This is a genomic window from Saccharopolyspora sp. NPDC049357 (assembly GCF_040677225.1).
Taxonomy (GTDB): domain Bacteria; phylum Actinomycetota; class Actinomycetes; order Mycobacteriales; family Pseudonocardiaceae; genus Saccharopolyspora.
Genome location: NZ_JBFAQJ010000021.1, coordinates 56,969 through 114,054, shown reverse-complemented (window position 1 = coordinate 114,054; position 57,086 = coordinate 56,969). Strand labels below are relative to the sequence as shown.

The 57,086-nt window shown below is 70.3% G+C and carries 53 protein-coding genes and 2 riboswitches (1 of these 55 cut by a window edge); of the genes, 35 read left to right on the top strand and 18 right to left on the bottom strand.

Annotation, left to right across the window (positions count from 1 at the left end; translation table 11 throughout):
- Positions 1-30 precede the first annotated feature (30 nt).
- A complete protein-coding gene (locus AB0J91_RS19160; protein WP_363870487.1) occupies positions 31-915 on the top strand; it encodes a sigma-70 family RNA polymerase sigma factor in 885 nt (294 codons plus the stop codon).
- Here the strand turns inward: AB0J91_RS19160 and AB0J91_RS19155 are convergent, their stop codons facing one another.
- Entirely contained in the window at positions 916-1,683 is a 768-nt protein-coding gene (locus AB0J91_RS19155; protein WP_363870485.1) for a VOC family protein, read from the bottom strand.
- A 189-nt stretch (positions 1,684-1,872) separates the two neighbouring features.
- On the opposite strand from AB0J91_RS19155, the gene AB0J91_RS19150 reads away from it, so the two are divergent.
- Positions 1,873-2,352 (top strand): hypothetical protein, encoded by a 480-nt coding sequence (locus AB0J91_RS19150; protein WP_363870483.1) that lies wholly within the window; start codon positions 1,873-1,875, stop codon positions 2,350-2,352.
- Here the strand turns inward: AB0J91_RS19150 and AB0J91_RS19145 are convergent.
- Genes AB0J91_RS19145 through AB0J91_RS19130 form a run of 4 tightly spaced genes read right to left on the bottom strand, consistent with a single transcriptional unit; the run spans position 2,336 to position 5,554 of the window.
- Positions 2,336-3,022, bottom strand: a complete 687-nt coding sequence (locus AB0J91_RS19145) for a metal-dependent transcriptional regulator (RefSeq protein WP_363870481.1) — start codon at positions 3,020-3,022, stop codon at positions 2,336-2,338. The genes AB0J91_RS19150 and AB0J91_RS19145 overlap by 17 nt on opposite strands.
- A 5-nt stretch (positions 3,023-3,027) precedes the next feature.
- Complete coding sequence (locus AB0J91_RS19140; protein WP_363870479.1) at positions 3,028-3,915, bottom strand: metal ABC transporter permease; 888 nt, start codon at positions 3,913-3,915, stop codon at positions 3,028-3,030.
- Positions 3,912-4,631 (bottom strand): metal ABC transporter ATP-binding protein, encoded by a 720-nt coding sequence (locus AB0J91_RS19135; protein WP_363870477.1) that lies wholly within the window; start codon positions 4,629-4,631, stop codon positions 3,912-3,914. Before AB0J91_RS19135 ends, AB0J91_RS19140 begins: the two co-directional genes overlap by 4 nt.
- On the bottom strand, positions 4,628-5,554 hold the full coding sequence (locus AB0J91_RS19130) for a metal ABC transporter substrate-binding protein (protein ID WP_363870475.1): 927 nt from the start codon (positions 5,552-5,554) through the stop codon (positions 4,628-4,630). Before AB0J91_RS19130 ends, AB0J91_RS19135 begins: the two co-directional genes overlap by 4 nt.
- Before the next feature lie 98 nt (positions 5,555-5,652).
- Here AB0J91_RS19130 and rlmN point away from each other — a divergent pair, with 98 nt between their 5' ends.
- Both rlmN and AB0J91_RS19120 read left to right on the top strand, forming a co-directional pair.
- Entirely contained in the window at positions 5,653-6,765 is a 1,113-nt protein-coding gene (gene rlmN / locus AB0J91_RS19125; RefSeq protein WP_363789034.1) for a 23S rRNA (adenine(2503)-C(2))-methyltransferase RlmN, read from the top strand.
- Between the two features lie 192 nt (positions 6,766-6,957).
- On the top strand, positions 6,958-7,890 hold the full coding sequence (locus tag AB0J91_RS19120; RefSeq protein WP_363870473.1) for a ferulic acid esterase: 933 nt from the start codon (positions 6,958-6,960) through the stop codon (positions 7,888-7,890).
- A 153-nt stretch (positions 7,891-8,043) separates the two neighbouring features.
- Here AB0J91_RS19120 and AB0J91_RS19115 read toward each other — a convergent pair whose 3' ends face one another.
- Positions 8,044-8,322, bottom strand: a complete 279-nt coding sequence (locus AB0J91_RS19115; RefSeq protein ID WP_363870470.1) for a DUF2631 domain-containing protein — start codon at positions 8,320-8,322, stop codon at positions 8,044-8,046.
- Positions 8,323-8,526: 204 nt separating this feature from the next.
- On the bottom strand, positions 8,527-8,796 hold the full coding sequence (locus tag AB0J91_RS19110; protein ID WP_363789037.1) for a GlsB/YeaQ/YmgE family stress response membrane protein: 270 nt from the start codon (positions 8,794-8,796) through the stop codon (positions 8,527-8,529).
- 112 nt (positions 8,797-8,908) lie between these two features.
- On the opposite strand from AB0J91_RS19110, the gene dxr reads away from it, so the two are divergent.
- The 7 genes from dxr to map all read left to right on the top strand — a co-directional run bounded on the left by dxr (position 8,909) and on the right by map (position 17,483).
- The gene (gene dxr / locus AB0J91_RS19105) at positions 8,909-10,144 is read left to right on the top strand and encodes a 1-deoxy-D-xylulose-5-phosphate reductoisomerase (protein WP_363870467.1); all 1,236 of its coding nucleotides are present in this window, start codon (positions 8,909-8,911) and stop codon (positions 10,142-10,144) included.
- A complete protein-coding gene (locus AB0J91_RS19100; RefSeq protein WP_363789039.1) occupies positions 10,144-11,427 on the top strand; it encodes a site-2 protease family protein in 1,284 nt (427 codons plus the stop codon). Before dxr ends, AB0J91_RS19100 begins: the two co-directional genes overlap by 1 nt.
- Positions 11,428-11,811: 384 nt before the next feature.
- On the top strand, positions 11,812-12,966 hold the full coding sequence (gene ispG / locus AB0J91_RS19095; protein ID WP_363789040.1) for a flavodoxin-dependent (E)-4-hydroxy-3-methylbut-2-enyl-diphosphate synthase: 1,155 nt from the start codon (positions 11,812-11,814) through the stop codon (positions 12,964-12,966).
- 157 nt (positions 12,967-13,123) lie between these two features.
- Positions 13,124-13,960 (top strand): GNAT family N-acetyltransferase, encoded by an 837-nt coding sequence (locus tag AB0J91_RS19090; RefSeq protein ID WP_363870464.1) that lies wholly within the window; start codon positions 13,124-13,126, stop codon positions 13,958-13,960.
- A gap of 76 nt (positions 13,961-14,036) precedes the next feature.
- On the top strand, positions 14,037-15,821 hold the full coding sequence (locus AB0J91_RS19085; protein ID WP_363870461.1) for a penicillin-binding transpeptidase domain-containing protein: 1,785 nt from the start codon (positions 14,037-14,039) through the stop codon (positions 15,819-15,821).
- Positions 15,822-16,132: 311 nt separating this feature from the next.
- The gene (locus tag AB0J91_RS19080; RefSeq protein WP_363789043.1) at positions 16,133-16,522 is read left to right on the top strand and encodes a type II toxin-antitoxin system VapC family toxin; all 390 of its coding nucleotides are present in this window, start codon (positions 16,133-16,135) and stop codon (positions 16,520-16,522) included.
- A gap of 103 nt (positions 16,523-16,625) precedes the next feature.
- Positions 16,626-17,483 (top strand): type I methionyl aminopeptidase, encoded by an 858-nt coding sequence (gene map / locus AB0J91_RS19075; protein ID WP_363789044.1) that lies wholly within the window; start codon positions 16,626-16,628, stop codon positions 17,481-17,483.
- Positions 17,484-17,539: 56 nt separating this feature from the next.
- Here map and AB0J91_RS19070 read toward each other — a convergent pair whose 3' ends face one another.
- Positions 17,540-17,842, bottom strand: a complete 303-nt coding sequence (locus AB0J91_RS19070) for a hypothetical protein (RefSeq protein ID WP_363870458.1) — start codon at positions 17,840-17,842, stop codon at positions 17,540-17,542.
- A 266-nt stretch (positions 17,843-18,108) separates the two neighbouring features.
- Between AB0J91_RS19070 and AB0J91_RS19065 the strand changes: the two genes are divergently transcribed.
- Positions 18,109-19,089, top strand: coding sequence for a hypothetical protein (locus AB0J91_RS19065; RefSeq protein ID WP_363870455.1), 981 nt, complete (start codon positions 18,109-18,111; stop codon positions 19,087-19,089).
- Between the two features lie 43 nt (positions 19,090-19,132).
- On the opposite strand, the gene AB0J91_RS19060 is transcribed toward AB0J91_RS19065, so the two are convergent.
- The 3 genes from AB0J91_RS19060 to AB0J91_RS19050 form a co-directional block, all read right to left on the bottom strand.
- Entirely contained in the window at positions 19,133-20,293 is a 1,161-nt protein-coding gene (locus tag AB0J91_RS19060) for a hypothetical protein (RefSeq protein WP_363870452.1), read from the bottom strand.
- 192 nt (positions 20,294-20,485) lie between these two features.
- Positions 20,486-20,800 carry a type VII secretion target gene (locus AB0J91_RS19055; RefSeq protein ID WP_363870449.1) on the bottom strand — a complete coding sequence of 105 codons (315 nt, stop codon included), beginning with the start codon at positions 20,798-20,800 and terminating at the stop codon, positions 20,486-20,488.
- Positions 20,801-20,814: 14 nt separating this feature from the next.
- Positions 20,815-21,555 carry a YbaB/EbfC family nucleoid-associated protein gene (locus AB0J91_RS19050; protein WP_363870446.1) on the bottom strand — a complete coding sequence of 247 codons (741 nt, stop codon included), beginning with the start codon at positions 21,553-21,555 and terminating at the stop codon, positions 20,815-20,817.
- Between AB0J91_RS19050 and AB0J91_RS19045 the strand changes: the two genes are divergently transcribed.
- The 3 genes from AB0J91_RS19045 (at position 21,446) to AB0J91_RS19035 (ending at position 24,125) form a co-directional block, all read left to right on the top strand.
- Positions 21,446-22,966, top strand: coding sequence for a cobyric acid synthase (locus AB0J91_RS19045; protein ID WP_363870443.1), 1,521 nt, complete (start codon positions 21,446-21,448; stop codon positions 22,964-22,966). The genes AB0J91_RS19050 and AB0J91_RS19045 overlap by 110 nt on opposite strands.
- Positions 22,967-23,087: 121 nt before the next feature.
- Positions 23,088-23,348 carry a type II toxin-antitoxin system prevent-host-death family antitoxin gene (locus AB0J91_RS19040; RefSeq protein WP_363870440.1) on the top strand — a complete coding sequence of 87 codons (261 nt, stop codon included), beginning with the start codon at positions 23,088-23,090 and terminating at the stop codon, positions 23,346-23,348.
- A gap of 45 nt (positions 23,349-23,393) precedes the next feature.
- Entirely contained in the window at positions 23,394-24,125 is a 732-nt protein-coding gene (locus AB0J91_RS19035; RefSeq protein ID WP_363870437.1) for a peptidase E, read from the top strand.
- On the opposite strand, the gene AB0J91_RS19030 is transcribed toward AB0J91_RS19035, so the two are convergent.
- The 3 genes from AB0J91_RS19030 to AB0J91_RS19020 form a co-directional block, all read right to left on the bottom strand.
- Positions 24,118-25,515 (bottom strand): mycothione reductase, encoded by a 1,398-nt coding sequence (locus tag AB0J91_RS19030; RefSeq protein WP_363870434.1) that lies wholly within the window; start codon positions 25,513-25,515, stop codon positions 24,118-24,120. The genes AB0J91_RS19035 and AB0J91_RS19030 overlap by 8 nt on opposite strands.
- Positions 25,516-25,529: 14 nt before the next feature.
- Positions 25,530-26,519 (bottom strand): VanZ family protein, encoded by a 990-nt coding sequence (locus AB0J91_RS19025; protein ID WP_363870431.1) that lies wholly within the window; start codon positions 26,517-26,519, stop codon positions 25,530-25,532.
- Positions 26,520-26,639: 120 nt separating this feature from the next.
- Positions 26,640-27,185, bottom strand: coding sequence for a YbhB/YbcL family Raf kinase inhibitor-like protein (locus AB0J91_RS19020; protein ID WP_363789055.1), 546 nt, complete (start codon positions 27,183-27,185; stop codon positions 26,640-26,642).
- 190 nt (positions 27,186-27,375) lie between these two features.
- Between AB0J91_RS19020 and AB0J91_RS19015 the strand changes: the two genes are divergently transcribed.
- From AB0J91_RS19015 to AB0J91_RS18995, 5 genes are all read left to right on the top strand, one after another.
- Positions 27,376-28,347, top strand: a complete 972-nt coding sequence (locus tag AB0J91_RS19015; protein ID WP_363870428.1) for a sugar kinase — start codon at positions 27,376-27,378, stop codon at positions 28,345-28,347.
- Positions 28,348-28,350: 3 nt separating this feature from the next.
- Entirely contained in the window at positions 28,351-28,944 is a 594-nt protein-coding gene (locus AB0J91_RS19010; protein ID WP_363870425.1) for a bifunctional 4-hydroxy-2-oxoglutarate aldolase/2-dehydro-3-deoxy-phosphogluconate aldolase, read from the top strand.
- A gap of 44 nt (positions 28,945-28,988) precedes the next feature.
- Positions 28,989-29,900: a D-isomer specific 2-hydroxyacid dehydrogenase family protein gene (locus AB0J91_RS19005; protein WP_363870422.1), complete on the top strand. Its 912-nt coding sequence runs from the start codon at positions 28,989-28,991 to the stop codon at positions 29,898-29,900.
- A gap of 289 nt (positions 29,901-30,189) precedes the next feature.
- A riboswitch (cobalamin riboswitch) is annotated at positions 30,190-30,309 on the top strand.
- Positions 30,310-30,357: 48 nt separating this feature from the next.
- On the top strand, positions 30,358-34,035 hold the full coding sequence (gene cobN / locus AB0J91_RS19000; RefSeq protein ID WP_363870419.1) for a cobaltochelatase subunit CobN: 3,678 nt from the start codon (positions 30,358-30,360) through the stop codon (positions 34,033-34,035).
- Between the two features lie 232 nt (positions 34,036-34,267).
- Entirely contained in the window at positions 34,268-35,071 is an 804-nt protein-coding gene (locus AB0J91_RS18995) for a serine protease (RefSeq protein WP_363870416.1), read from the top strand.
- A gap of 35 nt (positions 35,072-35,106) precedes the next feature.
- Here AB0J91_RS18995 and AB0J91_RS18990 read toward each other — a convergent pair whose 3' ends face one another.
- The gene (locus AB0J91_RS18990) at positions 35,107-36,018 is read right to left on the bottom strand and encodes a LysR family transcriptional regulator (RefSeq protein WP_363870413.1); all 912 of its coding nucleotides are present in this window, start codon (positions 36,016-36,018) and stop codon (positions 35,107-35,109) included.
- 895 nt (positions 36,019-36,913) lie between these two features.
- Between AB0J91_RS18990 and AB0J91_RS18985 the strand changes: the two genes are divergently transcribed.
- Positions 36,914-37,918 (top strand): IS200/IS605 family accessory protein TnpB-related protein, encoded by a 1,005-nt coding sequence (locus AB0J91_RS18985; RefSeq protein ID WP_363870410.1) that lies wholly within the window; start codon positions 36,914-36,916, stop codon positions 37,916-37,918.
- A gap of 153 nt (positions 37,919-38,071) precedes the next feature.
- Positions 38,072-39,283 (top strand): MFS transporter, encoded by a 1,212-nt coding sequence (locus tag AB0J91_RS18980; protein WP_363870407.1) that lies wholly within the window; start codon positions 38,072-38,074, stop codon positions 39,281-39,283.
- On the opposite strand, the gene AB0J91_RS18975 is transcribed toward AB0J91_RS18980, so the two are convergent.
- Entirely contained in the window at positions 39,197-39,823 is a 627-nt protein-coding gene (locus AB0J91_RS18975; protein ID WP_363870404.1) for a LysE family translocator, read from the bottom strand. The two genes, AB0J91_RS18980 and AB0J91_RS18975, sit on opposite strands and share 87 nt — an antisense overlap.
- Before the next feature lie 301 nt (positions 39,824-40,124).
- Here AB0J91_RS18975 and AB0J91_RS18970 point away from each other — a divergent pair, with 301 nt between their 5' ends.
- From AB0J91_RS18970 to AB0J91_RS18960, 3 genes are all read left to right on the top strand, one after another.
- Complete coding sequence (locus AB0J91_RS18970; protein WP_363870401.1) at positions 40,125-40,943, top strand: serine protease; 819 nt, start codon at positions 40,125-40,127, stop codon at positions 40,941-40,943.
- Positions 40,944-41,022: 79 nt separating this feature from the next.
- Positions 41,023-41,505 carry a GNAT family N-acetyltransferase gene (locus AB0J91_RS18965; RefSeq protein ID WP_363870398.1) on the top strand — a complete coding sequence of 161 codons (483 nt, stop codon included), beginning with the start codon at positions 41,023-41,025 and terminating at the stop codon, positions 41,503-41,505.
- A gap of 116 nt (positions 41,506-41,621) precedes the next feature.
- A riboswitch (cobalamin riboswitch) is annotated at positions 41,622-41,810 on the top strand.
- A 38-nt stretch (positions 41,811-41,848) separates the two neighbouring features.
- Positions 41,849-43,876 (top strand): putative cobaltochelatase, encoded by a 2,028-nt coding sequence (locus AB0J91_RS18960; protein WP_363870395.1) that lies wholly within the window; start codon positions 41,849-41,851, stop codon positions 43,874-43,876.
- 381 nt (positions 43,877-44,257) lie between these two features.
- On the opposite strand, the gene AB0J91_RS18955 is transcribed toward AB0J91_RS18960, so the two are convergent.
- Positions 44,258-45,418 (bottom strand): MFS transporter, encoded by a 1,161-nt coding sequence (locus AB0J91_RS18955; protein WP_363789068.1) that lies wholly within the window; start codon positions 45,416-45,418, stop codon positions 44,258-44,260.
- A 285-nt stretch (positions 45,419-45,703) separates the two neighbouring features.
- Here AB0J91_RS18955 and cobO point away from each other — a divergent pair, with 285 nt between their 5' ends.
- The 9 genes from cobO (at position 45,704) to AB0J91_RS18910 (ending at position 55,552) form a co-directional block, all read left to right on the top strand.
- Positions 45,704-46,318: a cob(I)yrinic acid a,c-diamide adenosyltransferase gene (gene cobO, locus AB0J91_RS18950; protein WP_132678014.1), complete on the top strand. Its 615-nt coding sequence runs from the start codon at positions 45,704-45,706 to the stop codon at positions 46,316-46,318.
- Positions 46,312-47,670 (top strand): cobyrinate a,c-diamide synthase, encoded by a 1,359-nt coding sequence (locus tag AB0J91_RS18945; protein ID WP_363870393.1) that lies wholly within the window; start codon positions 46,312-46,314, stop codon positions 47,668-47,670. The genes cobO and AB0J91_RS18945 overlap by 7 nt, the downstream gene beginning before the upstream one ends.
- Entirely contained in the window at positions 47,667-48,404 is a 738-nt protein-coding gene (gene cobI / locus AB0J91_RS18940) for a precorrin-2 C(20)-methyltransferase (RefSeq protein WP_363789070.1), read from the top strand. The genes AB0J91_RS18945 and cobI overlap by 4 nt, the downstream gene beginning before the upstream one ends.
- Complete coding sequence (cobM, locus tag AB0J91_RS18935) at positions 48,398-49,657, top strand: precorrin-4 C(11)-methyltransferase (RefSeq protein WP_363870390.1); 1,260 nt, start codon at positions 48,398-48,400, stop codon at positions 49,655-49,657. Before cobI ends, cobM begins: the two co-directional genes overlap by 7 nt.
- Positions 49,641-50,804 (top strand): cobalt-precorrin-5B (C(1))-methyltransferase, encoded by a 1,164-nt coding sequence (locus AB0J91_RS18930; RefSeq protein WP_363789072.1) that lies wholly within the window; start codon positions 49,641-49,643, stop codon positions 50,802-50,804. The genes cobM and AB0J91_RS18930 overlap by 17 nt, the downstream gene beginning before the upstream one ends.
- Complete coding sequence (gene cbiE, locus AB0J91_RS18925) at positions 50,789-51,988, top strand: precorrin-6y C5,15-methyltransferase (decarboxylating) subunit CbiE (RefSeq protein ID WP_363789073.1); 1,200 nt, start codon at positions 50,789-50,791, stop codon at positions 51,986-51,988. The genes AB0J91_RS18930 and cbiE overlap by 16 nt, the downstream gene beginning before the upstream one ends.
- Before the next feature lie 170 nt (positions 51,989-52,158).
- Positions 52,159-53,916, top strand: a complete 1,758-nt coding sequence (cobJ, locus tag AB0J91_RS18920; RefSeq protein ID WP_363870388.1) for a precorrin-3B C(17)-methyltransferase — start codon at positions 52,159-52,161, stop codon at positions 53,914-53,916.
- A complete protein-coding gene (locus tag AB0J91_RS18915) occupies positions 53,906-54,088 on the top strand; it encodes a 4Fe-4S binding protein (RefSeq protein WP_132620780.1) in 183 nt (60 codons plus the stop codon). The genes cobJ and AB0J91_RS18915 overlap by 11 nt, the downstream gene beginning before the upstream one ends.
- A gap of 39 nt (positions 54,089-54,127) precedes the next feature.
- Entirely contained in the window at positions 54,128-55,552 is a 1,425-nt protein-coding gene (locus tag AB0J91_RS18910) for an aminotransferase class I/II-fold pyridoxal phosphate-dependent enzyme (protein ID WP_363870495.1), read from the top strand.
- Here the strand turns inward: AB0J91_RS18910 and AB0J91_RS18905 are convergent.
- Complete coding sequence (locus tag AB0J91_RS18905) at positions 55,549-56,436, bottom strand: DMT family transporter (protein WP_363870385.1); 888 nt, start codon at positions 56,434-56,436, stop codon at positions 55,549-55,551. The genes AB0J91_RS18910 and AB0J91_RS18905 overlap by 4 nt on opposite strands.
- Before the next feature lie 92 nt (positions 56,437-56,528).
- Between AB0J91_RS18905 and AB0J91_RS18900 the strand changes: the two genes are divergently transcribed.
- On the top strand, positions 56,529-57,086 hold the 5' portion of the coding sequence (locus AB0J91_RS18900; RefSeq protein ID WP_363870382.1) for a LysR substrate-binding domain-containing protein. The gene runs 297 nt beyond the window's last position; only the first 558 of its 855 coding nucleotides appear in the window; its start codon is at positions 56,529-56,531; the stop codon falls past the right edge of the window.

Below are 57,086 nucleotides of genomic sequence, written 5' to 3'. Positions count from 1 at the left end.
ATGACGGGCGGCGACGGAGGAACGTGACCGATGGACGACAGCGATTTCCTGGCGAAGCGGTTCGAGCAGCACCGCAGGCGGTTGAAGGCGGTCGCGCTGCGGATGCTCGGTTCGCACGCCGAGGCCGAGGACGCTGTGCAGGAGGCCTGGCTGCGCGTGGACCGCGCGGGCGCCGACGACGTCGCCAACCTGGGCGGCTGGCTGACCACGATCGTCGGCCGGGTCTGCCTGGACATGCTCCGCGCTCGCCGCTCCAGGCCCGAGCAGCCTGCCGACGACCTGCCCGAGCCGTCGGACGGGCCGACGCCGGAAGCGGAAGCGGTGATGGCCGACTCCGTCGGGTTGGCCCTGTTCGTCGTGCTCGACGCGCTCGAACCTGCCGAGCGCCTCGCGTTCGTCCTGCACGACATGTTCGCCGTGCCCTTCGACGACATCGCCCCGATCGTGGGACGCAGCTCGACGGCCACCCGGCAGCTCGCCAGCCGCGCCCGCCGCCGCGTTCGGCGGAGCGGACAGCCGGAACCCGATCTGGTCGCGCAGCGCGAGGTCGTCGACGCGTTCCTGCGCGCCGCCCGCGAAGGTGACTTCGAGGGCTTGCTGAACGTGCTCGACCCGGACGTCGTGCTGCGCGCCGATCAGCGCGCGGTGGACCTCGCCGCCCGCGCCCGCAAGGCCGGTGCCCCCGCGCTCACGGCGGAGTCGCGTGGCGCCGACGTCGTGGCCGAGGCGTTCCAGAACGGCGCCAAGCTGGCGCGTCCGGCGCTGGTCGGCGACTCCATCGGCGCGGCCTACGCGCCTCGCGGCAAGGCGCACTCGGTCTTCGTCGTGACCGTCCACGACGGCCGGATCACCGAGATCGAGGTCATCGGCGACCGCGACCACATCGCGGAGCTCGACCCGCTGGTGCTGGACTGATCACTCGGGGGTGAGCCGGTCGGTGTCGATGACGGTGAAGGTGGCGCCGACCACGTCCCGCACCACGGCCATTCGCCCGTACGGGGAGTCGGTCGGTTCGCGCAGCACCTCGCCGCCCAGCGACTGGGCCTTGGCGACCGCGGCGTCGGCGTCGTGGTCGGGGTTGACCTGGAAGTACAGCTGCCAGTGCGACGGGACGTCGGCGGGCAGCGACCGGCTCGACTCGAAGCGGCCCAGCATCGGCTGGTCGCCGACGTGCCAGACGGTGAAGTCGAAATCGCCGCCCGGTTCGCCGATCTGCTCCTGCCGGTAGCCCAGCAGCTCCGCGTAGAAGGAGTCGACCGCCGAGGCATCGCGGGTGTGCACCTCGGCCCAGCACAGCGCGCCCGCTCGGGCCCAGCCGAACACCGCGTTCTCCGGTGCTTCCCACAGGCCCACGACCGCCCCACCCGGGTCCTCGGCGATCAGGAACATCTCGTGCCCGGGGGTTTCGGTCGGCGGGACGAGGACCTTCCCGCCCAACGCCCGGATCCGCTCGGTCGCGCGTCGGGTCGACTCGCACTCCAGGTACAGCGTCCACGCCGTCGGGATGTGGTCGGAATCCGGCTTCAGCAGCCCGGCCACCGGTGTGTCGTCCCGGAACGCGATGCTGTACTCGCAGCGCTGCACCCAGCGCCAGCCGAACAGCCCGGTGTAGAACTCGCGCGCGGCTTCGACGTCGTGCGACGTCAGGTCGGTCCAACCGGGTGCACCCAGTGCGATGCTCACAGCGATCACTCCCGAAAACGGCGCCAGAGGCCCCTCGACGCGTTCGAGCGGGCCCTTTCTGTAGGCAGCGTCACGTCTTCGCCGCCCTCCCGCAATGCGAAGCCCCCGAATGACGGCTTGATCGCCGTCCGACCGCGTGATCGACTGGGCGATGTCGTATGCACGTAGTCGGGTTTTTCGGGAGCAGCCATGGCATTCCGCGCGGCGCAGCCGGTGACCGCGGGCCTCAGTCGGCTTGCTCAGTTGGACCGTCACGAGCGCGCCCGCATCATCCGGCAGCTGTGCCGGCAGCACCCCGTGTTCCGCTCGATGCTCCGGCAGGCGGCCATCGCGCGAGCGGTCGCGTTCGGGTCCGCCCTGGCCCTGGGCGCTTCGGTGATCACGCTGGCTCAGGCGTTGAACATGTGGATCACCGCGAGCCTGATCTTCGCCGGAATGGGCGGATTCTGCTACGTGGCCGTGTCGTTGACCAGCAGCCGATTCGACCTGCTCATGGCGGTGCTCGGCGCGCACCGGACCGATGAGCTGCACAGCAGGCTGGTCACCGAGCAGATCTACGGCGAAGAGGTCGCACAGGCGGAGCCGCTACCGGATCGCCCGCCGCAGCAGGTGGTGTGCTCCCACGCGATCGGTTCCCGGCTGACCGGCGAACCTAGCTCTGCACACTGATCGACAGCGCCGCGACGATCTCGTCGCCGACGAAGTGGGTTTCGGCGTGCGGGGGCTCCCCGACCCGCACCACCAGCGGTCCGCCGAAGGGCTTGCGCTCCACGATCTCGATCCGCGAACCCAGCGTCATGCCGTGCTCGGTGAGGTAGCGCAGCAGCTCGGAGTCGGTGTCCCAGACGCGCGCGATGGTGCCCACGGTGCCGGGCTCGATCTGGTCGAGCTGCAGGGTCTTGGGCGCGGGGAGCAGGCCGTCGGCGGTGGGGATCGGGTCGCCGTGCGGGTCGATGGTGGGGTTGCCCAGCTTGGCGGAGATGTGCTCGACGAGCTCGTCGGAGACGGCGTGCTCCAGCGCGTCGGCTTCGGTGTGCACCGCGTCCCAGCTGTAGTCGAGCTCTTCGACCAGGAACAGCTCGATCAGCCGATGCCTGCGCAGCACGGAGTGCGCGAGCCTGCGGCCTTCGGTGGTGAGCTCGACGCTGCGGTAGCGGACGTGGGTGACCAGGCCCAGCTGGTCCAGCTTGTTGATCATGCCCGAGACCGAGGAGGGGCTGAGTCCGAGTCGCGCGGTCAGCGTCGCGTTGGTGACGGGTTCGCCCCGTTCGCTGAGCCCGTAGATCGCCCGGAGGTAGTCCTCCACCGAAGGCGACGGGCGCTCGGTTTCGCTCGGCATGACTTTCACGATACGGGCGGCGCCGTTCCCGCGGTCGCTCGGTCACCGACGACCGACCGTCGCCGCAGCGCTCGGGGCACGAGCCCCTGCCCGGGGGCCAGCAGGTAGGCCAGGGCGAACACCACCGACTGGCAGACCACGATCATCCCGCCGGTCGAGGTGTCGACGTGGAAGCTCAGGTAGGTGCCCGTCACCGCGCACAGCACCGACAGGCCGGCGGCCGTGGCCAGCATCTGCGGGAACCGCTTGGTCAGCAGGAACGCGGTCGCCCCCGGAGTGATCAGCATGGCGGTGACGAGCACGACCCCCACCGCCTGCAGGGCGACCACCACGGTCAGCGCCAGCATCGCAAGCAGCAGGGTGCTGATCCGCCTCGGCGAGATGCCGATCGCGTGCGCGTGCGTGGGGTCGAAGGCGTAGAGCGTGAGGTCGCGGCGCTTGAGCAGTGCCACCGCCAGCACCGCGGCGGCGATGATCAGGACCTGGGTGATGTCGAAGTCGGTGACGCCCAGGACGTTGCCGAACAGGATGTGGTTGAGGTCGACCTGGCTGGGGATTCGCGACACCAGCACCAGGCCCAGCGCGAACAGGCCGGTGAACACCACGCCGATCGCCGCGTCGCCCTTGAGCTTGGTGGTGTTGCGCACGCCCGCGATCAGCCCGACCGCGAGACTGCCGAACAGGAACGCCCCCACTGAGAACGGCATCCCCAGCACGTAGGCGAGCACCACCCCCGGCAGCACGGCGTGCGAGACCGCGTCGCCCAGCAGCGACCAGCCGATCAACGTCACCCAGCACGACAGCACCGCGCACACCAGCCCCGCGACGAGGCTGACCAGCAGTGCCCGCTGCATGAACCCGAACTGCAGGGGTTCGATCAGCCACTCGATCATCGCGCCTCCACCCCGAACGTGCGGGCCAGCACCTCGGGTGCGAGCACTTCGTCGATCGCGCCGTGCGCGATCACGCGTTGTTGCAGCAGGACCGCTTCGTCGCACAGCTCGGGAACGCTGGCCAGGTCGTGGGTGGAGATGACCACGGTGCGCCCTTCGTCGCGCAGCTCCCGCAGCAGGTCGCTGATCGTCGCCTCGGACTTCTTGTCGACCCCGGCGAAGGGCTCGTCGAGGAACAGCAGCCGCGCGTCCTGCGCGATGCCGCGCGCGACGAAGGTCCGCTTGCGCTGGCCGCCGGAGAGCTCGCCGATGGGCCGGGCGGCGAGGTCGGTGAGTCCCACGCGGGTCAGCGCCGCGCGCATCGCGGCCTTGTCGGCGCGGCGCGGGCGCCGGGTGAGCCCGAGGTGCCCGTAGCGGCCCATCAGCACCACGTCGGCGACCGTCACCGGGAACGTCCAGTCCACGGCCTCGGACTGCGGGACGTAGGCGAGCAGTCCTTCGCGCCGCGCCTGCTTTCGGTCGCGGTCCATGATCCGGATGTTGCCCGCGTCCGGTTTGACCAGGCCCATCAGGGATTTGAAGAACGTGGACTTGCCCGATCCGTTCATCCCCAGCAGGCCGCAGATGCGACCTTCGCGGATGTCCACCGACACGTCGTCGAGGGCGAGCACGTCGCCGTAGCGGACGGTCACGTGGTGGGCGCTGATGGCGGTCAAGGTGTCCCTCCGCGCAGTCCGGCGACGATGACGTGCGCGTCGTGGCGCAGCAGGTCGAGGTAGGTCGGGACCGGCCCCTCGGGACCGGACAGCGAGTCGACGTAGAGCTTCCCGCCCAGCTTGGCGCCGGTTTCGCGGGCCACCTGGCGTTGCGGGCCGTCGTTGACGGTGGACTCGCAGAACACCGTCGGGACCCCGTTGGCGCGGACGAACCAGGTGGTGTCCTTGATCTGCTGCGGCGTCCCCTCGGATTCGCTGTTGACCGGCCACAGGTACGCCTCGCTCATACCGGTGTCGCGCGTCAGGTAGGAGAAGGCTCCTTCGCAGCTGACCAGCGCCCGCCGCGACTCGGGCAGCGCGGCGAGCTCGTCGCGCAGGTAGCTGTCGATCTCGGCGAGCCGGGCCAGGTAGGCGTCGGCGTTCGCGCGGAAGGTCGTCTCGTGCGCGGGGTCGATCCGGATGAAGGTGTCGGTGATGTTGGCGACGTAGATCGCGGCGGTGCGCGGGGACATCCACGCGTGCGGGTTGGCCTTGCCCTGGTACTCGCCGCTGCGGATCGGAACGGGCTCGACGCCGTCGCTGAGCGTCACGTGCTCGGCCTCGCTGCGCTGCACGAACCGGTCGAACCAGCGTTCCAGGCCGAGCCCGTTGTTCAGCACCACGTCGGCCTTGGCGGCTTTGAGCATGTCGCTGGGCGTGGGTTCGTACTCGTGGATCTCCGCGCCGGGTTTGGTGATCGACTCGACGACGAGGGCGTCGCCGGCGATGTTGCGCGCCATGTCCGCGAGCACGGTGAAGGTGGTGACGACGTGCTTGCGGCCGTCATCGGGCTTGCTCAGGCCGGTGCCGCACGCCGACACCAGCATCGCGACCACGACCAGGACGGCCGTGTTTCGGCGACTCGCAAGTCCAGGTTTCGCCACGCCGAAAACCATACATCGGGAGGCCGCGAAGACCAACGGGTCCGGTCAACCGGCTGCCCATCAAGGTCGTCCGCGGACGTGGGAGACTGTAGGGCGCTATGTCTACGAAATCCCTGCCGCTCGTCTTCGACGCCCCGCGCCGCGGCAAGCCGCCGCGCCACCTCGCCGACCTCTCCGCCGAGGAGCGGAAGGCCGTCGTCGCCGAGCTGGGGGAGAAGCCGTTCCGCGCCAAGCAGCTGGCCAACCACTACTTCGGCAGGCTCAACGCCGACGTCGAGTCGATGACCGACATCCCGGCGGGCAGCCGCGAGGCGCTGGGCTCGGCCCTGCTGCCGCAGCTGCTCAACCCGGTGCGCAACCTCGACACAGATGAGGGCACCACCCGCAAGACGCTGTGGAAGGCGCACGACGGGACGCTGCTGGAGAGCGTCCTGATGCGCTACCCGGACCGCGCGACGGTGTGCATCTCCAGCCAGGCCGGATGCGGCATGGCCTGCCCGTTCTGCGCCACCGGCCAGGGTGGCCTGCAGCGCAACCTCTCGACGGCCGAGATCGTCGACCAGGTCCGCTCGGCGGCGGCCATGATGCGCGACGGCGAGGTCCCGGGAGGCCCCGGGCGGCTGTCGAACGTCGTGTTCATGGGCATGGGCGAGCCGCTGGCCAACTACCGCCGGGTGATCGACGCGGTGCACCGCATCTGCGATCCCGCGCCCGACGGCTTGGGCCTGTCGCAGCGCTCGGTCACCGTCTCCACCGTGGGCCTGGTGCCGGCGATCCGGAAGATGACAGCCGAGAACCTGCACGTCACGCTCGCGGTGTCGCTGCACACCCCCGACGACGAGCTGCGGGACACGCTGGTGCCGGTCAACAACCGCTGGAACGTCGCCGAGGTCCTGGAGGCCGCTCGCGGCTACGCCGATCACACCGGCCGCAGGGTGTCGATCGAGTACGCCCTGATCCGCGACATCAACGACCAGCCCTGGCGCGCCGACCTGCTCGGCAAGCTGCTCAAGAAGCACCTCGGCCAGTTCGCGCACGTCAACCTGATCCCGCTGAACCCCACCCCGGGCAGCAAGTGGGACGCCAGCCCCAAGCCGGTCGAGCGCGAGTTCGTCCGCCGGGTCCGCGAAACCGGGGTCTCCTGCACGGTCCGGGACACCCGCGGCCAGGAGATCGCCGCGGCCTGCGGCCAGCTCGCAGCCGAGGAGTAGCCCACCCGGTAGCGGCCAGATGTCCACGGACTTGGCGGCCAGGTGTCCGCTGATCATCTACCAAAGCGGTTCCGATGGACGCGGTGTGGCGGCTTCGGCCGTGAATTCGTGACCGCAATGAACAGAAGTGGTCGGTTTCCCCTCCGGTGGCCCATGATCCTCAGGTCTGAGTGATCGAGCTGGGAGGCAATGGTGCCTGACCTGAGAATTCGTGGCGCAGCGGTTCATTCGATCGTCGCGGCGGCGCTGGTGCTGCTCGCCGCTCCCGCCCACGCCGAGGCGCCCGATCACCGGGCGGTGTCGACGGGCTGCGGGAACACCGCCGTCGCGCCCGGGGAATCGGTGACCGAGGAGATCGTGTCGGGCGGGATCACCCGCACCTACCTGCTGCACGTGCCGGAGAACTACGTGCCGCTGCGGCCGACTCCGCTGGTGCTGTCCTTCCACGGGCACTCGCGGGACTCCGCGTACCAGGAGGAGCTCTCGGAGTTCTCCGGCACGGACGCCATCGCGGTCTACCCGCAGGGGCTCGTCGGAACCGACGGTGAGACCGCCTGGCAGGGGGCGCCGTACTCGGCCGACGTCGACGACGTCCGGTTCACCGGTGACCTGCTCGACGAGCTGGAGCGCGATCTCTGCGTCGACCCGGCTCGGATCTACGCCGCGGGCAAGTCCAACGGCGGCGGCTTCACCGGGGTCCTCGCCTGCCGGATGAGCGACCGGATCGCGGCCTTCGCCCCGGTCTCCGGTGCCTTCTACCCGCAGGGCGGTGCCTGCGAGCCCACGCGTCCGGCACCGATCCTCGACTTCCACGGGTCGCTGGACGCCACGATCCCCTACGACGGCGACGCGGAACGCGGGCTCCCGCCGATCCCGGACTGGCTGGCGGGCTGGGCGGAGCGCAACGGCTGCGACCCGGACCCGGTCACCCGCGACGTCGGCGACGGGGTGCACGCGGTGGAGCACCGGGCGTGCGATGAGGGGGCCGAGGTCGCGCACTACCGGATGGACTCGGTCGCGCACGACTGGCCGGCGACGCATCCGAACCCGGACTCCGATCAGCCCGCGCCGATCGACGCCACTCCGCTGATCATGGACTTCTTCTCCCGGCACGCGTTGCGCTGAGCGCACCTGCGGGCGGTTTGGTCCGCCCATGATCATCGTCCGCTGTGCCCGGTCCGTTCGGGCCAAAACCGCCCCGGGGTGACCGCGACAGCAGGCATGAGCAGCGAAAAGCCGCCCTCGGAGTTCCGGGGGCGGCTTCTCGGAGGTTCTGGGTCAGCGACGGCGCTTGTTCTTGGCCAAGTCGTAGAGCAGGCCGGCGGCCAGGACTGCGGCCGTGCCGATGAGCCAGACATCTTCCATCTTGAAATGCCCGCCGCCACTGAGGATGCCCTGGTGGTTGCCGATGAGCATGCACAGGACCGCGACGACCGAGAACCAGCCGGCGATCTGGGTGCCCTTCGGGAAACCGCCGTGCCAGCCCCACTCGACCGACGGTTCCTCGGCCGGGTCGATGGCCTGGCTGGGCTTCTTCTCCAGCTCGGTGCTCGCCACGTTCCCCTCCTGCGCCACACCGGCCACGCGCGGCCGGAAAGCCTGTTGCTTGGGTTTCGCGCACCGCCGGGACGGCGGTCCACGATCGCCTTCATCCTCGCACACCCGATCGGCGCCTCAGCGCCCACCTGCCCGGCATCAGCAGCGAAAAAGGTGCCGCGCGAACTCGGCTCGCGCGGCACCCCGGTGAACGGTCAGCGGTGACTACCCCTTGACCGCCTTGCGGCCGACGATGACGCGGTAGATCCCGAGCACGACGACCGATCCGATGATCGCCACGATCCAGGTCTGCAGCGACCAGAACGTCTCGAGGCCGATGCCGAAGATCCACTGGCCGAGCAACCCGCCGAGGAAGGCCCCGACGACCCCGAGCAGCATGGTGACGATGATGCCGCCCGGGTCTTTGCCCGGCATGATCAGCTTCGCGATGGCTCCCACGATCAAGCCGAGAACGATCCATCCGATGATGCCCATGACGGCCTCCTTAGTTCATCGGGCGCGGCCGATACGCCGATCGTGACTCCGGATGGTGATTTGTGCACCGCGAGAGGCACCTGCTCACCTCCTTCAGGGACAATGGGCCGCGATGCACGCGGACACGAGCACACAGAGCGACACCACTCCGCGCACCGTTCTGGTGCTCGGCTCCACCGGTTCGATCGGTACCCAGGCACTCGACGTGATGCGCGACAACCCCGACCGCTTCCAGGTCGTGGGGCTCGCCGCGGGCGGCAGCGACCCGCAGGCGCTGGCCGCGCAGGCGCTGGAGTTCCAGGTGCCGGTCATCGCCGTGGCGAAGGGCACAGCCGCCGAGGACGTCCAGCTGGCCCTCTACTCCGAGGCGCAGAAGCGCGGCTACGCCGAAGGCGGGTTCAAGCTGCCCCGCCTGCTGGCCGGGCCGGAATCGGCCCTGGAGCTCATCGACGCCGCGCCGGCCGACGTGATCCTCAACAGCGTCGACGGCTCCCGCGGTCTGCGCTTGACGCTGGCCGCCCTGGAGACGGGCGCTCAGCTCGCCCTGGCCAACAAGGAATCGCTGGTCGCCGGTGGTGCGCTGGTGCTGGACAAGGCCGCGCCCGGACAGCTGGTCCCGGTCGACTCCGAGCACTCCGCGCTGGCCCAGTGCCTGCTCGGCAACGACAACAGCGACGTGGACCGGCTGGTCCTGACCGCCTCCGGCGGCCCCTTCCGCGGCCGCGCGCGCGAGGAGCTGGCCGAGGTCACCGTGCAGCAGGCGCTCGCGCACCCGACCTGGGCGATGGGCAACGTCGTCACGATCAACTCGGCGACCCTGGTCAACAAGGGCCTGGAGCTCATCGAGGCGCACCTGCTGTTCGGCATCGACTACCCGCGCATCGACGTCGTGGTGCACCCCCAGTCCATCGTGCACTCGATGGTCACCTACACCGACGGCGCGACGATCGCGCAGGCCAGCCCGCCGAACATGAAGATCCCGATCGCGATGGGCCTGGAGTGGCCGCGCCGCGTTCCCGGGGTCGCGCCGCGGCTGACGTTCGACGAGGCTCAGGCGTGGACCTTCGAGCCGCTGGACCACGAGACGTTCCCGGCCGTCGAGCTGGCGCGGGCGGCCGGTTCCGGCGGGGGATGCCTGCCCGCGATCTACAACGCCGCCAACGAGGAAGCGCTGGCCGCGTTCGTCGACGGCCGACTCCGGTTCACCGAGATCGTGCAGACTGTTGGTGACACGCTCTCCGCTGCCGACCAGTGGCGCGGCGAGCCGTCGGGACTTGATGAGATCTTCGCAGCCGAGGACTGGGCGCGGACCCGGGCACGCGAGCTGGCCGGAGGGAAGGCGGAGTAGTGCTGGTCGTCGTTGGCATTCTGATCTTCTTCTTCGGGCTGCTGTTCTCCATCGCGTGGCACGAGCTGGGTCACCTCGCGACCGCCAAGATGTTCGGCGTCAAGGTCACCGAGTACATGGTCGGCTTCGGCCGCACCATCTGGTCGCGCAAGAAGGGCGACACCGAGTACGGGCTCAAGCTCATCCCGTTCGGCGGCTACATCCGGATGATCGGCATGTTCCCGCCGAAGAAGGACGAGGAGTACGGCCGCGCCGCCTCGTCCTCGCCGTTCCGCGCGATGATCGACGACGCGCGGCAGATGTCGGCCGAGGACGTCACGCCCGAGGACGCTCACCGGCAGTTCTACCAGCGGTCCCCGTGGAAGCGGATCATCGTGATGATGGCCGGGCCGGTGATGAACCTGATCCTGGCGGTCGGCATCTTCGCCGCGATCCTGATGGGCCACGGCATCAACACCCCGACGCTGACGGTCTCCACGGTCAGCGAGTGCGTGCTGCCGGCCAACGCGCCGGACACCCAGAAGTGCCCGCCCGGTGCGAAGCCGTCGCCCGCGGCGGCGGCCGGGTTCAAGCCGGGCGACCGGATCGTGGAGTTCAACGGCAAGCCGTTCCAGTCCTGGGACGACCTGCAGCAGGAGATCCGCCAGTCGAAGGGCTCGGTCCCGGTCGTGGTCGAGCGCGACGGACACCGGGAAACGCTCAACGCGGCCCTGATGCAGACCGAGCGGCCCAAGCTGAACTCGACCAGCGAGTACGAGACGGTCGGATTCCTCGGGCTCTCGCCGACATCGGTGCTGGTCAAGCAGGACATCGGCGGTGTGGCGAGCACCATCGGCGAGTTCGTCGGCCTGACCGCGCAGAAGATCGTCGAGCTGCCGCAGCGCGTCCCGGACCTGGTCAGCGCCATCTTCGGCGGTGAGCGGCACAAGGATTCGCCGGTGGGCATCGTCGGCGCCAGCCGCCTCGGCGGTGAGGTGCTGGCCACCGAGCAGTTCGGCGTCGACGAGCGCGTCATCCTGATGTTCAACCTGCTCGCGGGCGTGAACCTGTCGCTGTTCGTGTTCAACATGCTGCCGCTGCTGCCGCTCGACGGCGGGCACATCGCCGGTGCGGCCTGGGAGTGGGTCCGGCGCGGTTTCGCCAAGCTGGTCCGGCGGCCGGACCCGGGACCGTTCGACACGGCGCGCCTGATGCCGTTGGCCTACGCGGTCAGCCTCATCTTCATCGCGTACTCGCTGCTAGTCCTGGTAGCCGACATCGTGAACCCGGTGACTTTGTACTGAGGGTTGTCGATGAGTGAGGCGGAGCCGCTGTTCCAGGTGCGGGACTCAGCCGGCACCGCCGCGGGTTCTGAGCGGCTTCGTGGCGAGCTTCTCAACGGCCCCCGGGCGTTCGGCGATTTCACCGCTGTGGTGGACCGGGTTCACAGCAGGGGACGTCGGGTCGTCCTCGGTGACGGAGATGGCGCGTGCTTGTGAGCGCAATATCGCCGATAGGGTGATGCGCGGGTCTGAGTAGTGGGCCGAACGGGATATGAACGGCAGATGTCGATCACCCAACGTGATCCGTCAGACGCCCGGACGTCCAGCCGGATGAAGGTGCGCCGGTATCGTGGAATGCGGGCGGGACACCGTCCGAAGCACACCAGAAGAGGTGGAGAGGTATCGATGACCGTCGATCTGGGCATGCCCGGAGGCCCGGCCCCGGTGCTCGCGGAGCGGCGTAAGACTCGCCAGTTGCAGGTCGGACCGGTCGGAGTGGGCAGCGAAAGCCCGATCTCCGTGCAGACCATGACCACGACCGTCACCGCAGACATCAACAGCACTCTGCAGCAGATCGCCGAACTCACCGCCGCAGGCTGCGACATCGTCCGGGTCGCGTGCCCGAGCGCCGATGACGCCGAAGCACTGCCGGCCATCGCGAAGAAGTCGCAGATCCCGGTCATCGCCGACATTCACTTCCAGCCGAAGTACGTCTTCGCGGCGATCGAAGCGGGTTGTGCCGCGGTGCGCGTGAACCCCGGCAACATCAAGAAGTTCGACGACAAGGTCAAGGAGATCGCGCAGGCCGCGAAGGACCACGGCACGCCGATCCGCATCGGCGTCAACGCCGGTTCCCTCGACCCGCGCCTGATGGAGAAGTACGGCAAGGCCACGCCCGAGGCGCTGGCCGAGTCGGCGCTGTGGGAAGCGGGCCTGTTCGCCGAGCACGACTTCCACGACATCAAGATCTCGGTCAAGCACAACGACCCGGTGGTCATGGTGCGCGCCTACGAGATCCTCGCCGAGCAGTGCGACTACCCGCTGCACCTCGGTGTCACCGAGGCCGGCCCGGCCTTCCAGGGCACCATCAAGTCGGCCACCGCCTTCGGCGCCCTGCTGCGCCAGGGCATCGGTGACACGATCCGGGTTTCGCTGTCGGCTCCGCCGGTGGAGGAGATCAAGGTCGGCGCCCAGATCCTGCAGTCGCTGAACCTGCGGCCGCGCAAGCTGGAGATCGTCTCCTGCCCGTCCTGCGGACGCGCCCAGGTCGACGTCTACAAGCTCGCGGACGAGGTCACCGCCGGTCTGGAGGGCATGGAGGTCCCGCTGCGCGTCGCGGTCATGGGCTGCGTCGTCAACGGCCCCGGTGAAGCCCGCGAGGCGGACCTGGGCGTTGCCTCCGGCAACGGCAAGGGGCAGATCTTCGTCAAGGGCGAGGTCATCAAGACCGTGCCCGAGCACCAGATCGTCGAGACGCTGATCGAAGAGGCCATGCGCATCGCCGAGGACATGGGCGAGACCGTGGAGGAGGGCGCGAGCCCGACCGTCACCGTCAGCTGACGCGACATCGCGCACATCGGCCGCCCGAATCCGTCCGGGCGGCCGATGTGCTTTTCCCGGTGTTGTCGCTGCTCCGAACGGGTGACCGCGGCTGTGTTCGACTCGGTCGATCTCCGCCGATCAGCCGTTCGCGTGGCATTTCTGGCAGTCTTGGCTGGTGCTCAAGGTTGCCGGTGCCCGCTTGATGGAGGAACGGGACGCGAATCTGGTCCGCTCCGCGCTGGACTCCGCGCCCGTGGCCGCCTGCATGGTCGCGGCGCGCGTCGAGGAGGCCGGTGTCCACCCGCTGCGCCTGGGCGGTGAGCTCTGGGGTTACGGCGGCCGGCTGAGCGGGATGTGCTTCTCGGGCGCGAACCTGGTCCCGCTGCGCGGTGGCCCGGACGCGATGCGCGCCTTCGCCGATCGCGCGCTGCGCCGCCGCCGGGTGTGCTCCTCGCTGGTCGGCCCGTCCGAGCAGGTGCTGGCGCTGTGGGAGGAGGTCGAGGCGCAGTGGGGGCCCGCGCGCGAGATCCGCGCCGAGCAGCCGCTGATGGCGCTCTCCGAGCGCCCGCACGTCGACCCCGATCCGCTGGTGCGCTCGGTGCGGCCGGACGAGCTGGAGCGCTACCTGCCCGCCGCGGTGGCCATGTTCACCGAGGAGGTGGGCGTGGACCCCTCGACCGACGGCGGTGCCGCCGGGTACCGGGCGAGAGTGGCCGATCTCATCGCGGGCGGCCGGGCGTTCGCGCGCTTCGAGGACGGCGAAGTGGTGTTCAAGGCCGAGATCGGCGCGCTGTCGTCGACGGTCGGCCAGATCCAGGGCGTCTGGGTGCACCCGGATCGCCGCAGCACGGGCTTGGGAACCGCCGGGACGGCGGCGGTGGCCGACCGCCTCGTGCGCGGACTGGGTCGCACCGCCAGCCTGTACGTCAACGACTACAACGTCGCAGCCCGCGCGGCCTACCAGAAGGTCGGCTTCCGGCGGGTCGGTGAGTTCGCGACTGTTCTTCTGTAGAGCGGTTTCGTCCGCTCTGCGCCCTATGCCGGAGCCCAGATTCGGTGTCCTGCAAGACTTCGGCATACTCGCGGGCATGCATTCCTCGCGGATCATGGCCGGGCTCGCCGCAACGCTGCTGATTCCAGTGGCCGGGTGCAGCACCGGACCATCCGAGAAGGACGTGGCCACCGCATTCGTCAACGCCGTCGCCGCAGGTGATGTGGCGGGTGCGGCGGCTCAGACCAACAACCCAGACGCCGCGCGCCGCACGCTGGAGCAGGTGCGCAAGACGCTCGCCCCGACCGCGTCGCACGCGAGCTTGGGCCAGGTGACCGAGAACGAGCAGGGCGCGGCGGCCAAGTACGACCTCTCCTGGGACTTCGGCGACGGCAAGGTGTGGCGGTACACCAACACCGTGCAGCTCGCCGAGGAATCCGAAGGTTGGAAGGTCCTGTGGGCGCCTTCGGCGATCCACCCGAAGCTCAAGGCCGGTCAGACGCTCGCCTACAGCGAGGTGCTGCCCGCGCCCGGACCGGTCACGGGCTCCGAGGGCAAGCAGCTGATGGGGCCGGAGCCGGTGGTCACGGTCAGCCTCAACGGCCAGGAGGCCGGAGACGTGCCGGGTGTGGCGGGCAAGCTCGCCGCCGCGCTGCGCCAGGTCGATCCGGAGATCACCCAGCAGTCCATCGTCGAGGGCGTCGGCAAGACGCCGCCCGGTCAGCCGTACCAGGTCGTCACCTTGCGGCAGGCCGACTACGACAAGGTCCGCTCCGGCATCTACGACCTGCCCGGGGTGCGGTTCCCGGCGCAGGTGCGGTTGCTGGCCTCGGAGCGCGGCTACGCCGGGCAGGTGCTGGCCGGTGTGTCGAAGAAGGTCGACGAGCAGGTCAAGGCCAACGCGGGTTGGCAGGTGGCCGTCGCCGACACCAAGGGCAACGAGATCAGCAAGCTGCACACCGTCGCCGAGAAGCCGGTCCCGCCGACCTCGGTGACGCTGTCGGACCGCACGCAGCGCGCCGCCGAGCAGGCGCTGGACCCGGTTCCGCAGCCCGCGATGATCGTGGCGATGAAGCCCTCCAACGGTGAGGTGCTGGCGGTCGCGCAGAACGATCCGGCCGACGCGCAGGGGCCGATGGCGCTGTCCGGGCAGTACCCGCCCGGCTCGACGTTCAAGATCATCACGGGTGCCGCGGCGCTGGAGTCGGGCAAGGTCCGCGCCGACTCGCCGGTCGAGTGCCCGCCGAAGAAGGTCTTCGACGGCATGACCTTGCCCAACGACAAGGAGTTCGACCTGGGCCGGGTGCCGCTGCACACCGCGTTCGCCCAGTCCTGCAACACGACGTTCGCGCAGCTGTCGGTGGACCTGCCCGACGACGCGCTGCCGAAGGAGGCCAAGAAGTTCGGCATCGGCGTCGACTTCGACATGCCCGGCTCGACGACGATCACCGGCAAGGTCTCCAACGCCGAGACGGTCACGCAGCACGCGGCCAACGGCATCGGCCAGGGCAAGGTGCTCGCCAGCCCCTTCGGGATGGCGCTGGCGGCGGCGACGGCCGCCAACGGCGGCATGCCGACGCCGACGCTGATGCGCGGTCAGCAGACGACCGCCGACTCCCAGCCGGAGAAGATCGACCCGGCGTCGTTGGAGCAGCTGCGCTCGATGATGCGCGAGGTCGTCACCGGCGGCACCGCCCGCGGCCTGGCGGGTTCGGGCGAGGTCCGGGGCAAGACCGGCACCGCGCAGTTCGGCGACGGCACCCACTCGCACGGCTGGTTCGTCGGCTACCGCGACGACGTCGCCTTCGCGGTGCTCATCACCGACGCGGGAGCGTCCGGCCCGTCCGTGGACGCGGCCAAGCGCTTCCTCGGCGGACTGTGATCAGAACCGGAGATGTCGCTTCACGTGTTTGGGTGATCACTCAGGGTCAGTTGGGTGCTAGGTTGTAGCCCATCGAGCGCAGTGGTGACGGTTCGTTGCTGCGCTCGATGGGTCGTCACCGGTGTGGCCACCTCCGATGTGCGATCCCGGTCGCCACGTTGTGTTGCCGCAACGAGGGGCGAACCAGGTGTCCGGCTTCGTCCGGACACGCATCGGCCCGCCGTGATCCCGGCGGGCACCCCGACGAACCGCGCCGGCACCGCCTCCCCCGAAGGCCGCCGGCGTCGCCCCAGGTGTGAACAGGAGTGGTTTTGATCTACTTCGACTCTTCCGCGCTGATCAAGATGATCGCCCCCGAACCGGAGAGCCAGGCGCTGAGCCAGTGGATCCGCGATCGCTGGGAGCAGCCGCGGGTGACCAGCGCGCTGTCCAAGGTCGACGTGCTGCGCAACTTCCGCGAGCAGGGCCCGGCCGCCGAGGACCTGGCGTCCATCGTGGTGTCCAAGCTGGAGACGCTTCCGGTGCAGCAGGAAGTGCTCGACACGGCCAGCGAGCTGCGCGCCGACCTCGGACCGGTGGAGGCGATCCACCTCGCCTCGGCCTGCGGGATCCGCAACGAGCCGGTGACCTACGTCTCCTACGACCCGGCGCTGATCGAAGCCGCGAAGGAGGCGGGCCTGGCGACCGCGTCCCCGGCCTGAGCACTTCCGGAGTCCGGGCGGTGGCGTTCCACATCGCGGATGGTGCCGCGTGATGCCGTCACCGCCCGGAGTCGTGGCGGCCAACGTGGTTAAAGTGGGGGGCATGCCGGTTCGAGCCCCGTTGAAGCCAGGCGTTGCGACGCCGCGCCGCCAAGTCCCAGCGCACATCGAGCGTCCCGAGTACGTGGACAAACCGGCTCCCCAGCGCAACACCGACCCTGACGTGCAGCCTCCCGAGGTCATCGAGGCGATGCGCTTCGCGGGCAAGCTCGCCGCTCAGGCGCTGGCCGAGGCGGGCAAGGCGATCCAGCCGGGCGTCACCACCGACTCCGTCGACGCCGTGGTGCACGAGTTCCTGCTCGACCACGGTGCGTATCCGTCGACGCTGGGTTACCGGGGCTTCCAGAAGTCCTGCTGCACCTCGCTCAACGAGGTGATCTGCCACGGCATCCCGGACTCGACGATCATCGAGGACGGCGACATCGTCAACGTCGACGTCACCGGCTACATCGGCGGCGTGCACGGCGACACGAACGCGACCTTCCTGGCCGGTGACGTCTCCGAGGAGGCCCGCCTGCTGGTGGAGCGCACCCACGAGGCGACCATGCGCGGCATCAAGGCCGCCAAGCCGGGCCGCCAGCTCAACGTGATCGGCCGCGTCATCGAGTCCTACGCCAAGCGCTTCGGCTACGGCGTCGTCCGCGACTTCACCGGCCACGGCATCGGCCGCTCCTTCCACAGCGGCCTGGTGATCCTGCACTACGACGAGCCGTCGGTGGACACCGTCCTGGAACCGGGCATGACCTTCACCATCGAGCCGATGATCACCCTCGGCACCCACGAGTACGACATGTGGGAAGACGGCTGGACGGTCACCACCAAGGACAAGAGCTGGACCGCCCAGTTCGAGCACACCATCCTCATCACCGAAGACGGCAACGAGATCCTCACCCAGCAGTGACGGCTGGGCCGGGGCGACTCCCCGGAGTCGCCCCGCGGCCTTCAGCGGTGGACCCGTCAGCGCAGCAGGTCCGGGCGGAACGACGCGATGGCTCGGGTCAACCGGTTCACCGTTGACTTCCCCGGCAGGTGCAGCCGGGGAACCTGCGGGTTGTCGGCGTCCACGAGCTGCGGGTGCGCGGCCAAGAACCCGTCATCGGCAGGTTGGAACAGCAGTGCCGCCGGAATCGGCTTGGAGTTCGGGTCGTCCTTGACCTTCGGCCTCGGCATTCGCCCGTGCAGGCCGCGGACCTCGTTCCAGGCCACCAGATCGAGAGCTCCCTTCGACGGGAGGTAGATCCCTCGCTCGTCGACGTGCACCCGCACCGGCTTCGCGGAGCGCTTGCCCGCGGTGTTCGGCTCGTAACGCCACTTCGACGGCCTCGGAGCATTCGCGGCGCGCTGGAGAGGTCACCTCTGCCCTGACATCACGGGCCCGAGCGACGCGGCGAGAACTATCGGCCGCCTCGAAGATTTCGCTGGCTTTCCATTGGCGCGGAAGAAAATTCTGATCTTGCGGTCCCCGCCTGATCGGGTGGGATATCGTCTCGCGAGCGCCGTGATGTCTGTTTCGGGAGTTTGGATCGATGGAGTCACCACAGCAGTCGCAGGACACCGCTGCTCGGGCGGACCGGTACAGCGGGTCGCTGGCCGATGTGGTCGTGCCCATCGGTATTCAGGCCGTTGGCGCGTTGCTCGTGCTCCTGCCGCTGCACTGGCTCGTGCACGTCCTGGGGTTCGTCCTCGTCGGTTTCGGCACACTGGCTTTCAGCATGGCGTGGAACACCAAGGCGTTGTCGCAACATCCGGCGGGTTCACAGGAGCGGACGCGGTGTCGCCGCAACGGCTTCGTCGCTCTGAACTACGGCGTCGTGCTGATCGCGATCGCGATCCTGGTCGCGGTGTCGGATCCGTCGTCCCGAGTGCGGGGCATCGTGATCGCGGTGGCGGCGGTGGTGCCCGTGGTTCTCGGGTTCCGGCTGCTCGTGGCCGCAGGCGGTGCGGAATCTGCTCACACGGTCCGGCACACGACGTGTCGGGCGATCACCGCGGCCTTCTTCGTGGTCGCGCTCTTGATCGGGCCGCTGTCCGGAACCGGTTGGGAACTCGCGCTGCTGGCCGTTCCGCTGTTCGGTCTGGTCTTCCTCTACCGCGGGGTGTCCGGGCTTCCGGCGCCTCGAACGCTTCGCATCGCGTGTGCTGTGGGCCTGTTCGCTCTCGCACTGGCGGGCATGCTCGGTGGCCGCCCGGGCTGGCTGGCAGTGGCAGGTTCCGATCCGGTGCGGTGCCAGGTCCTCGATGCGAATTGGCACGATCCCACTCGCTCGGCGAACTTCTACACCTACACCGTGCAATGCGGTGGGCAGAAGCTCGAGTACGACCCGATCGACTTCGCCGGACCGCTTGGCCCGGATCTTGAGCTGGTGACCGATCAGAGCGGAATCGGCGGGCCACTGCACGTGACGGAAGTTCCTGGTGCGCGTGGCGCGGTCTATCTCGGGACCGTCGGAATTTCCAGCGTTCTGCTGGTGCTGACGCTCATCCCTCGGCGTACTCGGAAGCCGTGAGCGCGTAGCCGGTGATCCTCCCGGCTACGCGCTCACGTGCGGTTCACCGATCGCGGATTTCTTCCACCCGATCGCCTTGGCCGTTCTTGATCTGATCGGCCTTGCTCTTGTCGTCCGTCGCGGGCTCGGACACCTCGTTCTCCATGTCGTCGGCCTTGGTGCCCTCTCGGAAGAGGTCGCCCGCGAACTTGTTCACGAAACCGGTGCCTTCGTGGAAGTTCGGAACCGAGTGCGCCATCGGGCCACCGCTGCTGCGTTCCAGAGGTGAGTAGGGCGTGTAGGCGTTGGAGACTCCCTCGGCCGTTGAGTTATTCCAAGAACGCCCTCGGTTCCAATTGTCGTAGGTGGTTCCGGAATCCTTGTACCGCTGCCACGCACTTCCCTGGTACTTCTCGTCGATCTCGTCGCGTCGACGCTGGTAGTCGGTCTTGCTGTCGTCGACCTTCTTCTGCCCCCAGTTGTCCAAGCGCTCGCTGATGCTGGGACTGTTCGGCGCGCTCGGCGTGGTGCCGGCGTTGCTGGCCTGCGTGGGCGCGGGTGGTGAATCGGAACCTGATGAACGTGGTCCTGGTGGAGCGTCGGTGGCACCGGTGGGACGCGTGGAGGCGGGGCTGTCAGCGCCCCTGCCGAAGCGCTTCATACCGCGGACGATGTCATCGACCTTGGTCAGAAGCGTCTTGAGACGGGTGACGACCTTGCCGACAGCGCCGATCAGCTTGGTCATGTACGACGCGATCTTGCCGAGCAGCATCGCGCCGCGCCCGACGGTCCAGGCGGCGAAGGCCGCTGCGGCAGCGCCGAAGGTCGCGAACGAGCCCGCCAGTGCGATGACCGCGTTTCGGATGACCTCCCAGATGAACGTGGCGATCATGTCGCGGACCATGCCCCGCAGCGCCGCCGTGGCGATGCCGCAGTTCGAGATCGTTTCCGACATCCCGGTGCACGCCTTGGAAACGGCGGCGATTTCCTCGCTCAACTGCCCGTGGCTCTTGCGGAACGCGTCTGCAGCCGACTTCTCCCAGCTCTGCACCTGGCTGTCGAGCGCCTGCTTCTGCTGCTTCGCGATCTCATCCAGCTTCAGCGCGGTGTCGTTCCACTTCTGACAGCCTTCTTTGATCGTGTCAGGGTCACCCATGAGCTTGTCCAGCGGCTCGCGCAGGAAGCTGATGTGCTCGATCAGCCAACTGATCCCGGCGCTGGCCAACGCTCCGAGCGGGTCCATCGCCGCCCCCAGCAGATCCAGACCGAAGGCGCCGACGTTGAGGCCGGCTTCCAGGAAATCGCCTTCGGACAGCCGGCCCAGCGAATCAAAGGTCTGCACGGCGGATTCAACAGGACCGGCGCCGGAAACCGAGTCGGTGGCGCTGTCGAATCCGGTGAAAACTCCTTCACCCACTTACATCGCCCCCTTGACCTGATCGATGTTCTGACCGCTCCGCTCGTCGTCGCGTTCGTAATCGGCGGCCGCGGCGTTGATGTCGTCGACGGCCTTGTCGATGGACGCCGAGCACTCCTTGAGCTTCTGGGAGAACTCGTCGCTCGCGTTGTCGACGAATTGGGACAAGATCACGACCAAGGGGCCGAACGCTTCGTATCCGAGCTTGATCTCGCCGGTCGCCTGAGCGGCCTCGTCCACCTGGCCACCTCGCTCGTCGAGCCCCTTCGCGAATGATCGGAGCTCTTCGGGATTGACCTTGAAACCATCACCCATTGTTCATCCTTCGATCAGCGCAGGAACGAACGACCGTCGTCGAGGTCGTCGTCATCCCAGGCGGCCTGCGGCTCGGGCCGCTTCGGTGCGTTCTGCTGTGGTCCCGGCGATCCCGTGCCGGCCTGCTGCTCATCGTCGGGCTGGGGCATGAAGCCGGTGATGAAGTCCATCGCGTCGGTGCCGCCGAACTGCGGCTCCACGATCTCGGTGATCTTGCGCGCTGCGTCCATCTGGGCCTGTTGCACCGTCTGCATCACGGTCTGGGTGAGCTGGATCGCCGACAGTGAAGTGGCGCGTTGGGTGAACTCGATGTTCTGAAGCGCGCCACTGGGAGCGACCTGCACCGTGACCGCGCCATCGCGAGAGGTCGCCGTCGCGTTCGCGTTCTTGATCTGCTCCTGCATCTCTTCTGCGCGGCGTTGCATCTCGGCGGCCTTGGCCTCCAGATCCCGCACGAGGTACTCAGGTTCCATGAGGCGAGACTTTCCCACATTTCGTGTTCCGATTTGGGGACTATGGCGTGAAAAGTCAAGCCAGGAAGACCACGCTCCGAGCGTCCTGCGCCGCAGGTCCAGGCGTCGACCCGGTCCCCTCATGCCCAGCCCGACGGGTTCCCGCAGCAGGGGCATGGGGTAGGAACGGGGTGTGAATGCGCTGCTGGTCGCTGGGACGACGTCGGATGCCGGGAAGAGCGTGGTGACCGCTGGGATCTGCCGGTGGTTGGCGCGGTCGGGGGCGAGGGTGGCGCCGTTCAAGGCGCAGAACATGTCGAACAACTCGGTGGTCACGCCGGACGGCGGTGAGATCGGGCGGGCGCAGGCGGTGCAGGCGGCGGCGTGCGGCGTCGAGCCGTCCGTGCGGTTCAACCCCGTGCTGCTCAAGCCCGGCAGCGACCGGCAGTCGCAGGTCGTGGTGCTCGGCCGCGTCGCCGGTGAGGTGACCGCGTTGTCCTACCGCGAACGCAAGGCGGCCCTGCTGGACACCGTTGCGTCCACTTTGGACGAGCTGCGGCGCGACCACGACTACGTCGTCTGCGAGGGTGCGGGATCGCCTGCGGAGATCAACCTGCGGGCCAGCGACATCGCCAACATGGGACTCGCGCAGGCCGCGAAGCTGCCGGTAGTCGTGGTCGGCGACATCGACAGGGGAGGGGTGTTCGCGCAGCTCTTCGGCACCCTGTCGCTGCTGGACGCCGCCGATCAGGCGCTGGTCGCCGGGTTCGTGATCAACAAGTTCCGGGGTGATCCCGAGCTGCTGCGGCCCGGTCTCGACCAGCTGCGGGAGTTGACCGGCAGGCCCGTGCACGGGGTGCTCCCGTGGGCCGAGGACCTGTGGCTCGACGCCGAGGACTCGCTGTCCTACGTCGCCGACGGCGTCGTCGGCAGGCCCGCGCCGCCGCGAGGCGGGCAGTGGTTGCGGGTGGCCGTGCCCCGGCTGCCCCGGATCTCCAACGCCACCGACGTCGAGGCGCTGGCCGCCGAACCCGGCGTGGCCGTGCGCTTCGTGACCGAGCCCTCTCGGCTCTCCGACGCCGACCTCGTGGTGCTGCCCGGCTCGAAGTCCACGGTGGCCGACCTGGCGTGGCTGCGCGAGAGCGGTCTGGCCGAGGCGATTCGCGATCACGCCCGAGCGGGGCTTCCGGTGGCCGGGATCTGCGGCGGGTTCCAGATGCTGACCAGGCGCATCCACGACGAGGTCGAGTCCCGATCCGGTGTGGTCGACGGGCTCGGGCTGCTCGACGTGGAGATCGACTTCGCTCGGGAGAAAACTCTGGCCAGACCGCGCGGTGAGGCGTTCGGCGAAGACGTCGCGGGCTACGAGATCCACCACGGCGCCGAGGTCCGCCGAGGTGACCTGCCGCCGCTGATCACGCTGCCCGACGGCGAAGGGGAAGGCGGGGTTTCTGGGTCGGTGCTGGGCACGCACTGGCACGGGCTGTTCGAGAACGACGACTTCCGCCGCGAATTCCTCGGCTGGGCCGCCGGCCTGGCAGGCCGGGACGGTTTCCGCGCTGCTGAGAACACCGTGTTCGCCGACATCCGCGACGCGCAGCTGGACCTGCTCGGCGACCTCGTGACCGAGCACCTCGACACCGACGCGCTGCGCCGCCTCCTCGACGGCGGTGCGCCGACGGATCTGCCGCGCTTGACCGCCGGGCTGAGCTGACCACGCGTTTCCCGACACGGAGGGGCAAAAAGGACTTCCATCGGGGGAGATGTAGGGAGAACCGACCAACCGACTAGTCGATTCGGTCTCACGATCGGCGTGATGCAGGTAACTTGTCGGCATGGCTGTTGAGTTTTCCGTCGACGAGGCCCGCGAGCGGCTGACCGAACTGCTCGACCGCGCCGAAGCCGGCGAGCACATCGTGATCACCCGCTTCGGTGTCCCGGCCGTGTCGCTCGAACCGACCCCGGTCCCCGCGCAGCGTCGCGGAGGCTTCGCCGCCGGAGTGGTCGCGGCGTCCTGGGCCGCTCCCGCGGCCGACGGCACCTTCGACATGGGCACCGACTACTGGGCCGATCCGGGGACATCTGTCGGCGCATGAGCAGAGCGACGGGTCGCTCGGGCCTGAGCTGGATAGCCTCCGGACATGCCCGCTGACGCTCCGACGATCCTCGCCACCAGTGGCGGGATCAGCGCATCCGACCGCCTGCCGTGGGGGATCGGAGCGCTGACACGGCACGCCGTCGACCTCGCCGGGACCACTGGCCGCGCGCCGCGCGTGTGCCTCCTGGCCACCGCGGTCGGCGACGACGCCGGGCTGATCGGCACCTTCTACGCCAACGCCGTGGCCGAGGGCTGGCAGCCCAGCCACCTGGCGCTGTTCCCCATGCCGAACATCGACGACGTGCGCGAACACCTGCTCACCAGGGACGTCGTGTGGGTGTGGGGCGGCAGCGTCGCGGGATTGCTGGCGATGTGGCGGCTGCACGGGCTCGACGAGATCCTCCGCGAGGCGTGGCAGGCGGGCGTCGTGCTCACCGGCGTGTCGGCCGGGTCGATCTGCTGGCACGCGGGCGGCACCACCGACTCGTTCGGTCCCGAGCTGCGGCCCGTCACCAACGGCCTCGGCCTGCTGCCGCACTCCAACGGAGTGCACTACAACAGCGAGAAGAAGCGGCGACCGCTGTTCGAACGCCTGATCGCCGACCAGACGCTCCCTCCGGGGTACGCCACCGACGACGGCGCCGGGCTGCTCTACCGGGGCACCGAACTCGTCGAGGCGCTCTCCGAGAAGCACCGCGCAGGGGCCTACCGCGTCGACCGCGGCCCGGACGGGAGCGCGGTCGAAACGCCGTTGGACGTGCGCCGGATCAGTTGAGCGGCAGGTCGAGCAGCGCGTTCTCCAGCAGTTCCGGCATCGCCGGGTGGATCCAGTACTGGCCGCGAGCCATGCTGCGCGCGTCCAGACCGAAGTGCATGGCCTGGATGATCGGTTGCAGCAGCGTCGGCGCCTGCGGGCCGATGATGTGCGCGCCGATGAGCAGCCCGGTGTTGGGGTCGGCGAGGAGCTTGGCGAAACCGGTGGTGTCCTCCATCGCCCAGCCGTAGGCGATGCCCGCGTAGTCCTGGGTGGAGGTGACGAACTCGATGCCCCGCTGCTGGGCCTCCTGCTCGGTGAGGCCGACCGCGGCGATCTGCGGACCGGAGAACACCGCGTGCGGCACGAAGCGGTGGTCGGAGGAGATCGGGGCCTCGGGGTGCAGGAGGTTGTGCTGCACGACGCGGGTCTCGTGGTTGGCGACGTGCTTGAGCTCGTGATCGGAGCTGATGTCGCCGAGCGCCCACACGCCCTCCACCGAGGCGCGCTGGGTGTCGTCGACCGCGATCTTGCCCTCGTCGGTGAGCTCCAGCCCCCCGGTCGCCGCGTCGATCAGGTCGGCGTTGGGGGTGCGCCCGACCGAGACCAGCAGCTTCTCGGCCTCCACGGACTCCGCGCCGTCCGGGCCCTCCAGGTTCAGCCGGATCGCATCACCGGTCTTCTCGGCGGAGACGACCTTGCGGTTGAGCCGCAGGTCCCAGCGCCGGGCGGCGATCTCGGTGAACCGGGCGGCCACGTCGGTGTCCTCGGCGCGCAGCACCCGGCCCGAGCGGCCGATCATGGTGACCTCAACGCCCAGCGAGCTGAAGACGTGCGCGAACTCGGCGCCGATGAAGCCGGTGCCCATGATGATCATCCGGCGGGGGAGCTCGTCCAGGCGCATCACGGTGTCGCTGGTGTGCACCTCGACCTGGTCCAGGCCGGGGATCTCGGGGATGATCGGGCGGCCACCGGCGGCGACCACGAAGCGGTCGGCGGTGATCGTCTGGGCGCCGTCCGCGGTCTGGACGGTCAGCTGCTTGACGCCCGTGAACGTCGCCTCGCCGGTCAGCAGGGAGACGTTGGGCGAGCCCTCGGCCCGGTAGCGGCGGCCACCTTCGGAGATCGGGTCGATGCGGCCGAAGATGCGGTCCCGGATCTCCCGCCAGCGCACGCCGCGGCGTTCGAGGTCGACACCGAGCCCGGCGCCTGCCTCGGGCGCGCCCGCGACGTCGGCGGTGTGCACGAACATCTTCGTGGGGATGCAGCCGACGTTGAGGCAGGTGCCGCCGTAGGCCTCGTTGGGGCCGATGCCCTTCTCGACGATGGCCACGTTCCAGTCGGCGAACCGGTCGTCGAGGATCGAGTTGCCGGAGCCGGAGCCGATGATGACTAGATCGAAATGCCGCACGGTTCCATCCTGCCTCACTTGGTGCGGGCCGTGGCCGGTCCGCGGACGTCGGTCAGTTCCAACCCGGCGAGCCGCCCGGTGATTCCACGCCGATCTCGGTCCCAGATCACACCGATCGCGTGCGCGGCGCACCACAGCAGGCCGAGCACCGCGCTCGGCGCGCCCCTCGCCAGCTCGCAGGCCCCCTGCAGCAGCGCGAGGCCCCCGGTGCCCAGCGCCCAGCGCAGCACGGCGGGTCGCCCGCCGGGTGGGCGCGCCCGCAGCAGCACCAGCCGCTGACCGGGCGTGCCGTCCCAGGTCAGAGCGGCCAGCAGCAACAGCAGCGCCGGGACGAGCCACGCCGCGCTCACCTGCAACGCCGCCGAGGGCGGGACGCCCGCCCAGCGCAGGGCGAAGCCGGTCAGGTGCACGCAGGCGACGCCCAGCCACCACAGCAGCAGGCCGTCGCAGCACATCCCCAGCAGGCGGCGCCCGGCGGTCACCGGGCGTGGCTCGGCGGCCCGACGGCCACTGCTCGCCGGGATCCGGTTCAGCATCGGGGCCAGCAGGCTTCCGAGCGCGGCCCCGGTGGTGTTGGCGATGACGTCGTCGACGTCGAACACGCGGTAGGGGCACGGGAACCGGAACCACATCCCGGTCAGCTGAGTGACCTCGATGAACGCCGACAGGACCGCGCCGGCCAGCGCCGCCACCGGTGGGGCGCGGCGCAGCAGGGCGCCCAGCGGGACGAACAGCGCGACGTTGCAGGCGAACTGCTCGACCCCGACGGCGCTGGTCAGCGCCGACAGCGGGCGCAGCTGAGCGGGGAAGCAGGAGGTGCCGGTGGGCGGCAGGACGTAGCAGCACACCGCGATCGCGTAGAGCAGCGTCGCGAAGCGCAGCACGGCGGTGCCCGCGCGCAGCTCGCCGTGCCTGCGGTAGCGACCGGCGACGAACGACGGCAGCAGCAGTGCGGCGACCCCGGTCGCGATCACCGCGGCGGTGGAACCCGGCAGCAGACTCATCCCTCGCACCTCCCTCATGAACAAAGAGGCGCGAACACCCTCAACAGATACATCTCTTTCGGGTGATGACGACGTCGCGCCCGCCCGGAGCGGTCCGGACGGGCGCGACGAAGAGCGGAATCAGTGCTGGTAGGTGGGGGTGATGACGGCCCGGCCGACGGTGTGGAAGGCCAGGTTGAAGCTGACCACCGCCGGCGAGACGTTCTCGTCCACGCCGAGCTTCTCGGTGTCCACCGCGTGCACCACGAAGTAGTAGCGGTGCGGCCGGTCGCCGGGCGGCGGGGCGGAACCGCCGAAGGCGCGCTCGCCCATGTCGTTGGCGACGTGGAACGAACCCGCCGGGATGTTCTGGCCGCTGCGGTTGCCCGCGTCGGCGGCCAGCTCGGTGACGTCGGCGGGCACGTCCACGAGGATCCAGTGCCAGAACCCGCCGGGGATCGGTGCGTCCGGGTCGAAGCAGGTGACCACGAAGCTCTTGGTGGACTCCGGGAAACCCGACCAGCTCAGCTGCGGCGACACGTTCTGCCCGTCCGCGCCCATGCCGTCGTAGGCGTGGTCCTTCGACATCGCCCGGCCGTCGGCCACATCGGTGGAGGTGACGGTGAACGCGGGGACCGAAGGCAGGAACGAGTACGGATCAGGATCGATCGGGCGCTCCAGACTCATGCGAGCATCCTCCTTTTCCTGGTGGCTGTGGGGTGATCGTCATCGATCACCGATCACAGCCTAGGAGAACCCACGCCGGTGCGGCTCGCCGGTCCTATCGGCTTTGTTGCGCCTAGTGCAATCGTGAGTGTGCATTCTGCAGCGATGTCTGGCTAAGCTGTCGCCCGTCCCAGTGATGGCAGGAGGAAACGTGGCGCGAGCGGGCAACGAGGCCGAGGTGTTGTGCCTGGGCGAGACCATGTCGCTGGTCGCGCCGGCCACCCCGGTTCCACTCGAAGAGGCTCCCGCGTTCACGCTCTCCGCCGGTGGCGCCGAGTCCAACGTGGCCGTTCACCTGGCCTCCCTCGGGCACCACGTGCGGTGGGCCAGCCGCCTCGGTGACGATCCGCTCGGACGGCGCGTGGTCGCCTCCCTCGCCGGAGCGGGCGTCGACACCGGCCTGGTCGAGATGCGTTCCGAAGCACCGACCGGCGTCTACTTCAAGGACCCCGGGCCGGACGGAACCCGAGTGCACTACTACCGCGCGGGCTCGGCGGCCTCGACGATGGACCTGGACTTCCTCGCCGACGACGTCATCGACGCCGCCGGCGTGCTGCACATCAGCGGCATCACCCCGGCGCTGTCGGAAGGCTGCGACCGGCTGATCCGGCGGCTGCTGACCCGCCCCCGCCGCGCCCCGATCTCCTTCGACGTCAACCACCGGCCGGCGCTGTGGTCGGCCCGGCAGGCCGCCCCGGTGCTCGCCGAGCTCGCTCAGCTCGCCGACGTGGTGTTCGTCGGCCTCGACGAGGCCGCCACCCTGTGGGGCGTGAAAACGGCCGACGACGTGCGAGAACTCCTCGACTCGCCGGTCACCGTCGTGGTCAAGGACGGCGCCGAGGCCGCCTACGCGCTCGGCGAGCGCCGCACCGTCGTGCCCGCTCCGGCGGTCGAGGTCGTCGAACCGGTCGGCGCCGGTGACGCCTTCGCGGCCGGGTTCCTCTCCGGCGTGCTGCGCGGCGAGGACGACGAGCGCTGCCTGCGCCGCGGGCACCTGCTGGCCGCGCACAGCCTGCGCAGCACCGAGGACCACACCGCACCGCCCGACGCCGAGTCGCTCGCGCGCTGGCTGGCGCTCGACGAGGAGCAGTGGGGCGCACTGCGATTCGACGGGAGTGAGTGAGAAGTGCCCTTGTTGGAGGAGTTGTTCGCCAAGCCGGTGATGGCGATCCTGCGCGGTATGGAACCGCAGCGGACCGCGGAGCTGGCCGAACGGGCCTGGGACCTGGGCATCGACGCCGTCGAGGTCCCGATCGAAACGCCGAAGGCCGAGCCCTCCCTGGCAGCGGCCGTGCGCGCCGGAGCCGAACGCGGCCGCCCGGTCGGCGCGGGCACGATCATCACCCCCGACCAGCTGCGCACGGCCCGCGACCTGGGCGCGGCCTTCACCATCGCACCCGGCTTGGACGCCGAGATCGTGCGGCTGAGCGCCGAACTCGACCTGCCGCACGTGCCCGGCGTGGCCACGCCCAGCGAGGTCCAGCAGGCCCTGCGCCTCGGGTTGTCGTGGGTGAAGGCCTTTCCCGCCGCTGAGCTGGGCAGCAGCTGGTTCCGCGCGATGAAGGGCCCGTTCCCCTCGCTGCGCGTGGTGGCCACCGGAGGGATGAACGCCCGCAACGCTCCGGAGTTCTTGGGGGCCGGAGCGGACGTGGTCGCGGTCGGTTCGGCGCTGGAGGACGAGACCCAGCTGCCCGCGCTGGCGCAGCTCATCGAGGGCTGACGTCTTCCGGGGACGAGTTCGCAGTACGTGAGAGAGGAAGAGTCGTGAAGGTCCACGTTGGTCCGGTCGCCCAGCCCGAGCTGGAAGCCGCCGTGGTGGCGGCCGGTGCTGAGCTGAGCTCGGCGGAGGAGGCGAACGCGCTGGTCTGGTTCGGCGGGGAACCGAGCCGGTTCGGCGAGTACGACCGCCCGGACCTGCAATGGGTGCAGCTGCCATCGGCAGGCATCGAATCTTGGGTGGCCTCCGGCGCGCTGCGCGAGGACCTGACCTTCACCTCGGCCGCGGGCACCTTCGCCCAGACCGTCGCCGAGCACACCCTCGGCCTGATGCTCGCCGGTGCGCGGCAGCTGGCCGCGATGGCGCGGGCCACCACGTGGCAGCGTCCCGAGGGCATGCGCAGCCTCGCCGGCTCGACCGTCGGCATCATCGGCGCCGGTGGGATCGGCAAGGCGCTGATCGAGATGCTGCGTCCCTTCGCCGTCCGGGTGCTGGCGGTGAACCGCTCCGGCAAGCCGGTGCTGGGCGCCGAGCGGACCTGGCCGTCCGAGGACGCCGACGGGGTGCGCGAGGTGCTCGCGGAGTCGGACTTCGTGGTGGTGGCGGCTCCGGCGACCTCGGCGACCTCGAAGCTCATCGACGCCGCCGCGTTGCGCGCGATGAAGTCCGACGGGTGGCTGATCAACATCGCGCGGGGCTCCCTGGTCGACACCGAGGCGTTGGTCGAGGCCCTGGACGCGGGCCGGATCGGCGGTGCCGCGCTCGACGTCACCGACCCGGAACCGCTGCCCGAAGGGCACCCGCTGTTCACCCACCCGCGCGCGCTGATCTCCCCGCACACCGCCAACCCGCCGTCACTGCAGATGCCGGCCCTGGCACGCAGGGTCGAGGAGAACGTCCGCCGCCACATCGCAGGACAACCACTCCTCGGCCTGGTGGATGTGAACGCGGGTTACTGAAGGCTCGATCGACTCCTCTTGCTTGGCGGTGCGGGTAGCGGAACCTGAGCGGCTCTCTGGCTCCGGGATCCGAGACTTGTGTATGTCCAACACGGCGCTACGGCTGTCCTCACCAGAGAGCCGCTCAGAACCCGCGGCGGTGCCGGTTGATCGGGTGGGGTAGTGAGAAAGCACCTTCGGTGCTTGCCTGACGACCGTGGTGAAGGAGATCTTTCTCGCGAAATCGTCCGTTGGGTGGTGGGTGATCCTCCTGTCGATAGGATGGCTGCGCCAGTACGGCGGTGACGTGGAGGAACCCGGTGTGAGGCCGGGGCGGTCGCGCCACTGTGACCGGGGAGCGGCCCCGACAGCCACGGCCTGCGCAGGGCGGGAAGGCGGGGCGCCGCGAGGATCCGGGAGCCAGGAACTCCTGCCGCCGTGACCCCCGCCGGGGCGCGCACCCCGAGAGAGGATCACCGTGAGCGAGCCTGCCCGCGACGCCCGAGTTCTGCTGCTGTCCACTGCGGACACCGACCTGCTGGCCGCCCGTGCCGCCGAGGCCGACTACCGCGTCGCCAACCCCTCCCGCGTGGCCGCCGAGGACGTTCCGGCGCTGCTCGACGGCGTTGACGTCGTCGTGGTCCGGCTGCTGGGCGGCCGCCGCGCCTGGGAGGAGGGCCTGGACGCGGTGCTGGCGTCGGGGCTGCCGACCGTGGCGCTGGGTGGTGAGGCCACCCCGGACGCCGAGCTGATGACGCTGTCCACGGTGCCCGCCGGTGTGTCCACCCAGGCCCTGGCCTACCTGGTGGAAGGCGGCCCGGAGAACCTCGCCCAGCTGGCGCACTTCCTGTCGGACACGGTGCTGCTGACCGGCACCGGGTTCACCGAACCGCAGTCGATGCCGGAGTTCGGCCTGCACGGCGAGCGCGAGCACGACCCGTCGCGCCCGACGATCGGCGTCGTCTTCTACCGGGCGCACGCGCTGGCGGCCAACACCGCGTTCGTCGACACCCTCGCCGACCAGGTCGAATCCGCCGGCGCCAACGTGGTGCCGGTGTTCTGCGGCTCGCTGCGCGGGCTGTCCGACGCCGCCGGTCTGCGCGAACTGCTGGGCGGGTGCGACGCGCTGATCGCCACCGTGCTCGCCGCGGGAGGTGCGGTCGCCGCCGACGCCAGCGCGGGCGGTGACGAGGACTCCTGGGACGCCGGTGCGCTGGCCGAGCTCGACATCCCGGTGCTGCAGGGCCTGTGCCTGACCACCAGCCGCGCGGTGTGGTCCGACAGCGACGCGTCGCTGTCGCCGATGGACGCCGCGATGCAGGTCGCCGTGCCGGAGTTCGACGGCCGGTTGATCAGCGTGCCGTTCTCCTTCAAGGAGGAGGGCCCGGAGGGCATCCCGGTCTACGTCGCCGACCCCGAGCGCGCGGCCCGCGTGGCCTCCACCGCCGTGTCGCTGGCGCGGCTGCGGCACGTGGACAACTCCGCCAAGCGCCTCGGCGTGGTGCTCTCCTCCTACCCGACCAAGCACTCCCGCGTCGGCAACGCCGTCGGCCTGGACACCCCCGCCTCGGCGGTCGTGCTGCTGAGCGCGCTGGAGGACGCCGGGTACGACCTCGGCGGTCTGGACGTGACCGGCCTGGACGGCGACACCCTGATCCACCGGCTGATCTCCGCAGGTGGCCACGACGTGGAGTGGCTGACCGAGGAGCAGATGTCCGAGGCCGCGATCCGCGTCCCGACGACCCGCTACCGCGAGTGGTTCGACGCCTTGCCCGAAGAGCTGCGGGCGTCGATGACCGAGCACTGGGGCGCCCCTCCCGGCAGCCTCTACGTCGACGACGAGGGCCACATCTACGTCGCCGCGCTGCGCTTCGGCAACGTGGTGATCCTGATCCAGCCGCCGCGCGGTTTCGGCGAGAACCCGATCGCGATCTACCACGACCCGGACCTGCCGCCCTCGCACCAGTACCTGGCGGCCTACCGCTGGCTGGCCGAGGAGTTCGGCGCGCACGCGGTGATCCACCTGGGCAAGCACGGCACCCTGGAGTGGCTGCCGGGCAAGGGCCTGGGGCTGGCAGCGGACTGCGCGCCGGACGCGGTGCTGGGCGACATGCCGTTCGTGTACCCGTTCATCGTCAACGACCCGGGCGAGGGCACCCAGGCCAAGCGGCGCGGCCACGCGACCGTGGTGGACCACATGATCCCGCCGATGGCCCGCGCCGACGCCTACGGCGACATCGCCAAGCTGGAGCAGCTGCTCGACGAGTACGCGCTGGTCACCGACCTGGACCCGGAGAAGAAGCCGGCGCTGCGCAACCAGATCTGGGAGCTGGTCACCCACGCCGAGCTGCACCACGACCTGCACCAGGAGGGCCAGCCGGACGCGGAGTCCTTCGACGACTTCGTGATGCACATCGACGGCTACCTGTGCGAGATCAAGGACGTGCAGATCCGCGACGGTCTGCACATCCTCGGCCGCGCGCCGCGCGACGAGGAGCTGGTCAACGACGTGCTGGCGATCCTGCGCGCCAAGCAGGTCTTCGGCGGCAAGGTCGGCGCGCTGCCCGGCCTGCGCTCCGCGCTGTCGGACCACTTCGGACTCGACGAGCAGGCGCTGCTGGCCGAACCCGGTGCCCGCGCGGACGTTCCGGCCGAGCTGACCGAGCTCGTCGAGGGGCCGTCGGCTTCGGCGTCGGACGCGGTGGACCTGGTGGAGTCGTTGGCGCGCAAGCTGATCCAGGCGCTGGCCGACACCGGCTGGGACTCCGAGCGCGCCGAGCAGGTCGTCACCGACGTGATCGGCACCGGCGTCGCCGACGTCGTGCGGGTGCTGCGGTTCGCCTGCGTCGAGCTGGTGCCGCGACTGGCCCGCACCACCGAGGAGGTCGAGCACGTGCTGCACGCGCTCAACGGTGGTTTCGTGCCCGCCGGCCCGTCCGGGTCGCCGACCCGCGGGTTGATCTCGGTGCTGCCCACCGGCCGCAACTTCTACTCGGTGGACCCCAAGGCCATCCCGTCGCGCAACGCCTTCGACGTCGGTTCCGCGCTCGCCGATTCGCTGATCACCCGGCACGTCGCCGACACCGGTGAGAACCCGCGCTCGGTCGGCCTGACGGTGTGGGGCACCTCGGCGATGCGGACCCAGGGCGATGACATCGCCGAGATCCTCTGGCTGCTGGGCTGCCGCCCGAAGTGGGACGACGCCTCGCGGCGGGTCACCGGCTTCGAGGTGGTGCCGGTCGCCGAGCTGGGCCGGCCGCGCATCGACGTCGTGGTGCGCATCTCCGGGTTCTTCCGCGACGCGTTCCCGCACGTCGTCTCGCTGATCGACGACGCGGTGCAGACCGTGGCCAAGCTCGACGAGCCCGACGAGGACAACTACGTCGCCGCCCACTACCGCGCGGACGTCGACGAGCACGGCGACGACCGCCGGGCCTCGACCCGCATCTTCGGTTCGAAGCCGGGCGCCTACGGTGCCGGGCTGCTGCCGCTGATCGACGCCCGCAACTGGCGCAGCGACGCCGACCTCGCCGAGGTCTACGCGACCTGGGGCGGTTACGCCTACGGCCGGGGGCTCGACGGCCGCGAGGCGCGCGGCGACATGGAGACGGCGTTCAAGCGCATCCAGGTGGCGGCCAAGAACGTCGACACCCGCGAGCACGACATCGCCGACTCGGACGACTACTTCCAGTACCACGGCGGCATGGTCGCGATGGTGCGCTCGCTGTCCGGGCAGAGCCCTGCCGCCTACGTGGGTGACTCGGCGGTGCCGCACGCGGTCAAGACCCGCACGCTGGGGGAGGAGACCAAGCGGGTCTTCCGGGCTCGGGTGATCAACCCGAAGTGGATCTCGGCGATGCAGCGGCACGGGTACAAGGGCGCCTTCGAGCTCGCGGCCACGGTGGACTACCTGTTCGGGTTCGACGCCACCGCCGGGGTCGTCGACGACTGGATGTACGCGAAGCTGGCCGAGTCCTACGTCTTCGACGAGCAGGTGCAGCAGTTCCTGCGCAACTCCAACCCGTGGGCGCTGCGGGGGATGACCGAGCGGCTGCTGGAAGCCGCTGACCGCGGCCTGTGGGCCGAACCGGACGAGCAGGTCCTCGACGATCTGCGGTCGGTGTACCTGGAGCTGGAAGGCCAGCTGGAGGACTGAGCCGCCACTCGGGACCGGGTCGCCGGTCCCGAGTGGAGCGTAGCTATCCACAGTGGACCGAATCATTGGGCCGTCCGAGTGGAAAAAGGCTCGAAATTCCACTCGTTCGTGTTGAGCTCCTGGCCGAGGTGTATCTGACAGAGGGTTCGTTTCCTCTTACTCGTGGACACTTTGGACGAGCCGGAGCGGCGGTCGGACGGCCGCCGGGAGGCTCCGGGGGAGGAGACGAACCATGGCGGAGAACAAGCTCGGGATGCGGGCGGCGGCCGGAACCCTGGCGGCGATGAGCCTGATCGGTGGTCTGCTGGCCACCTCGGCCAACGCCAACGAGCAGGGGACCGGTGCGCCACCGATCGTCGGGGGACAAGCGGCTCCGATCGCCGACCACCCCTGGGTGGTCTACCTGGCTGATGACCAGGGGAACCAGTTCTGCGGCGGCACGATCGGCGCGGCGAACAAGGTCATCACGGCAGCGCACTGCGTCAAGGGCGAGCGGCCCTCGTCGGTGCGGGTGATCGCGGGCCGGGAGAGCAAGTCGTCCACCGACGGCGTCGAGGCCCGGGTCGCCGACATCTGGGTTCACCCGAAATACCAGGACGCCAACACCGGGTCCGACGTGGCGGTGGTGACCCTCGAACAGCAGCTCCCGCAGGCCCCGCTGCCGGTGGCCACACCGGCCGACACCGCCTCCTACGAGGCGGGCAAGAAGGCGACCGTGCTCGGCTGGGGCGCCACCTCAGAAGGCGGCGAGGCTTCGGACACCCTGCAGAGGGCCGAGGTCCCGCTGACCTCCGACGCGGACTGCAAGCGGGCGTACAGCCAGTACGACCCGCAGAAGATGGTCTGCGCCGGGTACCCCGAGGGCGGCATCGACAGCTGCCAGGGTGACTCCGGCGGGCCGCTGGTGGTCGACGGCAAGCTCGTCGGCATCGTCTCCACCGGCAACGGGTGCGCGAGGCCGGGCAACCCGGGCATCTACACCCGCACCGCCACCTACGAGGCCGACATCCAGGCCCAGCTCACGGCGCAGGACTGATCACGGGCAAGCGCTGATCACAGGGCAAGCACTGATCATGCCGGGGTCAGCCGCAGCCCGGGACCGAGTTCGCGGGCGAGTCCGGTGGCCAGGGTCCGGAAGGCGCGCACTTGCGGATCCTCGTCACCGGCGCGGCTGACCAGCACGCTGTGCTCCCACGGCGCGTCCGCCACCGGGACGCACCGGGTGCCGGGCCACGGGTAGAAGCGCTCGAAGGATTCCAGCGCCGAACCCGCGCCGCGTCCGGCGGCCGCGGTGGCGAGCACCTCGTGCGGGTTGACCGCGTCGTCCTGGCCGCAGCGCGGGGCCTCACCGCCCCGCGCGGCGGTGAAGTACAGGTAGTCGGTGAACGGGCGCGGCGTGCGCTCGGGCAGCCGGATGAACGGCAGGTCGAGCACGTCGGCCAGCCGCACCTCGGGCGCGTCGGCCAGCTCCCAGCGGGCCGGGACCACCACGATGCGCCGCTCGGTGGTCAGCACGTCGACCTCGACGCGCTCGTCCACCGGAGCCGGGCGCACGAAGGCCACGTCCACGCGGTGCTCCAGCAGCGCGGACACGTGCTCGGTGAAGTCCAGCGGCACCAGCCGCAGATCGATCTCCGGGTGGGCCATCCGGAACGCCTGCGCGGTCGCGGGCGTCAGCTCCGCCGAACCGTGTCCCATGACCCCGACCCGCAGCGTCCCGGGCTCGGCCGACGCCGCCTCGGCGACGTCCGCGCGAGCGAGGTCGGCGGCGGCGAGCAGCGCGCGGGCGTGCCGGGCGAGCCGGTGACCCGCGGGGGTCAGCCGCACCGGGTTGCGGTCCAGCAGCGGCGTCCCGAAGTCGTGCTCCAGCTGCTTGACGTGCTCGGTCACGGTCGCCTTGGCCAGGAACAACCGCTCGGCGGCCCGGCCGAAGTGCTCCTCCTCGGCCACCACCAGCAACGTCTCCAAGCGCCGCAACTCCATGCTGGCAACGTACGACCGGTTGCCCGAGGAGACCAGGCAATTGAGGCGCACTTTACGATGCGCATTCGAGACTCGAGCGGCCGCTTACTGAGCGTGCGCCAAACCCGTGGGTGTGGTCAGGGGTCCCCTGGAAGTATCCGTTTTGGGTAGCTGTTGATTTCGCACAGTGGGTTTCTCACCTCGCGCGTGCGGGTGTCGTCCAGTGGCAGTCTCGTTCGGCGGGTGTTCGGTGCATCTGAGTGACTTTCCGTTGCGGCGTCGTTATTTTCGTGTTGTCGATGTTCGCCGAGTCATCCGGGGGGTGGGTTGTGGCTGCACGGTTGCGAGCGATCGCCGAAACGTATGTCGCGAACGGCCCCACCGGCGTGAGTATCCGAACCCGCTTGAAGGGCATGACGCTCGGAGACGAGCGGGTGTTGCGTGCGGTCGGCGCGCATCTGGGGAGGCTTGCTTCCGGCGACCTGGCTGCCCGAGTCCGTGACGGACTAGGGCACAACAAGCATTCCTGGGCGGATCGCAAGCGGGCGGTCACTGCGGTTTCGTCGGCGCGATGGGCGGGCAGCGTCACCAAGTTCAGCAATGATCAATGGTCGTTGGCCCGTCGTAACCAGCTGGCGCAGCTTCGCAACCTAGCCGCAGGCATCGAGATGCTCAGCTACAGATTGTCGCTCGGGCTCGGTGAGAAGGGCGCGGCGGGGAAACCCGGTGGGTATCGGTCTGCCCAGGAGTGGTTTGCCAAATCTCGCCGTCTGGTCGCATTGCGGGCCCGCTGCACCCAACTTCAGTCGAATTGGGATTCCGGCCGTGTTTCGGTGGTGCGGGGCGGGCGGAAGCTGCTTCACCACCGGCATCACCTGGACCAAGCCGGGCTCAGCGAGGAGCAGTGGCGTGATCGGTGGGAGGCCGAACGCTGGTTTTTGCCGCGGATGGTGAGTCGGGCAAGAAGTACGGCAACGAAACGGTGCGCATCACCCCGGATGGTGAGGTGTCGATCCGGTTGCCCGCGCCGTTGGAACATCTCGCCAACGCACGCAACGGCCGGTATGTCTTGACCGCGATCGCGCGGTTCCAGCATCGCGGTGCGGAGTGGGCTGAGCGCATCGCTGGTGATCGGGCGGTGGCGTACCGGATTCAATACGACGCCACTCGTGGCCGCTGGTACGTGGGTGCGTCTTGGCAGCGCAGTCCAGCACCGTCGGTGCCGTTGGCCGTGTTGCGGTCTGGGCCGGTGATCGGGGTGGACACCAATGTTGATCACCTCGCCGCCTGGAAACTCGACCCCCACGGCAACCCGATGGGCCGACCGAAAACCTTCGGTTATGACCTTTCCGGCACAGCTGACCACCGCGACGCACAGCTGCGCCATGCCCTGTCCCAGGTCTTGCGTTGGGCCAGAAGTGAAGGTGTGCGGGCGATCGCGGTTGAAGACCTCGACTTCGGTGACTCGACGACTCGTGAGAAGCATGGCCGCAGGAAACGGTTCCGGCAGCTGATTTCCTGCATGCCCACTGGGAAGCTTGGTTCCCGGCTGGTGTCGATGGCCGCCGAGACCGGGGTCAGTGTGATCGCCGTGGACCCTGCCTACACCAGCAAGTGGGGCAACGAGCACTGGCGTGTGCCACTGTCCAGGAAGAAGCATGAGATCACCCGACACCACGCCGCGAGTGTGGCGATCGGGAGACGCGCCCTCGGGCACGGGATCAGGCGACGGGTGACACCGCCCCGGCACGACCAGAGCGATCGTGTCGGGCATCGGACCATCCAGGCCCAGCCTCGTACTCGTGGGTGGGAAGGAACCCGCCCCGACGCGACCGGGACGCGGACGCGATCCGTGCTGTCCGGCCGTCGAGCGAATGCGGGAACCCAGTTCGTCCAACACCGTTCGGGATGGACGCAGTAGTGGGACGTCCGATCATCATGGGGACGCCTGAACGCTGTTTAGGAACGGTAGACCGGGATCCTGTTTCCCGCCCGGTTGTGCCTGTCGTTCGGGAAATCCGAACGGTCGGTGTTTGGGGTGGGGGCTGCGCGTAGAACGTTAGGTGTGCGAAACGTGTGGTTGCCCGCTGCTCTGCTGTTGATGGTGGCCGGGTGGGGTGCGAACCAGTTCTCCCCGCTGCTGGGGGCGTACCGGGGCGAGCTGGGGCTGAGCCCGTCTGCGGCGACCGGGCTGCTCGCGCTCTACGTGGTCGGGCTGGTGCCCGGCTTGTTGTTCGGGGGTCCGCTGGCCGACCGGCGCGGGCGCAAACCGGTGGTGATCTGGGCGATCGTGCTCAGCGCCCTGGCCACCGTGGCGCTGATGCTCGGGGCGCACGTGGTGCCGTGGCTGATCGTCGGGCGGCTGATCGTCGGGGTGAGCACCGGTGCCGTGCTCGCCGCCGGGAGCGCCTGGGTGCGCGACCTGTCGCACCCGCCGTTCGGGACCGCGACCGAGGACGGCGCCGGTGCGCGCCGGGCCGGTGTGCTGCTGGCGGCCGGTTTCAGCATCAGCGGTGTGGTGTCCGCGCTGGTCGCGACCTGGGGCCCGTTCCCACTGGTGAGCGCCTACGTTCCGCACCTGATCCTGTGCGCGGTGACGCTGCCGCTGGCGCTGCGCTGCCCGGAGACGCGCATCGAGCCGACGGCCGGAGCACCGCGCGGCAGGGGAGCCCGCGATCCGCGGTTCCTGCGCCGGGTGGCGCCGGTGGCGCCGTGGATCTTCCTGTGCCCCACCGTCGGCTTCGCCGTGCTCCCGGCGGAGGTCACCGTCCACGCGCCCGGCTACGAGGTGCTCTACGCGGGGGTGTCGACGCTGTGCGCGCCCGGATTCGGTGCGATCGTGCAGCCCTGGGCTCGTCGGGTCGCCCGGCGCGGGGTGCGGGCGACGGCCGTGTTCGGGCTGCTGACCATCGCCGCCGGGCTCGTGCTGGCCGCCGTCGCGGCGTGGCAGGCGCAGCCGTGGCTGGGCCTGCTCGCCGCGCTGACGCTGGGCGCCGGCTACGGCTTCGTCTCGACCTACTGCCTGACCGTGGTCGGCCGCATCGCCGGACCGTCCGAGCTGGCCGGGCTGACCGCGATCATGTGGGTGCTGGCCTACCTGGGCTTCTGCACGCCGTTCGTGATCAGCCTGCTCTCGGGCGTGGTCGCGGTGCCGGTGGTGCTGCTCGTGCTGGCCGGACTGGCGCTGCTGACCCTGCTGTCAGCTCGCGACGAGACCGATCGAGATCGTCACGAAAGCCGTCGCGCTCAACGCGTCCAGCGACTTCGAGACGCGGGGGTTCTTTAGCCGGTCGGCGATCCCGGCGGCGGCCAGCACGATGGTGACCTCCCAGATCGCCGCCAGCACCAGGAACACCACGCCCAGCGCGACCAGCTGGAGCGCCGGCTGCGCGGACGAACCGACGAACTGCGGCAGGAACGCGAGGCTGAACAGCAGCATCTTCGGGTTGGTCAGGTTGCTGAGCAGGCCGCGCAGGTAGGGGTTGGCGTCCTCCGGCGGCGGAACGTCCAGCGAGCCGGACTCGCGCCTGGTCAACCAGTACCCGCGCACGATGGATCCCGCGAGGTAGAGCAGGTAGGCCGCGCCCACCCACTTCAGGGCCACGAGCACGCCCGGTGCGTTGGTGATCAGCGCACCCAGCCCGGAGATGACCAGCGCGACCTGCAGCGCGCTGGCGCTGTGGATTCCGGCCAGCGCCAGCAGTCCCGCCTTGCGGCCGTGGTTCAGCGATGTGCGCAGCAGCAGGAAGACGTCCACTCCCGGTGTGATGATCACGACCGCGCTCGCCAGCAGGAAGGCGGGCAGCGGCGTCGGGTCCAGGAGCACGGCGAATTCCTCTCCTCTTCGCGGGCAGCACGGGCTGCCGCATCGCTTGATCAGGTTCTTCTCGTCATCCGGTCAGGTGAGATCGGCCGATGCCGGTGGTGGAGGTGCCCCGGTTCCGCGATGCCCTGGGATGGAGGCGCGACTGTCAACGGCGACATTCGCGAAAGGATTTGCTTCCAGGATCAAGTTTAACGAAATATTTTCCTGCCAATCTGTGAGTTGCGACTCGTGATGTTTCGGTGTGCGGGTGAATACGGTGTGTCCGCTCCGCCGATGACCGCGACAGCTGGAGGCACCGACTTTGGGCCGCGACGAACAGGGACCCGCTGACAAGACCCGTGCGCTGCGCGCGCTCGCCATCGCCGGAGCGGTCACCGCTCTGGCGGGCGCGAACCCCGCCGCCCACGCGGACCCGGCGATCACCGGGGACGACCAGCCGCAATCCCGGATCCTCGGCGGCTCGGGCGCCACCACGAACGACGCGCCCTGGGTGGTCGCGCTGACCGACCGGTACGGCAACCAGTTCTGCGGCGGCACCCTGATCCGCGCGGGCGAGGTCGTCACCGCGGCGCACTGCGCGCACGATCCGCTCACAGGGGCCGAACGCTCGCCCGAGGACGTCCGCGTGGTCGCCGGGCGCACGGACCTGCGCAGCTCGCAGGGCAGCGAAGCCGAGGTGGACGACGTGTGGGTGCACCCGGGCTACGAGGACTTCACCACCGGCGACGACCTCGCCGTGCTCAAGCTCAACGCTCCGCTGCCGCAGCGCCCGCTGCCCGTGGTCGCGCCCGGTGAGACCGCGCCGTACGAGCCGGGCGCCATGGCCCGCGTCTACGGATGGGGCCGGACCAGCGAGAACGGTCCCAACTCGGACAGCTTGCGCTCCGTCGAGGTGCCCGTCGCCGCCGACGACGCCTGCCGCTCGGCCTACCCGAACTACGACCCGCGCAGCATGTTCTGCGCCGGGTACCCCGAAGGCGGGCGCGACGCCTGCGCGGGCGACTCCGGCGGGCCGATCGTCGCCGGCGGACGGCTCATCGGCGTGGTGTCCTACGGCACCGGCTGCGGTCGTCCCGGCACGCCCGGTGTCTACACCAGGCTGTCGAACTACCCGTTGTGAGCGGTCGGCGAGTGGTCTGCACAACTCCCGCCGCTGGCGAGTGCGGGAAACCGGGAAGTCCTGTGATATCCAGGTAAGGGTGACCCTTCAGCCGCTCGCGACCGCCGTGCAACGCGCCTACACCGCAGACCTCGACGCCTCCGACTTCTACCGGATGCTGCGGCTGCGGGTCGACGTCTTCGTCGTCGAGCAGGAATGCCCCTACCCCGAACTCGACGGGCGCGACCTGGAGGACTCCACCCGCCACTTCTGGGTCGACTCCGCCGACGACTACGTGCTCGGCTACCTGCGGCTGCTGGAAGACCCCGACGGCACCTACCGCATCGGCCGCGTCTGCACCGCCAAGAGCGCCCGCGGCTTGGGCATCGGCCGGAAGCTGATGCGCGCCGCCGTCGCCGAGGTGCAGAACTCGCCCGCCGTGCTGTCCGCCCAGACCTACGCCAAGGACTTCTACGCCTCCTTCGGCTTCGTGGCGACCGGGGAGGAATACCTCGAAGACGGCATCCCGCACGTCGACATGCGACGCGAACCCCGCCGCGCGGGGATCACCGCCGCTCGCTGAGGCGCCTTCGGGGATGCGGCGGAGCCGGTCGGTTTCCGCCACCCGCACCGCCGAGCAGAGCAACCACCACCACTCCGAACTGTGAGTTGCGGCGCCGGAAGGTTGGGCGCTTGATCGACGTCTGGGACGATGTCGGTGAATCCGTTTGCAAGGGGTGTTGGCAGGAAGCCGGTGCGAGTCCGGCACGGTCGGCGCCACTGTGACCGGGGAGCGGACCTCCCGCGCGAGCCACCGGGGTGACCTGGGAAGGCCGGAGGGACGTGACGATCCGGGAGTCAGGACACTGCGGCCCCTTGTTCCCGACAGCGGGGCGTCCGCACCCCGAGGAAGGAACCACACCGGCATGTCCGCTGCCCCTCGCTTCCCCTTCTCCGCCGTGGTCGGCCACGACGATCTGCGGCTCGCGCTGCTGCTCAACGCGGTGCACCCGCGCATCGGCGGTGTTCTGGTGCGCGGTGAGAAGGGCACGGCCAAGTCGACCGTGGTGCGCGCCCTCGCCTCGCTGCTGCCGTCGTTGGACGTCGTCGACGACTGCCGCTTCGGCTGCGACCCCGCCGCGCCCGACCCGCAGTGCCCCGACGCGCCGCACGGCGCCACCGCCACCCGGCGGCCCGCGCAGCTCGTCGAACTGCCCGTCGGCGCCACCGAAGACCGGCTCATCGGCTCGCTCGACCTCGAACGCGCGCTGACCGAAGGCGTCCGCGCCTTCCAACCCGGCCTGCTCGCCGGAGCGCACCGCGGCGTGCTCTACGTCGACGAGGTCAACCTGCTGCACGACCACCTCGTGGACCTGCTGCTCGACGCCGCCGCCATGGGCCGCGCCCACGTCGAGCGCGACGGCGTGTCCGTCTCGCACGCCTCGTCGTTCCTGCTGGTCGGCACCATGAACCCGGAGGAAGGTGAACTCCGGCCGCAGCTGCTCGACCGCTTCGGGCTCACCGTGCAGGTCGCCGCCTCCCGCGAGGTCGGCACCCGCACGGAGGTCGTCCGCCGCCGGCTCGCCTTCGAATCCGACCCCGCCGGGTTCGCCGCCCAGTGGGCCGAGGCGGACGCCGAACTCGCCGAGCACATCCGCGCCGCCCGCGCCCGCGTCGAGAACGTCGTGCTGCCCGACTCCGAACTGCGCCGGATCTCCGCGCTGTGCGCGGCCTTCGACGTCGACGGCATGCGCGCCGACCTGGTGCTGGCGCGCACCGCCATCGCCCACGCCGCCTGGCGCGGCGCCGACGCCGTCAGCGAGGAGGACGTGGAAGCCGCAGCCCGCCTGGCCCTGCCGCACCGGCGCCGTCGCGACCCGTTCGACGAACCCGGCATGGCCGAGGACCAGCTGCAGCAAGCCCTCTCCGACGCCGCCGAGCAGGCCGACGACCAGCCGCCGGAAGATCCCGACGACGACCCCGACGGAGGACCCGACGGCGGTCCCGGTGGAGGCGGCGAACCCCAGGACGAGCCCACCGGACCCACCGGCGGCGGAGGCGGCGAGGAGCAGGACCAGCAGCCCGGTGGCGGTGACTCCGAACGCGCCCCCGTCGGCGCCGGGCAGTCGTTCCGCGCCCGGTTGCTGGAAGTGCCCGGACTCGGCGAAGGCGCACCCGGCCGCCGGTCCCGCGCGCGCTCCCGCAGCGGGCGCACCACCCGCGCCACCACCGCCGGCGGCCACGGCCTGCACGTGACCGCCACCCTCGCCGCGGCCGCGCCCCACCAAGCCGCGCGCGGACGCAGCGGGCCCGGCCTCGTCCTGCGCTCCGACGACGTCCGCCGATCCCTGCGCGAAGGCCGTGAGGGCAACCTCGTGCTCTTCGCCGTCGACGCCTCCGGCTCGATGGCCGCCCGCGACCGGATGACCGCCGTCAGCGGCGCCGTCCTGTCCCTGCTGCGCGACGCCTACCAGCGGCGCGACAAGGTCGGCGTGATCACCTTCCGCGGCGACAAGGCCGAAGTCGCCCTGCCGCCCACCTCCTCGGTCGACGTCGCCGCCGCCCGCCTCCGCCGGATGCGCACCGGCGGGCGCACCCCGCTCGCCGACGGACTGCTGCGCACCAAGCACCTCATCCAGACCGAGAGCACCCGCGACCCGCAGCGCCGACCGCTCGTCGTGCTGCTCACCGACGGCAAGGCCACCGTCGGCGTCCAAGGCGCCACCGGAAGCAAGCAGGCCGTCGACGACGCCCTGCGCGCGGCACGCGTGCTCGCCGATACCGGAACCGCCTCCGTGGTCGTCGACTGCGAGAACGGTCCCGTCAAGCTCGGACTGGCGAACCAGGTGGCCACAGCCTTGGGCGGACCCAGCCTGCGGCTCGAAGAGCTCTCCGCCGAACACGTCGCCGGAGTCGTGCGCGCCGTCAGCGGTGACAGCGGGTTGGCGGCTTAGTCTCGTTTTGGTTACGAGATTCAACCCTGTGAGTACCGACCCATCGGTCGGATTGGTACGGTGACCACCAGTCCACCTGACCCCCAGGGGTGGACCTCCAAAGTGCCCCGCGCTCCCAGCGACCCCCAGGCCGGTTGAGCGCGGGGCTCTTTCTTTTGTTGGTTTGTTGGTCGTTTTGCGGGGCGGTGCGGGTAGGGGAACCTGAGCGGTGCTGTGGACTCCGCGCGCCACTCCTGATGTCTTCCGCTTACCCCAGGGGTGGACATCGGCGTCGCGGCGTGCTCGCCACAGCACCGCTCAGAACCCCCGGCGGTGCAGGTTGCTCAGGTGGTGAAGGAGAAAGCGACTTCGTCGCTTGCCTGACGTTCGTGTTTTTGCGGTTCAGGCTGGGGTTGGTTGTTTTTGGTGGTAGCGGTGTCTTGCGTAGGTGGCTGTGGTTACCAGGGGGATGGCCACTGCTCCTGCTGTGATGAAGAGGATCGTGTAGTTGCCGTGGTCCGCTAGGGGTCCTGCTGCTGCGGAGGCTGCTGCGCTGCCCAGGAAAAGGGCGCAGGCGAAGAGGGCCACCGCGGTTCCCCTTGCTTCCGGGGCCACCGATGTGGCCCAGGCCTGCAGGGAGGAGTGCATGAAGGACCAGCCTCCGCCCAGCAGGAGGGCTGTGACGATCACCGTGGCCAGGTTCGTGTCCAGGGAGACCAGGGCGTAGCCGACGATCATCTGCGTGCCGCCGATGGCGATCAAGCGGGGGACCGGGACCTTCGAGTTGATGGCCTTGACGACCCTGGAGAACACCAGCACGCCCACGCCGTAGGCGCCCGTGGCCAAGCCCGCCACCGCGACGTCCAGGCCCTCGTTGACCAGCGCCGACGCCAGGAAGGTCATGGTGCCCAGCAGCACCGCGCCCTCCACGAAGACCAGGCCGAACACCAGCAGCGCCCAGCGGTTGCGCAGGACTCCGCCGATGTGGGAACCCACGCCGCCCGACACCGCCGCGCGGTCGGGTTCCGCAAGACCGCGCAGCAGCAGCGCGCAGATCGCCGCGCACAGGGCCGGGACCGCGAAGACCACGCGCCAGTCCAGCCAGTGGGCCAGCACGCCGCCGACCGCCGTCGCCATGGCCGTGCCCACCGCCTGTGCGGCCATCAGATCCGACAGCGCGCTCTGGCGCTTCTGCTGGGAGACCGTGTCGCCGACGTACGTGAGCGTCGTCGGGACCACCGCGCCCATGAACGCCCCCGCCAGGACCCGCGCCGCGATCAGCACCGGCAGCGTCGGCGCGAACGTCGAGATCAGGCCCGTGGCGGCCGCCGCCAGCAGCGTGGCGCGCATGATCGGGATCCGGCCGAAGCGGTCCGAGAGGATCCCCCACAGCGGCTGCGAGAGCCCGTAGGCCAGGAAGTAGCCGCTGGCGACCGTGACCGCAGAGGCGATCGGGACGTGCATGCTCAGCGCGATCAGCACCAGCATCGGGGTCACGGCGAACCGGTCGAAACTGCTGATGAACGAGGCTGCGGAGAGCACCAGAGGCGGCCTGGTGGGCATGCGGCGGCTCCTAGTTCTGGGACGCTCGTCCATCTTCACGCGCCGAACGCCGGTTGAAGCGGTGAAGTTGCCCACCTCATGCGGGGCCGTGCGCTGGGACCTTCGCATTTCGGCCACCTGAGCAACTCGCACCGCCGCGGGTTCTCACGCGTCGTCTGGGGAGGACAGCCGCAGTGCCGTGCATTGGCATGCATCAGTCGCGGATCCCGGAGCCAGGGGGCGTGTGAGGTTCCGCTACCTGCACCGCCACGCAGGTCACTGTTAGCAACCTCTTAGGGTCAGTGCATGCCTCAGGGACAGCCTTCTTCCGTGCCAGCTGATGGACTGACCACTCGCCAGCGCCGCAACCGGCCGTTGGTCGTCGTGCACACCGGTGAGATGAAGGGGAAGTCCACGGCCGCCTTCGGGCTCGCGCTGCGCGGCTGGAACCAGGGCTGGTCCATCGGGGTCTTCCAGTTCGTCAAGTCCGCCAAGTGGAAGGTCGGCGAGGAGTCGGCGTTCCGCGCGCTCGGCAAGGTCCACGAGGACACCGGCGAAGGTGGCCCCGTCGAGTGGCACAAGATGGGCGAGGGCTGGTCCTGGACCCGCAAGAAGGGCACCGAGGAAGACCACGCCGCCGCGGCGCTCGAAGGCTGGCAGGAGATCTCCCGCCGCCTCGACGAGCAGCGCCACGGCCTCTACGTGCTCGACGAGTTCACCTACCCGCTGCACTGGGGCTGGGTGGACGTCGACGAGGTCGTCGCCAAGCTGCGCGAGCGCGAAGGCCACCAGCACGTCATCATCACCGGTCGCTACGCGCCGCAGGCGCTGATCGACGCCGCCGACCTCGTGATGGAGACCGGCAAGGTCAAGCACCCCATGGACGCCGGGCAGAAGGGCCAGAAGGGCATCGAGTGGTGAACCTCGATCGGGTGGTCTTCGCCGCTCCGGGTTCGGGGCAGGGCAAGACCACCGTGGTCACCGGCCTGCTCGGTGCGCTGCGCCGACGCGGCGATCGCGTCGCGCCCTTCAAGGTGGGGCCCGACTACATCGATCCGGGCTACCACCGGCTCGCCGCCGAGCGGACCGCGCGCAACCTCGATCCGGTGCTCGTCGGAGCCGACCGCATCGCGCCGCTGCTGCACCACGGATCCGCGGGTGCCGACATCGCCGTGGTGGAAGGCGTGATGGGCCTGTTCGACGGGCGCATCGGCGGCGACGAGGAGCTGGCCTTCGGCTCCACCGCGCACGTCGCGCAGCTGATCGACGCTCCGGTCGTGCTCGTCGTCGACGCCAAGGGGCAGAGCCACAGCCTCGCCGCGCTGCTGCACGGCTTCCGCGGCTACCGGCCGCAGGTGAAGGTCGCCGGCGTGGTGCTCAACCGCGTCGGCTCACCGCGCCACGAGCAGGTGCTGCGCGCGGCGGCAGACAACGCGGGCTTACCGGTGCTGGGTGCGATCCCGCGCACCGACGACCTCGAAGTCCCCTCGCGGCACCTGGGACTGGTCACCGCCGTCGAGCACGGCGCCGAAGCGCTGCGCGCCGTGGAGGCGATGACCGATGTGATCGAGCGATCCGTGGACCTCGACGCCGTCGCCGCGCTCGCCGGCACCGCCGGTGACCTGCCCGGATCCGCCTGGGATCCAGGTGCCGAAGCGCAGCCGCAGGGCCGGCCGGTGGTCGCCGTGGCGGGCGGGCACGCGTTCAGCTTCGGCTACGCCGAGCACGTCGAACTCCTCGAAGCCGCCGGTGCCGAGGTCGCCCTCGTCGACCCGCTGCGCGATGAACGACTTCCCGACCGGACCGCCGGACTGGTGCTGCCGGGCGGGTTCCCGGAGCAGCACGCCTCCGCGCTGTCGGCGAACACCGCGCTGCGCAACGAGATCCGCGCTCTCGCCGCAGGTGGAGCCCCGGTGCACGCCGAGTGCGGTGGGCTGCTCTACCTCGGCGAGGAGCTCGACGGCGAACCCATGTGCGGGGTGCTGCCGGTGCGCGCGGCCATGTCGCCGCGACTGACTCTGGGATACCGAGACGCCGTCGCCGCCACCGAATCCCCGCTGTTCGCCGAGGGAGCCCGCATCAGCGGGCATGAATTCCACCGCACCGCAACCGAACCCGGCCACGGCGAGAGTCCCGCGTGGTTCTGGCGCGGACCCGCCGGGGCGCACCGCGAGGGGTTCGTCCACGGCGGGGTGCACGCCTCCTACCTGCACACCCATCCGGCCGGAAACCCCGGTTCGGTAGCCCGATTCGTCACGAGGTGCCTGCGATGAGACTCGTCGGTGTCGGGGTCGGCCCCGGCGATCCGGAAATGCTGACCCTGGCCGCGCTGCGCGAGATCCGCGAAGCCGACACCGTGTACGTGCCCGTCCTCGCGCCCGACGAGCAGGGCCGCGCGGAGGCCATCGTGCGCGCCCACCTGGGCGAGGACGAGCGGGTGCGGCGGCTGGTGTTCGCCCTCGCCGACCCGGTCGACGGGCCGCAGGACCGGCGCCGCAGGCACTGGGACGACGCGGCCGAGACCGTCGCGAAGCGACTGCGTGATCAGGGCGGCACGGTGGTCTTCGCCACCTTGGGCGACCCCGCCGTGTACTCGACGTTCAGCTATCTGGCAGCGGCCGTCGCGGAGCTGTTGTCCGAGGTCGAGATCGTGACGGTGCCCGGCATCACCGCGATGCAGGCGACCGCGTCGCATGCGGGCATCGCGCTCACCGAGGGCTCGGAGCAACTCACCGTGATTCCCATGCTGCGGGATGTCACCGCGCTGCGGGAGGCGTTGCGAGCGCGCGGTACGGTCGTTGCCTACAAAGGCGGGCGACGCCTGGGTGAGCTGCGCGACGCGATCGACGACTGCGGAGCTCTGGACCGCTCGGTCTACGCCGAGCACCTGGGCACGCCGGATGCGCGGGTACTACCGCTTGCCGAAGTGTCCGATGTGGACGATGCGCCTTACTTGTCGACAGTGGTAGTGCTGCCACCCCGAGGCGGAAGAGGAGAGCAATGGTGACTGGCCGGATCTCGTTCATCGGCGCCGGACCCGGCGCGGCCGACCTGATCACGGTCCGCGGCGCCAAGCGAATCGCCGAAGCCGACATCGTGGTCTGGGCCGCGAGCCTGGTCACGCCGGAGTGCGTGCAGGAGCACGCCCGTCCCGATGCCGAGCTCGTCGACTCCTCCCGGCTCACCCACGAGCACGCGGTGGAGATCTACCGGCGCGCCGAGCGCGACAAGCTCAACGTCGCGCGCGTGCACTCCGGAGACCCGTCGCTGTGGGGTGCGGTCCAGGAGCAGTACGACGCCGCGGTCCGGATGAACGTCGAGGTGGAGATCGTGCCCGGCGTTCCCGCCTTCTCCGCAGCAGCGGCGGCGATCGGCCGCGAGCTGACCGTCCCCGAGGTCGCGCAGTCGCTGGTGCTGACCCGCCTGGAGGGCGGCAAGACGCCGATGCCCGACGGCGAGAAGGTGCGCGAGTTCGCCAAGCACGGCACCACGATGGCGCTGTTCCTGTCCGCCGCGCGCACCGGCCAGCTGGTCGAGGAGCTGCGCGCGGGCGGCTACCCGGACGACACGCCGGTGCTGGTGGCCTACAAGGTGACCTGGCCGGACGAACTGCTGGTGCGCAGCACGCTCGGCGAGCTCGAAGCCGACTGCAAGAAGCACAAGCTGTGGCGGCACACGCTGTTCATCATCGGCAAGGGCCTCACCGCGGGCGGCACCCGCTCGCACCTGTACCACGCGGGCCACTTCCACACCTACCGCAAGGCCGACAAGGAAGCCCGTCGCGCGCTGCGCGCCGAGCGCTCCGTCCGCCGCGTCGAGAAGCCGCGCGAGCAGCCCGAGGAGAGCGACCCGGCCAAGCTCAAGGAGTCCGAGGAGGCCAAGCTCCGGGAGTCCGACGCGGCGTGGTGGGCCGTGCGGGACTGGCAGGAGAGCGCGCGCGGCGCAGCGCGTTTCGGCGCGAACCGCTCGATCCCGATCCCGCACGTCGACGAATCGCAGTCGCAGCTGTTCGCCGAGGAGCCCGCCGAGCCCGAACCGGTTGCGCCGAAGCAGGAGCCGGCCGCGTCGAGCACCACGACCGCTCAGGCCACCACCACGACCGGCACCACTGGCAAGGCGACGACCGGCACCACGCGCAAGTCGACCGGGGCGAAGTCCAGCTCGACCAAGCGCAAGGCTCCGGCCAAGCCGAGCACGGCGAAGAGCAAGCAGCCTGCCAAGCGCAAGCCCGCGGCGAAGCCGGATGAGCAGTCAGAGTGATCCGCAGCCGCCGCTGCGCGAGCCGGACCTCCCGCGCACGGCGAAGGTCCGGCCCAAGGCGCTGCGCACCGGTTTCACCACCGGAGCCTGCTCAGCGGCGGCGGCCCGAGCGGCGGCCGAACTGCTGGTCACCGGGGAGCTCCCGGGCACCGTGGACATCGGCTTCCCGGACGGCAAGCGCCGCCGGTTCCAGGTCGATTCCGGCAGCGCCGAACCGGCGACCGCCGTGGTCGTCAAGGACGCGGGCGACGACCCCGACGTCACGCACGGCGCCCGGCTGACGGTCAGCGTCGTGCCTCGCGAGGACGGCGAGGTCGTGCTGCACGGCGGCGAGGGCGTCGGGACCGTCACCAAGCCCGGTCTGGGCCTGGAGGTCGGTGGTCCGGCGATCAACCCGGTGCCCCGGCAGATGATCGGCGACGCCGTGCGCGAGGTGCTCGGCGAGCGCGGCGCCGACGTCACGATCACCGTGCCCGGCGGCGAGAAGATGGCCTACAAGACCACCAACCGGCGGCTGGGCATCTTCGGCGGCATCTCGATCCTCGGCACCACCGGCATCGTCCGGCCGTTCTCCACCGCCTCGTGGCGGTCCAGCGTCGAGCAGGCCGTGTCGGTGCTCTCCGCGCAGCAGGGCCGGGTGGCCGTGCTGTCCACCGGCGGGCGCACCGAGCGGGTCGCGATGCGGCTGCTGCCCGACGAGCCCGAGGTGGCCTTCATCGAGGTCGGCGACTTCACCGGCGCCGCCGTGCGCCGGGCCGTGGAGCACGGGCTGGACGAGGTCGTGTTCGTCGGCATGATCGGCAAGCTCACCAAGCTCGCCTCCGGTGTCGTCATGACCCACTACACGCGGTCCAAGGTGGACACCGGACTGCTGGGGCGGCTGACCGCGGAGTTCGGCGGCAGCGAGCAGGACGTGGCCGAGGTCAGCGAGGCCGCCACCGCCCGCCGCGCGTACGAGGTGTGGCAGCGCGGTGACTGCTTCTCGGCGTGTGCGCACCGGTTGTGCGACCTGGTGGCAGCAGTATTGGAGCGGTTCAGCGAGGAGTGCGGTCGCAAGCTGCGTGTTCGGGTCGCCATGGTCGACTTCGAGGGTGAGCACGTGGTCGCGGCCACCGAGGCGAGGTGGGTGACGTGGCAGTCACGGTGATCGGGGTCGACGGAGCAACGCTGCCGCCGGGCGGTGCCGAGGCTTTGGAGCAGGCGCGACTGGTCGTGGGAGGCAAGCGGCACCTCGACGCGCATGCCCCCGACCAGGCGAAGCGGCTCGAACTCGGGCCTCTGGAACCGGCTCTGAACGCGTTGTCCGCGCTGTCCGGGAACGAGCAGGGCGTGGTGCTGGCCTCCGGTGACCCGGGGTTCTTCGGTGCCGTGCGCGCGCTGCGGGAGCGCGGTGTCCGGTGCGCGGTGCTGCCCGCGACCTCCAGCGTGCAGCGGCTGATGGCGCGCGCGGGACGGTCCTGGGACGACGTCGTGGTGGTCAGCGCCCACGGGCGTGACCTGGGTGCGGCGATCAACGTGTGCCGGGCGCGCCCGGCGGTGGCGGTGCTGACCGCGCCGAAGTCGGGTCCGGCGCAGATCGCGTCGGGGCTGGCCGGGTGGCGGCGCACCATGATCGTCGGCGAGGACCTGGGCGGGCCGAACGAGTCGGTGGTGACCATCGATCCGGCGGACGCGGCCAAGCGCAGCTGGTTCGAGCCGAACGTGGTGCTGTGCCTGGCGGATGCCGACGAGGTGCCCTCGCGCGGCTGGATCGCCGGCGGTGAGCCGGTTCCGCCGGCCACCGGCTGGGCGCTGTCGGAGGACGAGTTCTCGCACCGCGACGGCATGATTACCAAGGCCGAGGTGCGCGCCGTGGCGCTGGCCAAGCTCGCGCCGTCTCCCGGCACTCTGGTCTGGGACGTCGGCGCCGGGTCGGGTTCGGTGGCGGTGGAGTGCGCCCGGATGGGCGCGGCGACCATCGCGATCGAGTCCGATGAGGCCCAGGTGGTCCGGATGGTCACCAACGCGGCAGGTCACGGCGTTGACGTGCGCATCGAGGAGGGCAAGGCCCCGCAGGCGCTGCGCGAGCTGCCCAAGCCGGACTCGATCTTCGTGGGAGGTGGCGGCAACGAGGTCGTCACCGCCTGCGCTCACGCGGGAGCCTCCCGCGTCGTGGTCGCCCTGGCGGCCCTGGACCGGGTCGCGCCGACCCGCGAGACGCTGCGTTCGGCGGGCTACGAGGTCGAGGGCGTCCAGCTCGCGGCCTCCCGCCTGGCGGAACTCCCGGACGGCTCTTCCAGGCTGGAAGCGGCCAATCCCGTGGTCCTCATCTCCGGCCGCAAGAAGGCGTGATCCCGGGCGTCTCGGTGCCGTGTTGCGAGGCAGCGGGCGGTTCTGGTCCGAACTGACCGGGCAGAACGGATATTGATCATGGGCGGTTCGGACCAGAACGGCCCGGTCCGGGAGTGTCGTAGGGTGTTTTCACCCGATCCGGGCATATGACGACGAAAAGGGGAGTAGCAGTGATCGGTCTGTTCGCGGTGACCGCGGCGGGACGGCGGGCGGCCGCCGAACTCGCCGGACGGCTGGGGCCGGAGGCCCTGGTCGCCGACGGTCCGATCGGACCGGCCGTCCGACGCCTCTGGGACCACCTCGACGCCGCCGTGTTCTTCCTGGCCAGCGGCGCCACGATCCGGCTGGTCGCGCCGCTGCTGCAGGACAAGCACACCGACCCCGGCATCGTCAGCGTCGACGAGGCGCAGCGCTTCGCCATCGCCCTGACCGGAGGTCACGGCGGCGGCGCGAACGCGCTGGCCGAGCAGGTCGCCGACATCTTCGGCTGCACCCCGGTGATCACCACCGCCACCGACTCCACCGGCACGACCGCGCTCGACGAGCTCGTCGAGCAGCTCGACGCCACCGTCGACGGTGACCTGCCGTCCTGCGGCGTGGCGATCCTCGACGGCGAACCGGTCCAGCTGGTCAACCCGCACGGCTTCCCGCTCCCGGCGCTGCCGCCCAACGTCGGCGCCGACGTCGCGAACCCGCGGTGGACGGTGGTGATCGACGACCGCCGCCCGACCGAGGACGAGGAGCGCACGCTGCGCCTCGTCCCGCGCACGCTGGTCGTCGGAGTCGGCTCCGCCCGCGGTGTGTCGCGCACGGCGGTCGCCGAGACCATCGCCCGGCTCGACAGCGAGCACGGCCTGGACCCGCGCGCCATCCGCGCCTTCGCCAGCGTCGACCTCAAGGCCGACGAGGCAGGCATCCTCGACGCGGTGCAGGACCTGGGCTTCTGGCACTCCAAGGACGGCGGCGACGAGCTGTCCCTGCTGACCTACCCGGCCGAGGTGCTGGCCGGGGTCGAGGTGCCCAACCCGAGCGAGGTGGTGCGCAGCGAGGTCGGCACGCCCAGCGTCGCCGAGGCCTCCGCGCTGCACGCCGCCGACGAGCTCGCCTACGGCGCCCCGGTCGAGCTGGTCGCGGACAAGATCAAGGGTGACAACGTCACCGTCGCCGCCGCCCGGATCAGCCCGCGCGGCAGGCTCGCCATCGTCGGCATCGGGCCCGGTGCCCCCGACCTGCGCACGCCGCGCGCGGACGCCGAGCTGCGCCGCGCGTCGGTGGTCGTCGGCCTCGACCAGTACCTCGACCAGGTCCGGCACCTGCTGCGGCCCGGCACCGAGGAGCGCGCCACCGGCCTGGGCGCCGAGGAGGCTCGCGCGGCCGAGGCGGTCGAGCTGGCCAAGCAGGGCCGCGCGGTCGCGCTGATCGGTTCCGGCGACGCGGGCGTGTACGCGATGGCCAGTCCGGCGCTGGAGAAGGCCGACGTGGACATCGAGGTCGTCGGCGTTCCGGGCGTGACCGCCGCGCTGTCGGCATCGGCGCTGCTGGGTGCCCCGCTCGGCCACGACCACGCGCTGATCAGCCTGTCCGACCTGCACACGCCGTGGGAGATGATCGAGCGCCGGGTCCGCGCCGCCGCCGAAGGCGACCTGGTGGTCTGCTTCTACAACCCGCGTTCGGTGCAGCGCCACTGGCAGCTGGGCCGCGCTCTGGAGATCCTCGCCGAGCACCGCCCGGCGACGACCCCGGTCGGCGCGGTCCGCCAGGCCAGCCGCGCGGACCAGAAGGTCTGGTGCGCCTCGATCGACGAGTTCGACCCGGCGGACGTGGACATGTTCACCACGGTCGTCGTCGGGTCCTCGCAGTCCACTGTGGTCGGTCGCCGGATGGTCACCCCGCGCGGCTACCGCTGGATGGCGGGCGATGTCCGTTGATCCGCTGACCATCACCGACGCCTGCACCGCCTGCGGCGCGTGCCTGCTCACCTGCCCGGAACACGCCCTCCGCCCGGCCCCGGGCCGCCCCTACGTGCTCGCCGAAGCCTGCACGTCCTGCGGCGAATGCGTCGAGATCTGCCCCAGAGACGCCATCGACCTCCTGCGCTGATCGCGTTGGGAGTGGGAGGGTGGTCGGGTGGGTGGTGACATGTCGCCGGAGGAGTTCCGGCGGGTCGGCAAGCAGGTCGTGGACTGGATCGCGGATTACCGAGCGGGGATCGAGTCGCTCCCGGTGCGCTCGCAGGTGGGGCCGGGGGCGGTGCGGGACGCGCTCCCCGCGCATCCGCCGGAACGGGGAGAGGGGTTCGACCAGGTCCTGCGGGACCTCGACGAGATCCTGCTGCCGGGTGTGACGCACTGGCAGCACCCGGGGTTCTTCGCCTACTTCCCGGCCAATTCGAGCGGGCCGTCGATCCTCGGTGACCTGCTCTCCAGCGGGCTCGGCGTGCAGGGCATGGTGTGGGCGACGAGCCCGGCCTGCACCGAGCTGGAAACCGTCGTCGTGGACTGGCTGGCCGAATTGCTGGGCCTGCCTGCGCATTTCCGCACCGACGCGGCCGGTGGCGGGGTCATCCAGGACTCCGCGTCCAGCGCCGTGCTCGTCGCGTGCCTGGCCGCGCTCCAGCGGACCGGTGAGGACGTCGCGCGGAAGGGCATCACCCGCCGCCACGCGCTCTACGTCTCGGCGCACACCCACTCCTCGCTGGAGCGGGCAGCGCGGCTGGCCGGTATCGGCGCGGACAACGTGAGAGTCGTCGACACCGACCCGGAAACGCTCGGGATGAACCCGCGCCACCTCGACGAACTCATCGCCGCGGACGTGGAAGCCGGTGCGGTGCCGACGATGGTGTGCGCGACGATCGGCACCACCTCGACCACCGCGATCGACCCCGTGCGCGAGATCGGCGAGGTCTGCCGGAGGCGCGGCGTCTGGCTGCACGTCGACGCCGCCTACGCCGGTGTCGCGGCGGTGTGCCCGGAGCTGCGCTGGATCAACGACGGAGTCGCCGACTTCGCCGACTCCTACTGCACCAACCCGCACAAGTGGCTGCTGACCAACTTCGACTGCAGCGCCCTGTGGCTGGCCGATCGGGCCCCGATGATCGAGGCCTTGTCGATCCTGCCGGAGTACCTGCGCAACGAGGCCAGCGAGTCCGGTGAGGTGATCGACTACCGGGATTGGCAGGTCCCGCTCGGCCGCCGGTTCCGCTCGCTGAAGCTGTGGTCGGTGCTGCGCTGGTACGGGGCCGAAGGGCTGCGCGCGCACATCCGCGACACCGTCGCGCTGGCCCAGGAGTTCGCCGCGCGGGTGCGCGACGACCCCGATTTCGAGCTGCTGGAACCGCACCCCTTCGCGCTGGTCTGCTTCCGGCCGCGCTACCCGGACCTGCCGGTGAACGAGGCCAACGAGCGCACGCACCGGGTGATGAACGCGCTCAACGACTCCGGCGACCTCTACCTCACCCACACCAAGATCGGTGGACGAACCCTGTTGCGGCTGGCCATCGGCTCACCGGGGACCGAGCGCAGGCACGTCGAAGCCGCGTGGGAGCGGATCCGCCGAGCCGCCTAGACGCGGGCGGGCGCGCGGGTTTCGGTGCGAGTGCCCAGGACGCACGCGGTCGTCGCCAGGGCGATGCCGAGAACCACTGCGACCGAAGGTGTTTCGCCGAGCAGCGGCCAGGCGAGCACCGCGGTGAACGGTGGTACGGCGCTGAACAGGGCGCTCGCCCGCGCCGCGCCGCCGACCGCCACCGCCCGCAGGTAGCAGCTCACGCCCAGCACCGATCCGGTGATCACCAGCCACACCACGGAGATCCCGGCCTGCGCCCAGTGCGTGACGTGGCCGTGCTCGAACAGCGCGATCACCCCGATCACCAGCGCCGCGGCCGCGGTCTGCACGGCCGCGCCGGAGCGCAGGTCGATGCCGCCGCAGTAGCGCTGCTGGTAGAGACCGCCCGCAGAGAAGCCCAGCAGCCCGATCAGCGTGAGCAGGATCGCGGGGTTCCACTCGCCCTCGGCCGCGACCTGCCCGCCCAGGGTGACCAGCACCGCCAGCACGCCGAGCGCGAGGCCGAGGAGCCGCCACCGGCTCAGCCGCTCCCGCAGCAGCACTGCCGCCAGCGCGGCCGTGAGCACCGGGTTCATCGAGATCACCAGGGCCGTCACCGAGGCGTGCACCCCGGCGGCCATGCCGCCGTAGCACCCGCCGAACTGCATCGCGTGCGTCAGCAGACCGGCCGCGGCGCTGTGCCCGAGGCCGCCGCCGGTCGGCCAGACGGCCCGGCGCACCAGCGCGATCGCCGTGAGCACCGTCGCCGCCAGCGTCAGGCGCACGGCGGTCAGCAGGAACGGCGGGGCGGCGGCCACGCCCAGAGCTCCGGTCGGGTAACCGCTGGCCCAGAAGAAGACGATCGGTGCGGCGAGCGAGAGCGGGATCGACCGCGAGGTGTGCATGTCCACGAGCGTTCCGGTGCGGCTCCGCCGTGTCCAACAACGATAAGCAATCGCGATCGATCGCAGTTCCTGATCGGTCTAAGCTGGACGGCATGAGTGCGGTGCTCGACGTCGTCGCGCTGCGCAGCCTGGTGGCCGTCGCCGAGTGCGGCGGGTTCCACCGGGCCGCGGCGGCGCTGTACCTGACGCAGTCCGCGATCAGCCAGCACCTGCGCAAGCTCGAACGCGCGCTGGACCGCAAGCTGGTGGTCCGCGAAGGCAGGCACGCCCGGTTCACCGCCGACGGCGAGCTGCTGCTGGCCGAGGCCCGCCGCATCCTCGACGTTCACGACGAGGCGGTGCGCAGGCTCGGCGCCGAAGGTCGAGGCACGCTGGTGTTCGGCTCCACCGAGCACGCCGCCGACCGCTTCCTGCCCGAGCTGGCTTCCGGGATGCGCACGGCGTTCCCGGACCGCGAGATCCGCTTCCGGCTGGACCGCACGGCCCGGCTCGCCGACTCGGTCGACCGCGGCAGCATCGACCTCGCTCTGCTCATCGACGACACCGTCTGCTCCCGCAGCATCGACGCAGGTCGTTTCCGGCTGGAGTGGTTCTCCGCTCCGGACTGGCAGCCGCCGCCCGAGGACCGGCCGCTGCCGATGGTCGTGTTC

Coding starts and splice junctions, on each gene's coding strand:
- map (WP_363789044.1), top strand. CDS start 16,626: ATGCCGGTTCGAGCCCCGTTGAAGCCAGGCGTTGCGACGCCGCGCCGC.
- AB0J91_RS19035 (WP_363870437.1), top strand. CDS start 23,394: ATGCCCGCTGACGCTCCGACGATCCTCGCCACCAGTGGCGGGATCAGC.
- rlmN (WP_363789034.1), top strand. CDS start 5,653: ATGTCTACGAAATCCCTGCCGCTCGTCTTCGACGCCCCGCGCCGCGGC.
- AB0J91_RS19020 (WP_363789055.1), bottom strand. CDS start 27,185: ATGAGTCTGGAGCGCCCGATCGATCCTGATCCGTACTCGTTCCTGCCT.
- dxr (WP_363870467.1), top strand. CDS start 8,909: ATGCACGCGGACACGAGCACACAGAGCGACACCACTCCGCGCACCGTT.
- AB0J91_RS18995 (WP_363870416.1), top strand. CDS start 34,268: ATGGCGGAGAACAAGCTCGGGATGCGGGCGGCGGCCGGAACCCTGGCG.
- AB0J91_RS19065 (WP_363870455.1), top strand. CDS start 18,109: ATGGAGTCACCACAGCAGTCGCAGGACACCGCTGCTCGGGCGGACCGG.
- AB0J91_RS19145 (WP_363870481.1), bottom strand. CDS start 3,022: ATGCCGAGCGAAACCGAGCGCCCGTCGCCTTCGGTGGAGGACTACCTC.
- AB0J91_RS19140 (WP_363870479.1), bottom strand. CDS start 3,915: ATGATCGAGTGGCTGATCGAACCCCTGCAGTTCGGGTTCATGCAGCGG.
- AB0J91_RS19025 (WP_363870431.1), bottom strand. CDS start 26,519: ATGAGTCTGCTGCCGGGTTCCACCGCCGCGGTGATCGCGACCGGGGTC.
- AB0J91_RS19110 (WP_363789037.1), bottom strand. CDS start 8,796: ATGGGCATCATCGGATGGATCGTTCTCGGCTTGATCGTGGGAGCCATC.
- AB0J91_RS19085 (WP_363870461.1), top strand. CDS start 14,037: ATGCATTCCTCGCGGATCATGGCCGGGCTCGCCGCAACGCTGCTGATT.
- AB0J91_RS19160 (WP_363870487.1), top strand. CDS start 31: ATGGACGACAGCGATTTCCTGGCGAAGCGGTTCGAGCAGCACCGCAGG.
- AB0J91_RS19055 (WP_363870449.1), bottom strand. CDS start 20,800: ATGGGTGATGGTTTCAAGGTCAATCCCGAAGAGCTCCGATCATTCGCG.
- AB0J91_RS19150 (WP_363870483.1), top strand. CDS start 1,873: ATGGCATTCCGCGCGGCGCAGCCGGTGACCGCGGGCCTCAGTCGGCTT.
- cobO (WP_132678014.1), top strand. CDS start 45,704: ATGCCTCAGGGACAGCCTTCTTCCGTGCCAGCTGATGGACTGACCACT.
- cobI (WP_363789070.1), top strand. CDS start 47,667: ATGAGACTCGTCGGTGTCGGGGTCGGCCCCGGCGATCCGGAAATGCTG.
- AB0J91_RS18955 (WP_363789068.1), bottom strand. CDS start 45,418: ATGCCCACCAGGCCGCCTCTGGTGCTCTCCGCAGCCTCGTTCATCAGC.
- cobM (WP_363870390.1), top strand. CDS start 48,398: ATGGTGACTGGCCGGATCTCGTTCATCGGCGCCGGACCCGGCGCGGCC.
- AB0J91_RS18915 (WP_132620780.1), top strand. CDS start 53,906: ATGTCCGTTGATCCGCTGACCATCACCGACGCCTGCACCGCCTGCGGC.
- AB0J91_RS18930 (WP_363789072.1), top strand. CDS start 49,641: ATGAGCAGTCAGAGTGATCCGCAGCCGCCGCTGCGCGAGCCGGACCTC.
- AB0J91_RS19040 (WP_363870440.1), top strand. CDS start 23,088: ATGGCTGTTGAGTTTTCCGTCGACGAGGCCCGCGAGCGGCTGACCGAA.
- AB0J91_RS18905 (WP_363870385.1), bottom strand. CDS start 56,436: ATGCACACCTCGCGGTCGATCCCGCTCTCGCTCGCCGCACCGATCGTC.
- AB0J91_RS18990 (WP_363870413.1), bottom strand. CDS start 36,018: ATGGAGTTGCGGCGCTTGGAGACGTTGCTGGTGGTGGCCGAGGAGGAG.
- ispG (WP_363789040.1), top strand. CDS start 11,812: ATGACCGTCGATCTGGGCATGCCCGGAGGCCCGGCCCCGGTGCTCGCG.
- AB0J91_RS18960 (WP_363870395.1), top strand. CDS start 41,849: ATGTCCGCTGCCCCTCGCTTCCCCTTCTCCGCCGTGGTCGGCCACGAC.
- AB0J91_RS18910 (WP_363870495.1), top strand. CDS start 54,128: ATGTCGCCGGAGGAGTTCCGGCGGGTCGGCAAGCAGGTCGTGGACTGG.